The following is a 53980-nucleotide window of genomic DNA, read 5'->3' on the forward strand; positions in this document are numbered from 1 at the left end:
GATGTCCCGCCGCGCGGCCTCGGTCTCGCCTGCCGCCACGAGCGCGCGGGCGTGGTCGAGCTGCGTCTCGCCCAACGCGAGACCGGTCAGCGTGCCGGCGATCAGCGCGGTATCCAGCGCGGCGCGCGCCTTCGCGGCATCGCCCGCCGCGAGCCACGCATTGCCCGCCTGCGCCCAGTAATTGGCGGCGCGTTTGTCGTGCCCGAGCTCGGCCGCCTTGCCCGCCGCCTCGAACGCCCCTGCGGCGGCCGGCCAGTTACGCTCCTGGGCATAGGCGAGGCCGGCACATTGCTGTGCGAACCAATGGCCATCCGCCGCTGCCCAGCGCAGCGCCTCGGCCCGCGCGGCGGCGGGATCGCTTTCCGCCAGATTGACGCAGCGCTGGTAGCGCGCTTCCCGCGAATCCTCCGGCTGCGACGCGGGTCTCGCGGCGCCTGCCTTGATCGACAGGGGCGATTTGGGCGCGGTGGCCTGAGCCATGGCCGCGGCAAGAGAAAGGGCGATCATATTCGGTGCAGCACGTCCTCGACCGCCCGAATGATCAGCGCGACGTCGGTATCGCGCGACAGGCGGTGGTCGCCGTCCTTGACCAGCCACGTCTGCACGTCCGCTGAACGGAGCAGCTCGGCCAGATGGCAGGTGCGCTGCCACGGTACGTCGGGATCGCGCTGTCCCTGCACCAGCCGCACCGGACCGTCGATCGCGATCTGGCCGAACATCAGCCGGTTCGCCTCGCCCGAGGTGAAGAAGCCGCGCGTGTAGACGGTCGGCTCGGGACCATAGGGATTGGCGCGCTCCAGCCGGCCGGTCTGCAGGATCGCCATCTTCTCGTCCATTGAGAAGCCCCAGTCGGTGAAGTCCGGGGCGGGGGCGATGCCCACCAGGGCCTTGACGCGGTCGGGCCGCGCGCGGGCCGCGAGCAGCATCAGCCAGCCGCCCATCGACGAGCCGACCAGCACGACGTCGCCGCCGGCCACTTCGTCGATCATCGCAAGCACGTCGTCGCGCCATCCGGCCAGCGTCTGGTCTTCGAACGCGCCCTCGCTATGGCCGCAGCCGGCATAATCGAAGCGCAGGAACGCCTGGCCCCGTGCCTTCGCCCAGTTTTCCAGCGCGACCGCCTTGGTGCCGCTCATGTCGGAGGCATAGCCGGGCAGGAAGATGACGGTTGGGCCGGCCCCCTGCGTGTGGTGGTAGGCGAGGCGGGGACGGGGCGTTTCGGTCATGCCGCGGCTCTAGGCTCCGGGGGGCGGGGGCGGCAAGGGGGTGACCCTGGCCAACGGTGCCCTGGCCACGCCGGCGCTGGCGCACCCGTCCCGCCGCAGCCGGAGACGCAGCCCGTGCCGGCGGCTATCGTCAGTCGCGAAGCTCGTCGAGCAATCCGCCGCCCAGCACGAGCAGCAGCTTGGCGTCGATGCCCATGCCTGCGCGGCGCTGTTCGGCGACGAACCCGGCGACGGCGTCCAGCGGCACGCGGTGGACCGTGATATTCTCGTCATGATCGCCGCCGCCGTCGCCCGTCCGGGTCAGGCCGGTCGCGACGACCAGCGTGAAGGCCTCCGACGTCATGCCGGGCGAGGAATAGAACTGGCCGCGCTCCTCGACGATGGCGGCGTGATAGCCGGTCTCCTCCTCCAGCTCGCGGCGGGCGGCATCGGCGATGCTCTCGCCCGATTCCGTGTCGCCGACGAGACCGGCCGGCAGTTCCAGGCACGCGCGGCCGATCGGGATCCGATATTGCTCGACGAGGATCAGCTGGCCCTCTCCGTCGAGCGCGACGATCACCGCCGCGTCGATGCCGCCGCGCCGCTCGGCATATTCCCAGCTGCCCTGCTGGCGCACGCTGAGATACTTGCCTTCCCACATGGTGCGGGCGGCGTCGTCTGTCCTGGTTTCGATGGTCATAGCTCGATCAAACGATCCGGCAGTTCGTTGGTGTCGTCGGCGCGCGGCGGGAAATGTTCGGCGAGCACATTGCCCACCCGCGCGACGGCGGCGGCCATGCCCTCGCCGGGGCGGCCATCGCGCATGCCTGCGACGAGCGCCGCCATCGCCGCCCCCCAGACGTCAGGCGCGACCCGCGTGTGGATCGCGCGGTCGGCGATGATCTCCGCACGCCGCTCGTCGAGCGACAGGTAGATGAGCACACCCGTCGCGTCGCGCGTCCGCGCCTCGGCGGCGGCACGGAACAGCGTCAGCGCGCGGGCGTGGACCCGGCGCGTCTTGGTCGGTGCCGGCGTCAGTGCGAGGCGCAGCGGCATCCAGGCGAGGGCGAGGCGCACGACCAGGAACACGATGGCGAGAAGCAGGAGCGCGACGGTGAACAGGCCGCCGGGGGAGGGAGCGCCCGCCCAGGGATCGGCGACGAGGCCGTGCGCCCACACCGCCGCTTCCGGCCGCCAGGCCAGAAGCGCGAGCGCCAGCAGCATCGCGAGCACCGCCCAGTGCAGGCCGACGTCGTGATAGGCATCCGAACGCCGCGTCACGACGGTGACGATCTCGCCCGCGGTATCGCGCTCGGCGGCGGTCACCGCCTCCGAAACACGCATACGGTCCGCCTCGCTCAGCCGCATCGCCGCTCCCCTACCAGCTGCCGGAGGCGCCGCCGCCTCCGAAGTCGCCGCCGCCGCCGCCGGTGAAGCCGCCACCGCCCCAGCTGCCGTCAGAGCCGCCGCCACCGCCGCCGCCACCCCAGCCGCCGCGGTCGTCGTCGTCGCGATCGCTTGCCGAACGGCCGATTTCATTGGCGATCGACCAGAGCACGATCGGCAACATCCCGCTGCCGTGCCCATCTCCGTCGTAGCGGCGACCCCAAGGCCCCGCCTGACGCCGTCGACCCACGATCATCGGGATGACGACGAATAATAGGATGATGCCCCAAAAGATGAGCCCGATCGGCACGCCGCCGCCACCGCGTCCGCCGGACGCGCGGCGGTGGGTCGCGTCGAACTCCTTGATCGCGGCATCCGTGCGCGCCTTCGCCTCGTCCGGATTGGCGCGTAGCTGCTGGATCAGCGCATCGGTCCCGGCCGTCATCGCGCCGGGAATGTCGCCCGCCTTCAGCCTGGGCATCATGTCCTGGTTGATGATGACGCTGGACAGGGCGTCCGTCACGATCGGCTCCAGGCCACGGCCTACCTCGATCCGGGGGCCGCGATGGCCGGGGGACTCGTTGGGCGCGATGAACAGGATGGCGCCGTTGTTGACGTCATTCAGGCCAACGCCCCAGCTGCGACCGAGACGATAGCCGTAATCCTCGATCGGATAGCCCTCCAGGCTCGGGATCGTCGCGACCACCAGCTGGCGCTTGGTGTCGCGCTGCAATGCTTCCAGCTTGGCGGTCAGATCCGCCTTGGTCTGCGGCGGCAATACGTTGGCGGCGTCGACGACGAGTCCGGTGAACTTGGGAAACGTCTGCGCTGCCGCGCCGCCCGGCGCGAGGCCGAGCAGCAGCGTCGCGGCGCAGGCGAGCCACGCCGCCGACAGGCAGGCGATCAGCCGGCGCATCGCCGTCAGCTCGCATTCCCGAAGTTGACCGTCGGCGCGCGATCCGCGCCGGGCGTCGTCGCGCTGAACGGCGTGACCGGCTTGGCGCCGTAGAAGATGCGCGCGCCGATCGCGTCGGGGAAGGTGCGGATGCGCGTGTTATACTGCTGCACCGCCTCGTTATAATCGCGGCGCGCGATGGCGATGCGGTTCTCCGTGCCTTCCAGCTGGCTCATCAGCGTGGTGTAATTGCCCTGGCTCTTCAGCTCGGGATAGGCCTCCTGCAGCCGCTGCAGCGACATGGTCACGTTGTTCTGCGCACGCTCGTACTGCTGGACCTTGGCCGGGTCGGTGAGCTGATCGCCCGACACCTGCACGCGGTTCGCGTCGGCGCGGGCTTGGGTCACCTGGACCAGGATGTCCTTCTCCTGTGCGCCGGCGGCCTTCACCGTCGAGACGAGATTGGGGATCAGATCGGCGCGGCGCTGATAGTCGTTCTGGACGTCGGCCCAGCGCGCCTTCACGTTCTCCTCGGCGGTGGGAACCGAGTTGAGGCCGCAGCCGGACAGGCTGGCGACGAGGACGACGCTGGCGATCGGCGCGGTGACGGAACGAAACGACGGCATGAACACCCTCCAAAAGGATCGAACCCGCTGGTTCTGTCCTAGTGATATAGGACAGTTGTGGCGCTTGGCGAAGGGGGAATCGCTGCCTAAGCTCGCCGCCGTCCATGCAACGAGCAGAGGGGTGGCAGCATGTTCAAGGAATTCAGGGCCTTCATCGCGCGCGGCAACGTTCTCGACCTGGCCGTGGCGGTGATCATCGGCGCCGCGTTCGGCAAGATCGTCACGTCGCTGACCGAGGACGTTCTGATGCCGATCATCGGCAAAATCTTCGGCGGCCTCGATTTTTCGAGCTACTTCATCCAGCTTGGGCCGATCCCCACGACCTACAAGGGATCGCCGACCGATTATGCCGCGCTGAAGAAGGCGGGCGTCCCGCTGCTCGGGTACGGTGAGTTCGTGACGCAGTTCGTCAACTTCGTGATCATCGCCTTCATCATCTTCCTCGTCGTCCGTACGGTGAACCGCGCGACCGGCCTGCTCGAACGGCAGAAGGCGGAAGCGTCGGCGGCTGTGCCCGCGCCGGAGGCGGCGGAGGTCGCGTTGCTGCGCGAGATCCGCGACGAGCTGAAGGCGCGGCCGCGCGTCTGAGCCGCTGCGGCGGGCGGCGGTGCGTTATGCCGCCGCCAGATCCCGCGCGGTCGCGTCCGCAAGGCTGGTGCCGTCGAGGATCCGGGCGGTCTCGTCCCGCACGCGCATCATCGCGTGGCGGATCGCGCAATCCGCCTCGCTCTTGCAGTCCTTGCACGGCCTGTATGCGGTCCGGCTGACGCAAGGCACGAGCGCCAGTGGCCCCTCGATCGTGCGGATGACGTCGCCGAGCGAGATGAGGTGGCGCGGCCTGGCGAGCAGATACCCGCCCATCTTGCCCCGGTGGCTGTGCAGCAGGCCCGCGTCGCGCAGGTCGGCGAGGATCAGCTCGAGGAATTTGCGCGGCACGTTCGCCTCCGCCGCGATGCGGGTCATCGGAATAGGCGGGCTGGCTGGCGGTGCTTCGGCGAGGAACAGCATCGCGCGCAGCGCGTAGCGTGAACGCTGGGTCAACATGGTCGCCCCCTATGCGCTTATTGTGGCAAGCGAAAGGCGTGGATCGGCCCGATCGCAATGATCGGGTAGCCATTGCGGCCGGCCGGCGGCGCGACTATATCGACGGTGTTGGCTTCCAGCCGGCTATGGCGATAAACTGCGGCGTATAATAGACGCAGCGGACCCGGGGGCAGTACCCGGCGGCTCCACCATCGCAGCTGAACGACAGGGTGCCATGCGCGACGCGTGCCACCCGCGGGCTTCATCAAGGGTATCGCTTTGAGGAAGCACGGTAGCTCAGCTTCGCTGATGGGGCCGAACCAGGATCGACGTGTGTTGAAAGGCGCTGTTTTCGCTCGGAATGGGACCACCGCAACGGCCCATTACACAAGTGCCAACGATAACGAAGCACTCGCGATTGCGGCGTAACTGAGGGCCTCGCGGCCTAAGGTTACCCCAAAATAGCGCGGTCGGACCCCACCGGGCAACAGAAGGGGATTCCAGCGGCCGCCGGAGGGGCCGGGCAACAGAACCCTCCGGACCTTTCCCCCACAACGACGGTCTTGCGCCGCCCCGGCCGCTCCGTTTCGCGCGTACGGCGGCGCGTTCTTCCTGCCTGGCTGCGGTCAGCTCTGGCAAAGGTCGTCGATCGCGCAGGATCGACCCGCTCGCCCCGGGGTTTCGCCCGGGCCGATCCTTCAGACCTGGATCGTCAGACGCGTGCGTGGTCCGGCGGCATGATCCTGAGCGAGCGCCGCATAGCGATCCGCCAGCTGAAGATGGACGAGGCGTCCCTCGGGCGAACCGGCGTGCAACGCCAATGCGCGCTCCTGGCGTTCGCGATGTTCGTAATAGGCCCGATGCCGCTGGGCATCGGTCGTCGACGAGTTGGTGATGGACATGGCAGTCTCCGGTCGCGGTTTCGGCACGCTTGGGCCAACACCATGTCTTCATACGATATTTTGGCGGAAATCGCGTTTACCTGTATTAGGTGAGCCCGTTACGGGTGCGATTGCCGGGTACGGCGCGACGCGGTAGTATCGGTAGCAAAGAACAACCGGAGAGATGCCATGGCGACCGCGACCGTAACCGCCCCGATGCCCGATTCACGGTCGGCGACGATGAGCCCAGGCGAATGGCAGGCGCGCGTCGACCTTGCCGCCGCCTATCGGCTGGTCGCCCTTTACGGCTGGGACGATCTGATCTTCACGCATCTGTCGGCACGCGTGCCGGGGCCGGAGCATCATTTCCTGATCAACCCCTACGACATGATGTTCGAGGAGATCACCGCGTCGAGCCTGGTCAAGATCGACGTCAACGGCGCGCCGGTCGGACCGAGCAGCCATCCCGTCAACCCGGCCGGGTTCACGATCCATTCGGCGATCCACATGGCGCGGGAGGACGCCGCGGCCGTGATGCATCTGCATACCCCGCATGGCCAGGCGGTGAGTGCGATGGAGTTCGGACTGCTGCCGCACACGCAGACCGCGATGATCGCCAGTCACGACGTCGCCTATCACGACTATGAGGGCATTGCGACCGATCTGGATGAACGCGAGCGGCTGGTCGCCGATCTGGGCGCGCGCAATGCGATGATCCTGCGCAACCACGGCACGCTGGCGGTCGGTGAGACCGTGGGCGCGTGCTTCGTCCGCCTGTACTTCCTCGAACGCGCCTGCGAGGCGCAGGTGCTGATGTTGTCGGCAGGGCGCGAGAACCTCAACACGCCGCCGCAAGGCGTGGAGGAGAAGGTCGCGCAACAGTCCAGCCCGAAGGGCATGGGGATGCTGGCGCAGGCGCTCGCCTGGCCGGCGCTGTTGCGCAAGCTCGACCGGATCGATCCGAGCTATCGCGACTAGAGGCTGAGCCAATCGCGGGGAAGCGGTGCCGGCCCGGAGGCAGTTTGCGCCTTCAAATGATGACGCAGCGCCGTTCCCTCGAACGTGGCGTCGCGGCGCCATTGCCCGGCTCGATCATATCCGGGCGGCGGATCCCGGGGCTGTCGGTAGTGGAATCTCCATGGCGCAGAGCAGGCCCCCCGGCCGGAAATCTAGCATCACCGTCGCGTCGATTTCGTAGTGCAGGCTGCGTGTCAGCAGTTCCAGGCCGAAGCCTTCGCCGGCCGGCGGGGTGATGCCGCCGCCCGGCACGTCCTCGTCCCAGACAAGGCGAAGCCGTAGGGCGTCGCCTTGCGCGTCGAGCGACCAGTGGATCGCGATCCGGCCGCCTTCGCGGGCGAGCGCACCGAATTGGACCGCATTCGCAACCAGTTCGTGCAGCGCCAGTCCTAGCTGGTCGGTGAGCCGTGGCGGCAGCCGGACTTCCGGCCCGCCATAGCTGACGCGATTGCGATATCCCGCCTGGTTCGCGAGCAGCTCGTCGGCGAGCAGCGCCTCCAGATCGGTGCCCTGTTCCTCGCCGCGCAGGATATGGCCCTGCGCGCGTGCGAAGGCGGCGAGGCGTCCGTCAAAGCGTGCGCGATAATCGTCCACCGTCTCGCTGGTCTCCGCCGTGCGGCGTGCGACCGAGCGTATCACCGACAGCGTGTTGCGGACGCGATGCTGCAGGGCAAGGCGACGCGTCCGCTCGCGATCGAGCCGGCGTCGCAGATCGTCGATGTCCACTGCGCTCGCGATCCACGTCGCCACCCCGTCATGCTCCTCGCGCATCGTCTGGATGCGGAGCCAGCGGTAGCCGCGCGTACCGGCCAGCGTGACGCGCAAGTCGACGACGCCGCTGCCTTCCGCCTGCGCGCCCCGCCACATCGTCGCAAGCGCGGCGCGGTCGTCAGGATGGATGTGCTCGATCCACCCTCTGTCGAGCGACAGGCTGGCATCCTGGCCCGTCAGCGCATGCCACCAGGGCGCTATCCATATGCAGCGTCCGTCCGCCGTGCCGCGCCAGCCCGGCTGCGGGAACGCGAGCGCCGATGGGGCGGCCGGATCGATGGGCTCAACCATCATGGTCCGGGCTGCGGCCCGCCTGATCGAGATGGAGATAGTCCGGGCTGAACATCGCGACGTCGCACAGGCCTTCGAGATCGAGCGCCTCGAATTCGCCGCCCTTCCAGCGGATGAGGCCGCGCCCTCGCAGCTCCTGGACCATGCGATTGACGTGGACCGGCGTCATCCCCGTGGTTTCCGCCAGGTCGGTCTGTGTCAGCGGGATGTCGCAGCTGTGTCCGGCGACGAGACCCACCGCCCGCAAGCGGAAGAAGAGCTCACAGAAGAGGTGGGCGAGCCGCTCCAGCGCGTCCCGCTGCCCCAGGTTGACGATCCATTCACGCGAGGTCGCCGCCTTCGTCAACGCGTCCCACCACAGGGCGCGCGTCAGGGAGATACTGTAGCCCGTCATCATGTCGATGCGATCGGGCGATAATTCGACATAGCGGACCGGGGTGAGCGCGCCGATCGAATGATCCATCTCGTCGAGAATATATCCATGAATATCGCAAAGGTCCCCGGGCAGGTGGATCGACATGATCTGGCGTCGGCCGTCCTCCAGCGTCTTGTAGCGAAATGCCCAGCCTTCCACGATCAGGGGGACGCCGCGTGGCCGGTCGCCTTCACGGATCAGGTCCCGACGCTGACGGACGGCAATCTCAGGACCGGCCACGGCCTTGTCGACGACCGTCTGCTCGGCTTCGGATAGCCGGACGTAGCGGCACAATCGAGCGACGAGCGGATTGGGCGCGGTGTTGAGCATGGCCAAGGGTGACATCAGTATAGATCAGGATCGTTCACCCATGTTAGCGCTGTTGCGGTCGAAATGATTATTCCTTGAAATACAGGGAGTAAGATAATCATGTCTTTACCATCGCCGCTTGCGGGCAAGCATATTCTGGTCGTCGAGGACGAATATCTGATCGCGGACGACTTCGCTCGCGTGCTGACCGGAGCGGGCGCGCAGGTGGTGGGACCGGCGGCGTCGCTGCCGCAGGGCATGAGGCTGGTCGGTGACGCGCAGGCGCTCGACGCCGCCGTGCTCGACATCAATCTGCGCGAGACGATGGTCTATCCGTTGATCGATCGCCTGATCGGCGACGGCGTGCGCGTGCTGCTGACCAGCGGATATGACGAGACGGTGATCCCGGCGGCCTATCACCATCTGCCGCGCTACGAGAAGCCGGTGTCCGCGCCGCGCCTCTTGCGTGCCACGGAGGAGCTGCTGGCCGACGATCGGTCCTGAGGGGCGACCCTGCGCGGCTGCCGCGCCTTTCTGCTCGTCCGTTGCCAGGGGACAGGGCGGGCGCAAAAAATAGGGCCGGGTGGCGACACCCGGCCCTTTCTCTTGTGTCTTCGGTCGGACCGACAGGATCAGTCGCGATCGCCGGTCAGGAAGGCGGGCGCGAAGTCGGGCGCGGGGCCGTCGTCGTTGCCGCCGCCGTTACCGCCTTCGCCGCGCTCGCGACGCGGACCGCGGTCGCCGCCGCGGTCGCCGCGGTCCCGGCGCGGGCCGCGATCGCCACGGTCGCCGCCGTCGCGACGCGGGCCGCGATCGCCGCGGTCACCACGCGGGCCACGGTCGCCACCCTCGCGCGGCGCACGCGCCGGGCGGGTGTCCTCCAGCTCGGCGCCGGTCTCCTGGTCGACGACGCGCATCGACAGGCGGACCTTGCCGCGCGGATCGATCTCGAGAACCTTGACCTTGACTTCCTGGCCTTCGGACAGGACGTCGGAGACCTTCTCGACGCGCTCGTTCTTGATCTCCGAGACGTGGACGAGACCGTCCTTGCCGCCCATGAAGTTCACGAACGCGCCGAAGTCGACGAGATTGACGACCTTGCCGTTGTAGATCTTGCCGACCTCGGCCTCTTCGACGATGCCCTTGATCCAGTTCATCGCCGCCTCGATCTGCGACGCGTCGGACGAGCTGATCTTGATCACGCCTTCGTCGTCGATGTCGACCTTCGCGCCCGTCGTCGCGACGATCTCGCGGATCACCTTGCCGCCGGTGCCGATGACGTCGCGGATCTTCGACTTGTCGATCGTCATCGTCTCGATGCGCGGCGCATGCGCGCTGAGTTCGGTGCGGGTCTCGCCCAGCGCCTTGCTCATCTCGGCGAGGATGTGCGCGCGGCCCTCATGCGCCTGCGCCAGGGCGACCTTCATGATCTCCTCGGTGATGCCGGCGATCTTGATGTCCATCTGCAGGCTGGTGATGCCCTCGCTGGTGCCGGCGACCTTGAAGTCCATGTCGCCCAGGTGATCCTCGTCACCCAGGATGTCGGACAGGACGGCGAAGTCCTTGCCCTCCAGGATCAGGCCCATCGCGATGCCCGAGACGGGGCGCTTCAGCGGCACGCCCGCGTCCATCATCGACAGCGAGCCGCCGCAGACGCTGGCCATCGACGACGAGCCGTTCGACTCGGTGATGTCGCTGGTGACGCGGATCGTGTAGGGGAACTCTTCCTTGGTCGGCAGCACCGGGTGCAGCGCGCGCCACGCCAGCTTGCCATGGCCGATCTCGCGACGGCCCGGCGCGCCGAAGCGGCCGACTTCGCCGACCGAATAGGGCGGGAAGTTATAGTGCAGCATGAAATGCTGGTAGGTCAGGCCGCCGAGGCCGTCGACCATCTGCTCCGCGTCGCGGGTGCCCAGCGTCGTCGTCGCGATCGTCTGCGTCTCGCCGCGGGTGAACAGCGCCGAACCGTGCGCGCGCGGCAGGAAGTGGACTTCCGCGGCGATCGGGCGGACCGTCTTGGTGTCGCGGCCGTCGATGCGGCGGCCTTCCTTCAGGATGGCGGTGCGAACGACTTCGGCCTCGAGCTTCTTGAACGCCTTGCTCGCCTTCAGCGCCTCGACCGGCGCCTCGTCGGCGGTCATGGTCTTCAGCTCGGCCTTGAGCGCGGTCAGCGCGGCCTGACGCTCGGCCTTCTTGACGTTCTTGTAGGCGGCGTCGATCTTCTTGGCGAAGGTCGGGCGCAGCTTCTCGACCCATGCCTTCGTCGGGTCGGTGATGTCGACGTCCCACGGATCCTTCGCCGACTTTTCGGCGAGGTCGATGATCGCGTCGATGACCTGCTGCGACGCCTTGTGCGCGAACATGACCGCGCCGAGCATCACGTCCTCGGACAGCTCCTTGGCTTCCGACTCGACCATCATCACCGCGTCGTGCGTCGCGGCGACGACCAGGTCGAGGTCACCGGCGGCGACCTCGCCGTCGGTCGGGTTCAGCTGATATTCGCCGTCCTTGTAGCCGACGCGCGCGCAGCCGATCGGTCCCATGAAGGGAACGCCGGAGATGGTGAGGGCGGCGGAGGCGGCGATCATCGCGAGGATGTCGGGCTCGTTCTCGCCGTCGTACGAGAGGACCTGCGCGATGCAGTTGATCTCGTTGTAGAAGCCTTCGGGGAACAGCGGGCGGACCGGACGGTCGATCAGCCGGCTGATCAGCGTCTCACGCTCGGTGGCGCCGCGCTCGCGCTTGAAGAAGCCGCCGGGGATGCGTCCCGCGGCCGAATACTTCTCCTGGTAATGAACGGTGAGCGGGAAGAAGTCCTGGCCTTCCTTGACGCTCTTGGCGGCGGTGACGGCGCACAGCACGACGGTCTCGCCGAGGGTCGCGAGCACCGCGCCGTCGGCCTGGCGGGCAACGCGGCCCGTTTCGAGAGTTAGCGTCTTGCCGCCCCACTCGATTTCCACCTTCTTGGTATCGAACATTTTCATTCCTTCACTCCCGCGCGCCCTATGCGGCGGGGGCCTATGAGTGAGCCGTTATTGGCTCGAGGAAGACGGCCGGATTGCCGCCCCCTTGTGCTCCTGCGACCGCAGGAGCCCAGAGTTGCAGGGCGTCGGGCCCTTGACTCTGGATGCCCGCCTGCGCGGGCATGACGCAATACGTAAACGGCCCGCCGAGGCGGGCCGTAACGATTGCGTCACTTGCGAAGGCCGAGCTTCGCGATCAGCGCCAGATACCGATCGCCATCCTTGTGGCGGAGGTAGTCCAGCAGGCTGCGGCGCTTGTTGACCAGCATCAGCAGGCCGCGACGCGAATGGTTGTCCTTGGCGTGGCCCTTGAAGTGTTCGGTCAGGTTCTTGATGCGCTCCGACAGGATCGCGACCTGCACCTCGGGCGAACCCGTGTCGCCCTCTTGGCGGGCGTGTTCCTTGATGAGCTCCTGGCGGCGCTCTGCAGTGATCGACATCGTCGTCCTTTCTCTAACTACAGGTTGAAGCCACGGACGACGCGGACGCTTCCGTCCTCCACCTCCACCAGCGCGACCGGGACATCCCCCAGCATCGCGAACGCGGAGCCATCGTCTGCGGCGATCCCGGCCAGCACACGCCCCTGTCGGAGCGCCCCTGCCTGGTCGGGAGAGAGAGCAAGAGCCGGGATGTCGTCCAGCCCCGCCCTCAGCGGCAGGAGTAGGTGTTCAAGCTCGCGCGCCATAGCGGCTTCGTGCAATTTGTCCAGCGATATCGCCTGGGACAGGTCGAACGGCCCGGCCTTCAGCCGGCGCAGCATCGTGACGTGACCGACGGTGCCGAGCGCGAGCGCGATGTCGCGGGCGAGGCTGCGGATGTACGTGCCCTTGGAGACATGAGCGACGAGCGTCGCCTCCTCGCCGTCGGCCGCAGACAGGCTGAGTTCGTGGACGATCACGTCCCGGCTCTTCAGCACGACCTCCTCGCCGGCGCGCGCCAGGTCGTAGGCGCGTTCGCCGTCGACCTTCAGCGCCGAATAGGCGGGCGGTACCTGCGCGATCGGTCCCGTGAAGCGCGGCAGAACGGCCTCCACGTCCGCCGGCAAGGGGCGCCCGGCCGCCGTCGCGATCACCTTGCCCTCGGCATCCAGCGTATCGGTCTGCTCGCCGAAACGGATCGTGAAGGCATAGGCCTTGTCGCTGTCGAGCATCCGGCCGGCGAGCTTGGTCGCTTCGCCGACGGCGATCGGCAGGACGCCGGTCGCCAGCGGGTCGAGCGTGCCGCCATGGCCGACCTTCGCCTTGCCATGGCCGGCCTGTCGAAGCGCGCGCTTGACCGCGGAGACGCCCTGGGTCGAGCCAAGGCCGAGCGGCTTGTCGATGATGATCCAACCGTGCATCGGACGGGCGGGTAACGACCGTGCCGCACGATGCAAGTGTCGTGTCAGCCGGCGGGGTGGGGGCGGGGGCGGGGGCCGCCGGGCCACCCAGCCGGCGGCGCGCTGGTACGGATGCTCGTCACGCCGCAGATCTGATTGGGGAAGCGCGCGACGCTGACCCGCGAGAAGCGATCGAACGTCCCGTTCGGATCGGTCGTGTAGGTCAGCGTGTCCAACGCGCGGTCGCGCGCGCAAGGACCGGTCAGCTTCACGCGATACCAGTTCAGGGTGCGGTCGCGGACGTAGACGATATTGCTGCCGGTCGGTCCGGGCTGCCAGTCGCGAAGGCCGCCTCCCGCCGCGAAGGAGATCACGGTCTCCTTGTCCAGGTCGCGTGGCGGACGAGCGGTCGCGGTTGACGCCAGCAAGGCGGTGACGAGCATCGGAAGAAGCAGGTTTCGCATGGACGGAGTCCCTGACAGTGATGCGATCAACGGGGGATGCGCGCTCGTGGTTCCTCTATCCTCAGCCCGCGAACGCACCGGCGATGGTCAGGAACCAGCCGATCAGCGCCTGTGCCGGCGGTGCGATCAGTCGACCGACGATGTCCAGTCGCGGCGAGAGCATCGGCAGCAGCACTAGCACGCCGATGAGCAGCAGCAGGCCGAACTGGCCGAGCCGCGCATAGCGCGCCGCGAGCGGGCGCGGCAGCACGCCCTCCACGACATGGCCGCCATCAAAAGGCGGGATCGGCAACAGGTTGAACAGCGCAAGGAAGACGTTGACGGCCAGGAAGTTGAGCAGATTGGCCAGGATGAACGCGGCGAGGCCGGTCGGCTCGGCGCCGTGCATGGTAACGCCGAAGATGCCGAGGCCGATCGCCGCCAGCGCGGCCAGCGCGAGGTTCATGCCGGGTCCCGCCAGGGCGACCGCCACCATACCCCATCGCGGGTTACGCAGCCGCTCCGCGACGACGGGCACCGGCTTCGCCCAGCCGAAGACGGGCGCTCCGGCGACGGCGAGTCCGAGGGGCAGGATGAGCGTCCCGACGGGATCGACATGGCGGAGCGGGTTGAAGCTCAGCCGCCGCCGTTCCGCCGCGGTCGGGTCGCCCAGCCATTTGGCCATCCAGCCGTGCGCGACCTCGTGGAACACGATCGCGATGACGAGCGGGATGATCCAGACCGCTGTGCGGTAGACGATATGATCGGGGTTCATGCGTCCGATATGGCTGGGCGCCCGGCAAAGCGCCAGTGGGCCGGGATGCAGCGACAATAGCCGCCGTCAAACGTCCCGCGGCATGCCGGCTGGGGTCAGGCCGGAACCGGTCCGAAATGGTTGATCGCCGGGGCGGTCGCGGCGGTGGCTCAACCGCCGAGGGCTTCGCTGAAATGACGGCGGCACAAAGCGATGTAGCGATCGTTACCGCCGATCTCGGTCTGCTGACCTTCCGCGATCGCCCGCCCATCGGCATCGACACGCAGGTTCATCGTTGCCTTGCGCCCGCAGGTGCAGACGGACTTGATCTCGATGAGCGCGTCCGCGAGCGCGAGCAGTCGGGCCGATCCCTCGAACAGCGCGCCGCGGAAGTCGGTCCGCAATCCATAGGCCAGCACCGGAATGTTCATCACGTCGCAGATGCGCGCGAGCTGGTCGACCTGCATCGCCGACAGAAATTGGGCTTCGTCGACGAGCACGCAGGCGAGGGGCTCTTGCGCGTGCCGGTCTGCGACGCAGGCCGCAAGGTCGGTCGCGGTGTCGAACGGGGTCGCCGGCGCTTCCAGTCCGATGCGGCTGGTGATCGTCCCGCGCGCGAACCGGTCGTCGATCGCGGCGGTGAACAGCATCGTATGCATGCCGCGCTCGCGGTAGTTGAAATCCGCCTGGAGCAGCGTCGTAGACTTCCCCGCATTCATCGAGGCGTAGTAGAAATAGAGCTTGGCCATTAGGCGATCAGTTCAACCTGCGCGGGTGAGTCGGGGCCGGCGAGGCGGTGCAGCTTCTTCTCGAACGAGCCGAACCTTCCGGCCGGTCGCGCCGCTGCAATGTGTAGGTAGTCGGCCAACTCTCCACCCAAGGCGTAGCGGTCCAGCGCCCACTCCACGTCATCAGAGGCTTCGACCCGCACGCGCAACAGATGAGGCAGGTTGCTCAGCGCGGCATGGACACCGCGCCGGTCGTAACCGTAGCGGGAGCGTAGGACCCACTCCGTTTCCAGAAGCACCGTAAGCGGCACATACACGTCCTCGCGCTCGACAAGCGCCAATGCGGCGGCCAGCTGCCTCTCGTCGTCCGCCACGATCAGGCGGACGATGATATTGGTGTCGACCGCGATCAAGTGATCAGTCTTTCCAGTCTTGGAACAGCTCGCCAATACGGCTGGTCATGTCTTCCGCGACGACGACGGGCCCTTCGTATCGCGGCACACGCCGGCGAAATTCCTCATAACTGATGCGTTCGTGCTGGCCTACGGTCGGTTCCAGAACGATCCTGCGTCCCTCACGGTGGATGCTGAGCGTCTCGCCGGAGTGCAGGTCGAGGGCATCCCGCACATCCTTGGGAATGATGATCTGTCCGTCGGACGACATGGTGACCTCGAAGCCCATGCCGCTAAAATGCGGCGTGCCCGCGGGCTCGTCAATCCTCGCTCAAATCCCTCGCCACTTCCGGCTTGCGCAGGATGGCGTCGATGTGGCTGCCTTCGTCGAAGCTCTCGTCCGGGAGGAACTTGAGCTTGGCGGCATATTTGTTCTGCACGCGGTGCGCGACCTCGCGCTGGAGATAGGCGGTGTTGGTCCGCAGCGCCTTGAGCACCGCCTCCTCGTCCTTGCCGAGCAGCGGCTTCACGAACACGGTCGCATGGCGCAGGTCGGGCGACATGCGCACCTCGGTGACGCTGACCATGTGCTTGGCCAGCGTCTCGTCATGCACGTCGCCGCGCTGGAGGATTTCCGACAGCACGTGGCGGACCTGCTCGCCGACGCGAAGGGTGCGGACGGATTTTTCCTGTGGGTCTTTGTTCATCGTCGGTCCAAGCCCCCAATCAGGCGCGAGAGGGAGGGCCCCATTCGGCGCAGCCGACCGGGGGATGACGGTGCACGAGCCATCGGCCCTCACCCTTCGGCCGGTCGTGCCGGCTCCCTCCCTCTCCCGCTGGAAGAGGGATAAAGATTACAGCGTGCGCTCGCGCAGCTCGACCTCGAACGTCTCCAGGAAATCGCCGGAGCGGATATCGATGAAGTTGTTCGAGAAGGTCACGCCGCACTCCAGGCCTGCGCGGACTTCCGCCACGTCGTCCTTGAAGCGCCGCAGCGACGCGATCTCGCCGACGTAGACGATGACGTCGTTGCGCGTGATGCGCGCCTTGAGCGCCTTGCGGATCGCACCTTCGACGACGAGCAGACCCGCCGCCTTGCCGTGCTTGCCCGCCGAGAAGACCTCGCGGATTTCCGCACGGCCCACCACGGTCTCGAACGCCTCCGGCCCGAGCTCGCCCGCCATGCCGGCGCGGATCTCGTCGATCAGATCGTAGATCACGTCGTAATATTTCAACGCGACCTTATGGCGATCGGCGATCTGACGCGCATTCGCATTGGCACGGACGTTGAAGCCGATGATCGGTGCGCCCGAGGCCGCGCCGACGTTGACGTCGCTTTCCGTGATGCCGCCGACACCCGAGTGTAGGATGCGCACGCGGATGTCGTCGGTCGACAGCTTGTTGAGCGACGCGACGATCGCCTCGACCGTGCCCTGCGTGTCGGCCTTGACGACGACCGGATATTCGATCGCCTGATTGGCCTTCAGCGCGGAGAACATGCTTTCCAGGCTGGCCGGCGCCGCCGTGGTCCGCTTCTGCGTCAGCACGCTCTGGCGATATTCGGCGACCTCGCGGGCACGCGCTTCCGTCTCGACGACCTGCAGCGGATCGCCCGCCGAAGGAACGCCCGAGATGCCGAGGATCTCGACCGGCATCGCCGGATCGGCGGTCTTCACCTGCCGGCCCTTGTCGTCGATCAGCGCACGCACCTTGCCGCTCTCCGCGCCGACGACGAAGACGTCGCCGACCTTGAGCGTGCCGCGGGTGACGAGCACCGTCGCGACCGGACCGCGGCCCTTGTCCAGCTTAGCCTCGATCACCGTACCCTCGGCGGCACGGTCGGGATTGGCCTTCAGCTCGAGGATTTCGGCCTGCAGCTGGATCTTCTCGATCAGCTCGTCGAGACCGGTCTTCTTGAGCGCGGAGACCTCGACCTCCTGGACGTCGCCGCCCATGCTCTCGACCACCACCTCATGCTCGAGCAGACGCTCGCGCACGCGCTGCGGGTTCGCCTCGTACTTGTCGATCTTGTTGATCGCCACGATCATCGGCTTGCCGGCCGCCTTGGTGTGGTTGATCGCCTCGATCGTCTGCGGCATCAGCCCGTCGTCGGCGGCAACCACCAGCACGACGATGTCGGTCACGTCCGCGCCGCGCGCCCGCATGGCGGTGAACGCCTCGTGGCCCGGCGTGTCGAGGAACGTGATCTTCGACTTGTCCTTCAACGTCACCTGATAGGCGCCGATGTGCTGCGTGATGCCGCCCGCCTCGCCGCGGACCACGTCGGTCCCGCGCAGCGCGTCGAGCAGGCTGGTCTTGCCGTGGTCGACATGGCCCATGATCGTCACGACCGGCGGACGCGGCTTCAGCGACTCCTGCGCGTCCTCCGTCGTGTCGACGGCAAGGTCGATGTCGGAATCGGACACGCGTACGATGTTGTGGCCGAATTCGGTGACCAGCAGCTCGGCCGTGTCCTGGTCGATGGTCGCGTTGAGCGTGACGGGCATGCCCATCTTGAACAGCGCCTTCACCAGGTCGGCGCCCTTTTCGGCCATGCGATTGGCGAGCTCGGAGACGGTGATCGCCTCCGGCACCTGCACGTCGCGGACCTGCTTGGCCTGCTGCTCGCGCGGGCCGCCGAACGCACGCTTTTCCTTCTCGCGGGCGCGCTTCAGCGCGGCGAGGCTGCGCGCGCGCGCGCCGCCGTCCTCGTTGAGCGCACGGTTGACGGTCAGCTTACCGCCACGACGCTCGTCGCCCTTGCGGTCGCGCTGCTGCGGACGGCTCGGCGGCGCGTTGCGCGGCGTCGCCTGGCCCGACGGCATCGGCCGGTTGGGCGCGGACGAGGAAGCGGACGGCTGCGCAGCCTGCGTCGGTGCAGGGGCGGGGGCCGGCGCGGGCTTCGGCTGCGGCTTCGGAATCTCCGGACGCGCGACCGGCGAGAAGCGGCGCGGCGCGGGCAGCGAGGGATCGCGGCCCAGCTCCAGCGACAGCGGCGCCGACGCTGCGGGCGCGGGCTCCGGCGCTTCGGCGACGGGAGCGGGCGCTGCCTCTACCGGGGCCGGAGCAGCCGGGGCGGACGCCGGCTCGGCCGCGGCCGCGGGTTGCGCTTCGACCACAGGCTCCGCGGCGGGTGGCGGCACGGGCCGCTCGACCGGACGGAAGCCGCGGCCGGCCGGCGTCGGCACGGACACGGTCGGGGTCGGCGCGGCGACGGGCGCCTCCGCCACGGGCACAGGGGCTTCCGGTTCAGAAGCCGGCTCAGGCTGCGGGGCAGGCGCCGCAGCAGCCGCGGCACGCTCCGCCGCGCGGGCGCGCTCCTCCTCGGCGGCCCGTGCGCGCTCGATCTCCTCGCGGCGACGCGCGTCCTCCAGCGCGTGCATGCGCTGTTCCTCGGCCTCGCGCAGCAGGCGTGCCTGCCGCTCCTGCGCCGTCTCGCCGGCGGGGGCGGGGCGCGGTGCCGGACGCGGGGCGGGTGCCTCCGCCGCGGGGGCCGGGGCCGCGACCGGCGTCGGTTCCGCCGCAGGCGCGGCTTCTCCAGGACGGCCAAGCACGCGGCGACGCTTCGTCTCCACGATCACGGTGTTCGAGCGGCCGTGGCTGAAGCTCTGCTTCACCTGGCCGGTCTCGACCGTACGCTTCAGCCCCAGGGGCGCGCGCATGCCAAGCTTCGGCTTCTCGTTGTCGGTCTCGCTCACTCAGATTCCTCATTTACGTCTACGGCCGGCAGCGCCCCGGTAACACCGGAGGGCGATGAACCTCGCGAGGCCGTTTCGCAAGGCGCAGGGGCAGATTCAGGTCCGATAAAATGCAGCCAGCGGTCGAGCGCGTCGCTCACCCGCGCGGCGGCAGCGCGGTCGGTCAGGCCGATGTGTACCACATTCTCGCGGCCCAGCGCCAACGACAATATGGGGCGTGCGACGGGCAGTGCCAACCCCTTCAGATCGCTACCTTCGCGATCCGATCCGACGCGCCACGCCTGGGCCAGCTTGCGCCGCCCGTCCTCGCTGGCGTCGGCGGCATGGTAGAGCGCGTGCAGCTGGCCCGATCGCGCCGCGGTCTCGATCCGCTCCGATCCGGTCAGCAGCGTGCCGCTGCGCGATTCGAGGCCGAGCCGATCGAGCGCGTTCCGCTCGAGCGCGTCGGCGATTCGCCGCGGCAGGTCGTCGGCGATGGTGAGTTCGGCGCCCTTGAACGCGCGCAGCAATGCGCCGCGCAACCGCTTCTTCGCAATCGCCTCTTCCAGCTCGGCGCGGGTGACGCCGATCCACGCTCCGCGACCGGGCGCCTTGGCGCGCACGTCGGGCAGTACCTGGCCGTCAGGAGCGAGCGCCAGCCGGACCAGATGGTCCCGCGCCTCGCGCTCCTGGGTGAGGATGCACTTGCGGATGGGATCGCTCATGCCGACGCCTCCCGGCCACGCACGTCGTCGTCCCCGCGCAAGCGGGAAGCCTGACGCGCAACGCTCTGCGAAGGAGCCGTCACGCCAGCCAGTCTGGATCCCCGCCTGCGTGGGGACGACGGACAAGCAAGGGCGAGCGTAACGCTCTGCTGAAGCCTCAGCGCCTCATTGCGAGGGAACCGCATGCGCGTCCTCCCTCGAATCGGTTTTCGGCGCATCGCGGTCGACGAGCAACTGCCCGCCGGCCGCGTAATTCTCCAGCGCGACCTCCTCGATCACGATCTGGACCGCGGCCGGGTTCTTGCCCAGCCGCGCCACAAGCGAGGCCGTCACGTCCGCGACGACCCCCGCCTTTTGCTCCTTGGTCGCGGAGCCCGCCAGTCGGATCGAGACGAAGGGCATCAGGCCTCCTCGCCCTCCGACGCGTCGGCATCCGCCGCAGGCGCCTCGTCCGCGAACCAATGCTGGCGCGCGGCCATGATGATCTCGTTGCCCTGCTCGTCGGTCAGGCCATATTCGGCCAGGATGCCGCCCTTCGGCTCGGGCCGCTTGGGCGCGTCATCGTTGCGACGGCGCGGCTCGGCCCGCTTCTTCTCGACCAGTTCGTCGGTCGCGAGATCGGCGAGGTCGTCGAGCGTCTTGATCCCCGCCTTGCCGAGCGTGACCAGCATCGCCTCGGTCAGATACGGCATGTCGGCCAGATCATCCTCGACGCCCAGCGCGCGACGTTCCTCGCGCGCGGCCGCCTCGCGGCGCTCCAGCGCTTCCTGCGCACGGCTCTGCAGCTCCTGCGCCAGATCCTCGTCGAAGCCCTCGATGCTGGCGAGCTCGTCGATCTCGACATAGGCGACCTCTTCCAGCGCGCCGAAGCCCTCGGCAACGAGGAGCTGCGCCAGCGTCTCGTCGACGTCCAGCTCGTTCTGGAACATCTCGGAATTCTGGACGAATTCCTTCTGACGCTTCTCGGAGGCGTCGGCCTCGGTGAGGATGTCGATCGCCTTGCCCGTCAGCTGGCTGGCGAGGCGGACGTTCTGACCGCGGCGGCCGATGGCGAGCGACAGCTGATCGTCGGGCACGACCACCTCGATGCGGTCCTCTTCCTCGTCGATGACGACGCGGCTGACGCTGGCGGGCTGCAGGGCGTTGACGACGAAGGTGGCGGTGTCCGGCGACCAGGGGATGATGTCGATCTTCTCGCCCTGCATCTCCTGCACGACCGCCTGCACGCGGCTGCCCTTCATGCCGACGCAGGCGCCGACCGGGTCGATCGACGAATCGCGGCTGATCACGCCGATCTTGGCGCGGCTGCCCGGGTCGCGTGCCGCGGCCTGGATAGTGATGATGCCGTCGTAGATCTCCGGCACTTCCTGCGCGAACAGCTTCTTCATGAAGTCGGGATGCGCGCGGCTGAGGAAGATTTGCGGCCCGCGGTTCTCGCGACGGACATTGAGGATCAGCGACCGGATGCGGTCGTTGACGCGCACCACTTCGCGCGGGATCTGCTGATCGCGGCGGACCACGCCCTCGGCGCGACCGAGGTCGACGACGATATGACCGAATTCCACGCGCTTCACGACGCCGGTGATGATCTCGCCCTGGCGGTCCTTGAACTCTTCATACTGGCGATCGCGCTCCGCGTCGCGGACCTTCTGGAAGATGATCTGCTTCGACGCCTGCGCCTGGATGCGGCCGAACTCGATCGGCGGCAGCGGATCGACGATATAATCGCCGACCTGCGCGCCCTTTTGCAGCTTCTGCGCCTGGTTGACGTCGACCTGCTTGAAATAGTCGTCGACCGCCTCGACCACCTCGACGACGCGCCACAGGCGCAGGTCGCCGGTCTGCGGATCGAGCTTCGCGCGAATGTCGTTCTCGATGCCGTAACGGGTCTTGGCGGCGCGCTGGATGGCCTCTTCGAGCGCTTCGATGACGATCGCCTTGTCGATCATCTTCTCCGACGCGACCGAATTGGCGATCGCGATCAGCTCCGCGCGGTTGGCGGTGGCAACACTGGCCATCTTAAGCGTGTCCTTCCTTGAGGGCATCATTGTCGTCGGTGTCGGCGGCGTCGCCACGATCGGCGTCCGCCTCCTCGAATTCGTCCGCGCCTTCCGTCGAAAGAGGCGCGGTGGCGGCGATCAGCCGGTCGGTGATCGTCAGCTTGGCATCCTGGATCTGCGCGAGGTCGACCGTCATCGGCCGATGCCCGCGCACGTCGATCGTCACCCGCAGATCGTCCGGGTCGCCGTCAATGCCGACGAGGTCGCCGGTCAGGATCTTGCGGTTGTCGATCTTCTCGATCAGCGTGATCTTCGCCTCATGCCCCGCCCAATTCGCATAATCCTGCGGCCGGGTGAGGGGGCGGTCTATACCGGGCGACGACACTTCGAGCCGATAGGCGTCCTCGATGGGGTCGCGTCCTTCGGCTTCGAGCGCGTCGAGCCGATCGGAGATCCGGCGCGACAGGTCGGCGCAGTCGTCGATTGTCAGCTGACCCGTTTCCGGCCGCTCCGCCATCACCTGCAGCGTCGGGTCGGACTTGCCGCCGAACATCTTGACCCGCACGAGGTCGAAGCCGAGCGCTTTCGCTTCGGGCTCGATCAGTCGGGTAAGAAGGGCGATATCGACCATGTGGACCTTTACGGGATGTGCGTTGTCGGCGCCGCGGAGGAACCCCGCAGCCTCTTTCACCTGACGATGTAAGAGAAGACATGCGCCATATACGCCGCCAAGTCGCGCTGCGCAAGCGGGCAACCACTACCCCGGCAAGGGGTTATGTCCATGATTTCCGGGAGAGTGATCAATGACCCGTGCCTGCCTCCTGTCGCTGCTGATGATCGGCACGGCCTGTTCCGCCCAGCCGCAACGGGGTACGCCCGCCGCCGCGGTGTCGGGGGAACAGGGGCCGCAGGGTCCACAGCCTGCGGGCGCCAACGATCCGGTTCCGGCGAATGCGCCGCTCGATCCGTCGATCCGCAACGTTCCCGCCACCACCGGCCGTGCCAATCTTCCCAAGACGCCGCCGCCTTTCGCCGTGGCGGAGATCGGACGTTTCGAGGCGCCGTTCGCAATGGCCTTTCTTCCCGACGGCACGCTGCTCGTCACCGAAAAGGCGGGGCGGCTGATGCTGCGGCGGAAGGACGGCACGACCGTTCCGGTGAGCGGCATGCCCGCCGTCGCCACGGGCGGGCAGGGCGGACTGCTCGATGTCGCGATCGCCCCCGATTTCGCGCGCAGCCACGTGCTTTATCTGTCCTATGCGGAGCCGCGCCCGAATGGGGGCAGCAGTCTCACGCTAGCCCGCGGCGTTCTGGAGCAGGCGAACGGATCCACCGCGCCCGCGATGCAGGACCTCGCCGTGATCTGGCGGGCGGGATCGGATGGACCCGGCGGGCAGTTCGGTGCCATCATCACGTTCGCGCCAGACGGCAAGTCGCTATTCCTCACCTCCGGCGAGCGGCAGCGTTTCACGCCCGCGCAGGATCCGGACCAGGCCTTGGGCAAGATTCTCCGGCTGACGCTCGACGGCAAGGCATGGCCAGGCAATCCGGCCTATCGCAAGGGCGGGGTCCAGGCGATGACCTGGACGAGCGGGCATCGCAATCCCTACGGCCTCGTCTTCACGAACGACGGCCGGCTGTGGGAAGAGGAGATGGGGCCGAAAGGCGGCGACGAGCTCAATCTGATCGAACCAGGGCGCAATTACGGATGGCCCGTCGTGTCGAACGGCGACAATTATTCGGGGCAGCCAATTCCGGATCATCCCAGCCGCCCGGATTTCGCCGCTCCGGTCCTGTGGTGGAACCCGGCCATCTCGCCGGGCGGGATGATCGCCTATTCCGGGACGATGTTCCCGCAATATCGAGGCTCGCTTCTCATCGCCGCGCTGTCCGCCAAGTCGCTGATCCGCGTCGCCGTAGACGGGGTCCGCGCGACGGCGAAGGACCAATGGGACATGGGCACGCGCATCCGGGACGTGGCGCAGGCGCCGGACGGCGCGATCTGGCTGCTGGAAGACGGCGGCAAGGGTTCCGGTGGACGGTTGCTCCGCCTGACCGCGAAATAGCGCCGGTTCAATCGCGGACGACGAGGTAGTTCATCTGCGCCCGCGCGATCGGCCGGGCGGGATCGTCCTGCCACGCCACCGCGTCGACGTTCGCAATGCGCGTCCCGAGCCGGGTGACGTTGCCCTGCGCCTGCGTCGGCTTGTCGCGCCCGCCGCGCATGAAGTCGGCGGTGACGCTGATCGGCTTGATCCGTCCGCCGCCGTCTCCTGCCAGCGCGTGGCGCAGCGCAGCGATCGCAGCGATCTCCAGCAGACCCGCGATCGCACCGCCGTGCAGGAATCCCGGCCGACCGAGCACGTCGTTCCCGAACGGCATCACGATCAGCGGCGGCGCGTCGTCCCGTTCCTCCACCGTGACGCCGAGCAGCTGCGCATAGGGCGGCAGGCTCATGACCAGTTGTCCATCAGCATGAAGGTGCCAGCCACCTGGGCGAGAGGGTCGTCGGCATCCCCGTCATGGGCGATGCCGCGCACGAAGGCAACGGAACGGGTCAGCTTCACGCATTCGCCGCGCCCGATGACGGTGCGGCCCGGCACCGCGGGACGCAGATAGTCGACGCGCAGGTCCAGCGTCGCCTGGGGCACCAACCGCCCTAGCTTCACCCACACGGCCAGACTGGTCGCCGTGTCCATCATCGTCACGATCGGTCCGGAAGCGATCACGCCCGTCGCCGGGTCGCCGATCTGGTCCTCGGCATAGGGCAGCGCCAGCGCGACCCAATCCGTGCCGCTGTCATGGAGGGCAAGGCCGAGGCGTCCGATGTGGCCGCCGAAGCCCCATTGGGTAAAGCGCCTGATGTCGAAACCGGTCATGCGGCCCTGTTCTACACGGCGGGCCCGGTGGCGCAACGTGATCGCTGGGATTACAGAGCGCGACAGATCAAACGATCAGGAGAGAGCCATGACCGAGCGCGTCACCGTCCGCATCGAAGAAGGCGTCGCCGACGTACGCCTGTCGCGTCCCGACAAGATGAACGCGCTCGACCCCGCCATGTTCGAAGCTCTGGCGGCGACGATCGACGATCTGAAGGCGCGCACGGACGTACGTTGCGTCGTCCTGTCCGGAGAGGGGCGGGCCTTCTGCGCCGGTCTCGACATGGCCGCGATGGCGAGCGGCGGATCGGGCATCGACCTGGACACGCGCACGCATGGCATCGCCAACCTCGCCCAATATGTCGCCTGGGGATGGCGCGAGCTGCCGATGCCGGTGATCGCGGCGCTGCACGGCGTGGTGCTGGGCGGTGGCCTCCAGATCGCGAGCGGCGCGGACGTGCGCATCGCCCATCCGGCGACGCGTCTGGCGATTCGCGAGCTGCACTGGGGGATCGTGCCCGACATGGCCGGCATCGCCTTGTGGCGCACGCTGGCGCGGGACGACGTGTTGCGCGAATTGACGTATACAGCCCGCGAGTTCGATGCGGTGGCGGCGGCGCAATATGGCTTGGTCACACGCGTCAGCGAGGACCCGCTGGGCGAGGCGATGGCGCTCGCCCGCGATATCGCCGGGCGCAATCCGCATGCGATCCGCGGGGCCAAGCGGCTCTACAATCTGGCGGCGGACAGAGATGCGGCGGGCGTCCTGCGCGCGGAAAGCGACGAGCAGCTGACGCTGCTCCGTTCGCCCAACCAGAGGGAGCAGGTGATGGCCAACATGGAAAAGCGCGCCGCGCGTTTCCTCGACTGACCACGCGTTCTCCCTGACCGGGATGACGCGCTTCTACAGAACCACCGTCTCCGGCTTGGATTCCGCTATCGCGGCGAGCACCATCCGCTCCCAGATCACGGGATCGCCCGCCGCCGCCATTGCCTGGTCCGGCTCGCGCAACGTTCGCAGCACAGCGCGCGCGTCGCTCAGATAGTCGCGCCAGGCGGCGTCGACGGCATCACCCGCGGATTCGGCATCGCCATTGGCATTGGCGCTGATCCGCTGGCCGGCAAGCACCCGCGCGATGCGTTCGGCGACGGGGGTGGTCGATACGTCCATGGCCTCTCTCCCAATGCATTTTCCGCTTGCGTGCTCAATGCACGAGGAGGGAGGCCGGGTCCGCCGTCGATCAGCGTGCCGCGCCGGCTCCAGCGCCCGCACCGCCACGGCCCTGGCCGCCGCGCCCACGGCCGCCGCGTCCGCGCCGGCTGCGGCTGGCGTTGGCATAGTCCCGGGTCGACGTCGGCGCATGCGTCGCGCGCGGCTTGGGCAAGGGACGCTGGCGCGGCAGGTCGGCGCGCGGCGCGGGATCCGCGCCGATGGCCTTGACGCGCGCCGCCTTGATCTCGTTCGACAGGCCGGTGAAATTGTCGGGCAGCGGGCGTACCGCCACCTTCTGGCGCGTTACCTTCTCGATGTCCTTGAGGTAGGGCCGCTCGTCATCGGCGCAGAAGGCGATGGCGATGCCGCTGTTGCCCGCGCGCGCCGTCCGTCCGATCCGGTGGACATATTGCTCGGGCACGTTCGGCAGCTCGAAGTTGACGACATGGCTCACGCCCGAGACGTCGATACCGCGCGCCGCGATGTCGGTCGCGACCAGCACCTTGGTCTTGCCGTCCTTGAACTCGCCGAGCGCCCGCTCGCGCTGGCCCTGGCTCTTGTTGCCGTGAATCGCGTTCGCCGCGATGCCGTTGCCGGCGAGCAGCTTCACGACGCGGTCCGCGCCATGCTTGGTGCGGGTGAAGACGAGCGCTCGATCGATCGTCGGATCGCGCAGCACCAGCGTCAGCAGCGCCTGCTTCTCCGTCTGGTTGACGAAGGTGACGTACTGGTCGACGCGCTCGGCGGTGGTCGATTCCGGCACCACCGAGACGGTCTTGGGATCGGTGAGGAACTGGCTGGCCAGATCGCGGATCGCGGTCGGCATCGTGGCGGAGAAGAACAGCGTCTGGCGCTTGCGCGGGATCATCCGCACGATCTTCTTGAGCGCGTGGATGAAGCCGAGGTCCATCATCTGGTCCGCCTCGTCGAGGACGAGGATCTCGATCATCGACAGGTTGCACATGCCCTGCTCGACGAGGTCGATCAGGCGGCCGGGCGTCGCGACGAGGATGTCGACGCCGCGCGACAGGTCCTGGCGGTTCTTGTTGATGCTGGTGCCGCCGAACACGGTCGCGACCGACAGCTTGCTGAACTGGCCGTAGCCGCGCGCATTGTCGGCGATCTGGCTGGCGAGTTCGCGCGTCGGCGCGAGGACGAGCATGCGGACATGCGTCGGCAGCACGCGCTTGTTTGCCGCGACGAGGCGCTGGATGGACGGCAGCACGAAGGCGGCCGTCTTGCCCGTGCCGGTCTGCGCGATGCCGAGCAGGTCGCCGCCATCGAGGCAGATCGGGATCGACTGCGCCTGGATCGGCGTCGGGGTGGAATAGCCCTTGGCTTCGAGCGCGCGGACGAGCGGCTCGGCAAGGCCGAGAGTGGCGAAAGACATGAGAAAAAACCTCAAACAACGGGCCGTGGCCGCGACGCCGATGGGGCGCACGGATGGCGGGGGAAAACTGACACCCCGCGTGAATAGGGAAGCCCTGAACGGATAGACCGAGGCGGAGCCGGGGGCATTCGCCCCGTTCACGCTGCCTGACGCCTCGATGCGGCGGCATGTGCGCGTTACCGGACCAAAAGTCAATGGTGTCGCCGCCGCGAGGGGCGCGAACCATCCCGGCGGCAATGCGATCCCGAACGCAACATTGATCTAAATGGGTTTATTTTCGCCCCGTTAACCGCATCATAATTCGCCCTGGTCCAATCCCTGGGCATGACTCGAGGATCGATCCTGCAAGGCCACCGCGGCGCGGCCGTCGCGCAGGTGGCGGCGGTGGCCGTGATACTGGCGATGTTGGCAGCAATGCCGCGGCCCGGCGGCGCGTTGCTATTGGTTCCGACGTGGTCGGCCGACGGCATGGCACGCGAGGCGGTGGCGCAAGGCGCCGCGTTGCTGGCGCCCGGGCCGGGATCGACGCTGCTCGTGCGTGGGCGCTGGGGTCCCCTGCAGCGGGCGTTGCTGTCGCACGGGGTCATCGTCGTCGGCGCCCCCGCGATCGTGTGTGGAGGACGGATATGACGATCGAGAGCCTGGATGCACTGCGCGAACGTGGCGTGCGCGGTATCGTCGCGGCCTCGTGGGGCGCCGTGCCGTTGCTCGGCCTGATCGGCTACGGCATGGGCAGCGACCATACGGTGCCGACCGTCGTGCTCGCGCTCGCGGCCCTGGCGATACCCACGTGGCTGGCGGCGAAGCGGCGGTTCGACGTCGGCGCGCGCCTCGCCGTCGGCAGTCTCGCGGCGGTGCTTCCCGCGCTGTTCGTCTTCCTGCTGGCAGGAGCGGGCTGGCAGATGGACGCCCATATGTACTTCTTCTCGGCGCTCGCCGCACTGACCGTGATGTGCGACTGGCGCCCCCTGGTGCTCGCCTCGGCCATCATCGCGGTGCACCACCTCCTTCTCGATTGGCTGATGCCGAGCTGGGTTTTCGAAAACGGACTCGGCGGGATCGCCCGCGTCCTGTTCCACGGCGCCGCCGTCGGTCTGCAATGCATCGCGTTGAGCTACGTCACGCTCCATCTGCGCAGCCTGATCGCGCGGCAGGACGTCGCGCGGCGGGACAGCGAGGCCATGGCGGCGGTCGCGGAGACCGAGCGCGAGGTCGCGCGCGTCGAACGCGAGCGTGCCGTCGTCGCGCTCGAGGCGGCACGGGTCGCCGAGGCGCAGGCCGCGGCCGACCGCGACGCGCGCCGACGGGCGGAGGTCCGCAGCGAAAAGGCGCGGCGCGCGGAGCTCGTCGACCTGGCGGCGCAGTTCGAGCAACGGGTCGTCGAGGTCGCCGTCGCGATCGAGGCCGCCTCGTCACGGCTTGAGGGGTCGGCCGCCGCGCTCAACGGTCTTGCCGCCGATACCGGACGCCAGGCGAGCGAGGCGGCGACCGGCGCGACGCAAGCGTCGGACGCGGTCCGCTTTGTCGCGCAGGCCGTCGACCAGCTGACGGGGGCGATCAACATCGTCGCGGAAAGTGCGGCGCAGCAGAGCCGTCTGACGGCGGCGGCGCGTTCCAGCACGCGCAACGGCGACGCCACCGTTCAGGCCCTCGCGGGCCGTGCCGTCGACATCGGCGGCTTCGTCGGCGAGATCAACAGCATCGCGGCGCAGACCAATCTGCTCGCCCTCAACGCGACGATCGAGGCGGCGCGCGCGGGCGACGCGGGACGCGGCTTCGCCATCGTCGCGAGCGAGGTCAAGCAGCTCGCCGGTGCGACGGGACGCGCGACCGACAAGATCGCGGGCCTCGTCGCCAGCGTCCAGGACGGCGTCGACGCAGCGGCCACCGATCTCGACCGCGCCTCGTCCGCGGTAGGCGAGGTGGCCGAGGCGGCGGACGACATCCGGGCGGCCGTCGCGGCGCAAGGTGGCGCGGCGCAGCGCATCGCGGACAGTGTGCACGAGGCGCGCGCGGGCGCGCACGTCATCGCGGAAAGGATCGCCGACGTCGCGGCGGCGGCCAATGCGGCGGGCGATCTGTCCGGCGAGGTGCGCGACGCGGCGACCGCGCTCGCGGACCATGCCCGCCGGCTGCGCGCCTCGACGGTCGGGTTCGTCGAGCATCTGCGCAGCGCCCAGGGCGCCGCGGCGGCCTGATCTCGGGACCAACCGGTATCGCGTGATACTTTTTCGCTGTTTTCGGCCCTCGTGCGTCTTATGAGGGTCGGCAAACATCGAAAGAGGATCGCGCATGAAACTGGCCAGTCTGAAGCACGGTCGCGACGGCAAGCTCGTCGTCGTCTCCAACGATCTCGCCTGGTGTGCGGATGCCGGCCACATCGTGCCGACGCTGCAGGCGGCGCTCGACGATTGGGACCGGCTGCTCCCCGATCTGCAGAACCTCGCCACCGACCTCGAGCATGAGACGATTCCACGCCTGCGGTTCCACGAACACGATGCGGCGGCACCGCTGCCGCGCGCCTATCAATGGGCGGACGGTTCGGCCTATGTGAACCACGTCGCACTGGTCCGGCAGGCGCGGGGCGCGGAGATGCCAGACAGCTTCTGGCACGATCCGCTGATGTACCAGGGCGGCAGCGACGGCTTCTTGGGCCCGCGCGATGCCATTCCGCTCGCCGACGAAAGCTGGGGCTGCGATCTGGAGGCGGAGGTCGTCGTCGTCACCGGCGACGTGCCGCTCGGCGCCAGCCGGGAGGAAGCGCTCGCCGCCATTCGGCTGGTCGGCCTGACCAACGACGTGTCGCTGCGCAACCTCATTCCCGGCGAGCTCGCCAAGGGATTCGGCTTCTTTCAGTCCAAGCCCGCGAGCGCCTTTTCGCCCGTCTTCGTCACGCCCGACGCACTCGGCGACTGGTGGCGGGACGGCAAGCTGCACCGCAAGCTGATGGTCGATCTAAACGGTGAGCCGTTCGGCCGCGCCGAGGCCGGCGAGGACATGACCTTCGACTTCGGCACGCTGGTCGCGCATGCGGCGAAGACGCGCCGGCTGGGCGCGGGTACGATCGTCGGCTCCGGCACGGTCAGCAACCGTGGCCCCGACGGCGGCCCCGGCAAGTCGATCGGCGAAGGGGGCGTCGGCTATTCCTGCCTTGCCGAACTCCGCACCGTCGAAACGATCGGCGGCGGCAAGCCGGTGACGCCGTTCCTCAAGGCGGGGGACACGATCCGCATCTGGGCGGAGGACGATCGCCACCACCCGATCTTCGGGGTGATCGAGCAGACGGTGGAGGGCGGAGCCGGCGCATGACGCGCCGCAACAGTCGGAAAGTCTCTTGAAATTAAGTTACGCTTGCGCAAGAGGCGGACGGGTTAGCGCCGGGGCGGTGATTCTCCGGCAAGACGAGGAGAGAGACGTGGCGGCCGAGCATATCCGCGCCAACCTGCAGCCGCTGTCCCTGCACGTGCCGGAGCCGAAGTTCCGACCGGGCGATACGGTCGATTTCGCCGCCGTCGACGTACCGCCGGCAGGCGCGCAGCGTCGCCCCGATACGGCCGAAGAAGCCCGCGCCTTCACCGATCTCGCCTATACGCTCGTTCGGGTTCTCGACGAGGAGGGCCGTGCCGTCGGTCCCTGGGATCCGAAGCTGTCGCCCGACGCGTTGCGCCGCATGCTGCGCAACATGGTCCGGCTGCGGGCGTTCGACGAGCGGATGTTCCGTGCCCAGCGCCAGGGCAAGACGAGCTTCTACATGAAGGCGACGGGCGAGGAGGCGGTGGCGGTCGCCGCCGCGCAGGCGCTCGATCGCGACGACATGTGCTTCCCCTCGTACCGCCAGCAGGGGCTGCTCATCGCACGCGACTATCCGCTGGTCGAGATGATGAACCAGATCTACTCGAACCGCGGCGACAAGCTTGGCGGCAAGCAGCTGCCGATCATGTATTCGGCGAAGGAATACGGCTTCTTCTCGATCTCCGGCAACCTGACGACCCAATATCCGCAGGCGGTCGGCTGGGCGATGGCGTCGGCGGCGAAGGGCGACACGCGTATCGCCGCGGCCTGGTGCGGCGAAGGCTCTACCGCGGAGGGCGATTTCCACTCCGCCTGCACCTTCGCCGCCGTGTACCGCGCGCCGGTGATCTTCAACGTCGTCAACAATCAATGGGCCATCTCGAGCTTCTCCGGCTTTGCGGGGGCGGAGGCGACGACCTTTGCCGCTCGGGCGATCGGCTATGGCATCGCGGGACTGCGCGTCGACGGCAACGACGCGCTGGCGGTCTATGCGGCCACGCAATGGGCGGCGGAGCGGGCGCGCACCAATCAGGGTGCGACGCTGATCGAGCATTTCACCTATCGCGCCGAAGGCCATTCGACGTCCGATGATCCGTCGCAATATCGCAGCGCGGGGGAGGCGACCGCCTGGCCGCTCGGCGACCCGATCCAGCGGCTGAAGCAGCATCTGATCGTGATCGGCGAATGGGACGAGGAGCGTCATGCCGCCCAGGATCGCGAGATCGCGGAGGACGTGCGCGCGACCCAGAAGGAAGCCGAGAAGAACGGCATCCTGGGGCATGGGCTGCACCAGCCGCTCGACAGCCTGTTCGACGGCGTGTTCGAGGAGATGCCCTGGCACCTGCGCGAGCAGCGCCAGATGATGATGGACGAGGAAGAGGCGAGCGGACGGCCATGGGCGCGCAAGTGAGCTGCTCGATGCCCGTCATTCGCCCCTCCATCGTCATCCCGGCGAATGCCGGGACCCATGGTTGCGGCGCGGCCCATGGGGAAAGCCAACCGGTGCAGCCGGGTCCATGGGTCCCGGCGTGCGTCGGGACGACGGGAGTGACATGGTGAGCGATACGATCGAGCAACCGACCTTGGAGGGCGAAGCCCCCGCCGTCGCCCGCATGAACATGATCCAGGCGATCAACTCCGCGCTCGACGTCGTGATGGCGCGCGATGCGGACGTGTTGGTGATGGGCGAGGACGTCGGCTATTTCGGCGGCGTGTTCCGCGCGACCGCCGGTCTGCAGGCGAAGTACGGCAAGACCCGCGTCTTCGACACGCCGATCACCGAGATCGGCATCATCGGCGTTGCGATCGGCATGGGCGCCTATGGCCTGCGTCCCGTCCCGGAGATCCAGTTCGCCGACTATATCTACCCCGCGCTCGACCAGCTGGTCAGCGAGGCGGCGCGGCTGCGCTATCGGTCGGCGGGTGATTTCACCGCGCCGATCACGGTGCGCTCGCCCTATGGCGGCGGCATCTTCGGCGGCCAGACGCATTCGCAGTCGCCGGAAGGCATCTTCACGCACGTGTCCGGCATCAAGACGGTGATCCCCGCGACCCCCTATGACGCCAAGGGGCTGCTGATCGCCGCCATCGAGGACAATGATCCCGTCCTCTTCCTCGAGCCGAAGCGCATCTACAACGGGCCGTTCAACGGCCATTGGGACAAGCCGGCCGAGAACTGGTCGAAGCATCCCGGCGGTTCGGTGCCGACCGGCTATTACAAGGTGCCGCTGGGCAAGGCGGCGATCGTGCGGCCCGGCGAGGCGTTGACCATCCTGTGCTACGGCACGATGGTCCATGTCTGCGAGCGCGTCGTCGCGGACATGGGTGTCGATGCGGAGATCGTCGACCTGCGCACCCTGGTGCCGCTGGACATCGAGACGATCGAGGCCTCCGTCAAGAAGACCGGCCGTTGCATGATCGTGCACGAGGCGACCCGGACGTCCGGTTTCGGCGCCGAACTGTCGGCGCTCGTCCAGGAACGCTGCTTCTACCATCTGGAGGCGCCGATCGAGCGCGTCACCGGATTCGATACGCCTTATCCCCACAGCCTCGAATGGGCCTATTTCCCGGGCCCGGTCCGCATCGGCGAGGCGCTCAAGAAGATCATGAAGGACGCCTGAGCTATGGCCCGCTTCACCTTCCGCCTTCCCGACATCGGCGAGGGCATCGCCGAGGCCGAGATCGTCGCCTGGCACGTCCGCGTCGGCGACCGTGTCGAGGAGGATCAGAACCTCGCCGACATGATGACCGACAAGGCCACCGTCGAGATGGAGAGCCCCGTTGCGGGCACCGTGATCGAACTGGCGGGCGAGGTCGGCGATCAGGTTGCGATCGGATCGGCGCTGGTCGTCATCGAGACCGAGGGCGAAGGGGAGGGCGAGGCAGAGGCCATCGCCGCGCCGCCGACGCCCGCGCAGGCCGAGACCGCGGAGCAATATGAGGCGGAGAACCCGGGCGTCGAGGACGCGCAAGCCTCGTCTTCCGCCGTGGGAGGGGAAGACGCCGCGCCCGCGCGCACGATCGGGACTGACGAAGCGTCGGCTTCGCCGCGGACACCCCCACATCCTTCCGCCGACCCCATTCCTCTCCCGCAAGGGGAGAGGGAAAGTGCACCCGTCCTCGCCTCGCCGGCGGTGCGGGCGCGGGCGCGCGATCTGGGCGTCGACCTGTCCCAGGTGCGCGTCGCCGACGGTGAGCGCATCCGCCACGCCGATCTCGACGCCTTTCTCCGCTACGGCGCGGCGCAGGGCTATCAGCCGCCGCATGCCAGCCGCGCGCGCGCGGACGAGGCGGTGCGCGTCATCGGCATGCGTCGGCGCATCGCGGAGAACATGGCGGCCTCGAAGCGGAACATCCCGCATTTCACCTATGTCGACGAGATCGACGTCACCGCGCTGGAAGCGATGCGTGCCGATCTCAACGACAACCGGGGGCAGCGTCCCAAGCTGACGCTCTTGCCGATGCTGATCGTCGCCATCTGTCGCACGCTGCCGGACTTCCCGATGCTCAACGCGCGCTACGATGACGAGGCGGGTGTCGTGACCCGCTCGGGTCGCGTGCACCTGGGCATGGCCGCGCAGACGGACGCCGGCCTGACGGTGCCCGTGATCCGCGACGCGCAGGACAAGAATGTGTGGCAGTTGGCCAGCGAGATCGCCCGGCTGGCGGAGGCAGCGCGCGCCAGCAAGCTGAAGCCGGAGGAACTGGGCAACGGTACGATCACCGTCACCAGCCTGGGGCCGCTGGGCGGGATCGCCACCACGCCGGTGATCAACCGGCCCGAGGTCGCGATCATCGGCCCGAACAAGATCGTCGAACGTCCGGTCTTCACCGGGCGGGGCGACGAGATCCGCCGCGCCAAGCTGATGAACCTGTCGATCAGCTGCGACCATCGCGTCGTCGACGGTTGGGACGCGGCCAGCTATGTGCAGGCGCTGAAGAAGGTGCTCGAGACGCCGGTGTTGCTGTTCGCGGACTGATGGCGGCTCAGTGGCGCGGCGCGGCGCCCGACGTGCCGCGGCGCTCCGCAGCGGCGCGGGCGATCTTGCGTTCGATCTGGTCCAGCATGCCGGTGTAGCCGCGTTCCTCCACCGGTTTCAGCCACCCCTGCAGTCGGAAAGCGGACGCGATCATGTCCGCGACCCGCGCGATGTCCTGGCGCAGGAATGCGATGCGCCCGGCGGCGAGGCCGGCCGCCTCGAGCCGATCGACGGTCGTGCTCATCCGGTCCAGCCTCGCGGAAAAGACGGCATTCTGCCGCTGGGCGATCGACCGCTGTGCCGCGGATGGCACCAGCGATAGGCCGCGATCGGCGGATGCCGGTGTCATGGCGGCGAGGGCGAGCAACAGGGTAGCGGCGCGGAATGGCGACATGGGCGACCGACGAATGGACCGTGAAGCGGACCGTATACGGACCGCGCGTTAACAGGACCGAAACGGCCGCACCATTTCGGCTGTTTTGTCGCGCGCAACGGGATTGGGCGGCGGGCTATTCGTCGCTATGCCGGTTGCATGACCCAGACCGTTCACGTCACGCATGACGGCCATGTCGCCGTCGTCACCTTTGCCCGACCGCCGCACAACCATGCCGACCTGTCGCTGATCGAGGCGGTCGGCGCGGCGTTCGAGGCGGCGGACGCGGATGCCGATGTCCGCGCGATCCTGTTGCGGTCCGAGGGCCGTGTCTTCTGCGCGGGCGCCGATCTGGCGAACGCCAATCCCGTCGCCGATCCGCAGCCCGAGGGCGCGCGCAATCCGTTTTACGTCGCCGCCGCGCGGCTGTTCGCGGTGCGCAAGCCGGTCGTGGCGGCGATCCAGGGCTCGGCGGTCGGCGCCGGTCTCGGCCTGGCGCTCGCCGCCGACTTCCGCATCGCTGCGCCGGAAGCCCGCTTCGTCGCCAATTTCGTCCAGCTCGGTCTGCATCCCGGTTTCGGCATTTCGGCCGTGCTGGAACACGTGATCGGGCGGCAGCGGGCGGCGCTGATGCTGCTCACCGGGCGGCGCATCAGGGCGGACCAGGCGGCGGAATGGGGCCTGGTCGACGAGGTTGTGGCGCAGGAGCAATTGCACGAGGCGGCGCTGACGCTGGCGCGGGAGATCGCGGCGGGTGCGCCGCTCGCGGTGCAGTCGACGCGCGCGACGATCCGTGGCGACCTGTTCGCGCTCGTCCAGCGGCAGACCGACCACGAACTCGCCGAGCAGGCATGGCTGCAACGCACCGCGGACTTCGCGGAAGGGGTCAGGGCGGTGAACGAACGCCGCCCCGGCCGCTATATCGGTGCGTGACCCGCGGCTGATGCCTCAGCGCATCAGCACCAGTTCCTCCGCCATCGTCGGGTGCAGCGCGACCGTCTCGTCGAACTGCGCCTTGGTGAGGCCGGCCTTCACCGCGATGGCGGCGGCCTGGAGGATTTCGGGAACGTCGGGGCCGATCATGTGCAGCCCGACGATCCGGCCGGTCTCGCCGTCGCACACCATCTTGTAGAGCGCTCGCTCGTTGCGGCCGGCAAGGACGTTCTTCATCGGCCGGAAATCCGAGGAATAGACCGCGACCGAGCCGAGCTTCTGCTTCGCCTCGCTTTCCGTCATGCCGACGCCGGCGAGCGGCGGGTGGCTGAAAACCGCGCTGGGAATGCAGCCATAGTCAACGGTGGTCGGCTTGTCGCCGTAGAAGGTGTCGGCGAACGCCTGGCCCTCGCGGATCGCGACCGGGGTCAGTTGCACGCGATTGGTGACGTCGCCGATCGCGAAGATGCTCTCGCAGGTCGAGCGGTTGCGGTCGTCGACCTTGATCGCGCCCTTTTCGTCGACGTCGACGCCGGCGGTTTCCAACCCCAGTCCCTTGGTGTTGGGCAGGCGACCGGTCGCGAACATGACCATGTCGACCGTGACGGGCTCGTGGTTCGACATCTTGACGGTCAGGCAGCCGTCCTCGCCCTTGTCGATCCCTTCGAAGGCGGCGTCGAAGCGGAACTCCAGGCCCTTCATCATGCTGATCTGCAACAGGCGGTCGCGGATCGAGAGGTCGTAGCCGCGCAGGATGTCCTGCGTCCGGTTCATGATGATGACGTGCGCGCCGAACTGGTGGAAGATGCCAGCGAACTCATTGGCGATATAGCCTGCGCCGGCGATCAGCACGCGCTTCGGGATGGCATCGAGGTGGAAGGCCTCGTTGCTCGTGATGCCATGCTCGTGGCCGGGGCAGGACGGGACGGCCGGATGCGCCCCGACGGCGACGAGGATGCGCGCGGCGGTCTTCTCCGAGCCATCGGCGAGGCGCACGCTGTGCGGGCCCGTCACGACCGCGCGCTGCGGGATGATCTCGACACCGTTGTTCTCGAGCGTCTGCGTATAGGCGCCGTTGATGCGATCGACCTCGGCCAGCACGTTGTCGCGCAGCCGCTTCCAGTCGAAGGCACAGGGTTGCGGCACGTCCCAGCCGAACTGCGCGGCATCGCGCAGGTCCTCGGCGAAATGCGCGCCGTAGACGAGCAGCTTCTTGGGCACGCAGCCGCGGATCACGCAGGTGCCACCGACGCGATATTCCTCCGCCACCGCGACCTTCGCGCCGTGCGCCGCAGCGACGCGGCTGGCACGCGTGCCGCCGGAGCCGGCCCCGATGACGAAGAGGTCGTAGTCATAGTCGGGCATCAGTTCACTCCGGTGGTTTCTGCCATCGCCGACCGCAGGCCGAGATACTGCACGAAAGGATCGAAATCTCGATCGCGATACAACAAAGGCATGTCATCAAGGATGCACCGCGTCGCGATCAGCGTGTCGATCGTCTTTCGGACTGTGATGCCAAGCGCGCGCAGTCGGCGATAGTTGCGGGCCGCCTCGACCGCGACGGTATGCGATGTCACCGCCAGGTGATCGAACGATGCCATCAGGTGGTGCGCCCGGTCGAAATGGCGATCATCGGTCGTACCTTGCAGAACTTCTGCGAGCATCAAATCGCCGACCATAACCCTGTGCCGCGCCAGGATAAGATTTCTCAGCGTTCGGACTTCGGCAGTGTCGCGATCCGCCAGCCTGTCGATCCAGATGCTGGAGTCAACAACGACAGCGGTCATTGCTCAGGCAAATATCTGCTCGTCCGCATCTCGTCGAGATCGCCCTCCCAGCCGAGCCCGCGCAAGCCATCCAATGCGGCGAGCTGACGCTTGACGCGCAGCGTATCTCGCAGAGCTTGTTCCACCGCCTCGCGCTGATTGTTCATGCCCAGCACGGCGGTGATGTCCGCTACGAGCTTCTCGTCGATATCGATGTTCGTCCGCATGTGTATGGCTCCGCAGAGCCATACACATAGCGTTTACGCCTGTATCAATCCAGACCGGCGCGGCGGATCAGGTCCTCGGTCGAGGGGTCGAAGCTCTGTCCGCCCTTGTCGGCGGCCTTGGCCATCTCCTTGCCCAGTTCGACGCCGAATTGGTCGAAGCTGTTGATGCCCAGCAGCACGCCGTTCACGAACACGCGATGCTCGTAGAAGGCGATCAGCGCGCCGAGGGTGCGCGGGTCGAGCACGTCGAGCAGGAGGGTCGAGGACGGCCGGTCGCCGCTGTAGGAGCGCGCCGGATCCTCGACATGCTTGCCCTTCATCAGCGCCGCACCCTGCGCAAATGCGTTGAGGAGCAGCTGGCGATGATGATCCTCCGCCAGCGTATCGCCCGGCTCGATCACCGCGATGAACTCGACGGGGACGAGGTGCGTACCCTGATGGAGAAGCTGGAACACCGCGTGCTGGGCGTCGGTGCCGACGCCGCCCCAGGTGATCGCCGCCGTCGGACGGCCGACCGGCTGACCGTCGATCGTCACGCCCTTGCCGTTCGATTCCATTTCCAGCTGCTGGAGATAGCTGGGCAACAGCCGCAGCCGCTCGTCATAGGCGAAGGGCGCGCGCGTTTCCGCATGACGGACCTGCGTATAGTAGAGGTCGGCGAAGGCCGCGATCGCCGGCGCGTTCTGGTGCAGCGCGGTCAAACGGAAATGGCGGTCCATCTCCGCCGCGCCTTCGAGCAGTTCCTCGAACGCCGCCCAGCCGAGCGCGACCGCGGCGGGGAAACCGATCGATGACCAGAGCGAATAGCGCCCGCCCACCCCTTCGCTGAACGGCAGGATGCGGGTTTCGTCGACACCCCATTCGATCGCCTTCTCCGGGCTGGCGGTCAGCGCGATGACCTTGCCATAGGGGTCCTCGACCCCATGCTCCTGCATCCATTGCAGCGCCGAGGTCGCGTTGAGCATCGTCTCGGTCGTCGTGAAGGTCTTGGAGGCGACGACGAGCAGCGTCGCGGCGGGATCGAAATCCTTCACCGCCTCCTCCAGCGCGACGCCGTCGACGTTGGAGACGATCGCGACGTCGTAGCGCTTGTCCTCGCGACCGAGCGCATCGACGAGCAGGTCCGGACCCAGTGCGGACCCGCCGATGCCGACGTGCAGCACGTGGCGGATGTCGCCCAGCGCACCCGCTTCGATCGCGTCGATCAGCGCGCGCATCCGATCGTGCAGCTGGCGCGCGCGCGCGACGCTGTCCGCCTTGCCTTCTCCGCGTTCTGCCGTGTGTTCGACCGGACGGTCCTCGGTCACGTTGACGTGCTCGCCGCCGAACATCGCGTCGCGCTTTGCGGCGAGGCCCTTGGCATCGGCAAGGGCGATGAAGGCATCCACCGCCTCGCGCGTCAGATGCGTCTTCGACCAGTCGAAGTGGATACCGGCGACATCCAGACTGAACGTCGCCAGACGCTCCGGATCGGCGTCGAACAGCTCGAGCAGCTTGGGCGAGGGGAGGGACTCGATGGCAGACCAGTCGCTCATGGGCATCATCCTGAAGGGGAAGGAAGGTGGCGATCGTTTCCGTAGCGAACCAAAATGAGACCGCAAGGGGATCGTCCCGTGGCAGGGCACAGGATACGACTACTCAGGACGCACGAGCGCGGCTAAGGCTCCCGTCATGGCCACCAAACCGAAACCGCAACGGTCGGAGACCGTCGAGACGCTCCGCTTCCTGCTCAAGCTCGCGCTCGCCGTGCTGATCCTGCGTAGCTTCGTGTTCGCGCCCTTCTCCATTCCCTCGGAATCGATGCTGCCCCGGTTGCTGATCGGCGACTATCTGTTCGTGACCAAGTGGAACTACGGCTATTCGCGCTGGTCGCTGCCCGGCGGTGTGCCGCTGATCCCGGGGCGCCTCTTTCCGCATACGCCCGCGCGGGGCGACGTCGTCGTCTTCCGCTCGCCCGATCCCGTCGCCGGTGACACCAATCCCGAGCATGCGGACCATGACGTCATCAAGCGGGTCATCGGCCTGCCGGGCGACACGATCCAGGTGACGCACGGTCAGGTCATCCTCAACGGCAAGCCGATCCCCAAGCAGCGTGTCGCCGATTTCGTTCTGCCGCTGTCGACCAATTTCGATGCGCAGAAATGCGGCGCCCCCTTCGTCGACGTCGACGCCAAGGGTCAACCGATCTGCCGCTACCCCCAGTTCCGCGAAACCTTGCCGAACGGGCGCAGCTACATGGTGCTCGATCAGGCGGAATTGCCCGACCGCGACGACACCGGCCTCTACACCGTGCCTGCCGGTGACGTCTTCCTGATGGGCGACAATCGTGACGACAGCGCCGACAGCCGTTTCCCGTATCCGGCGGGCATGGGCTACATCCCGATGGAGCGGATCGAGGGCAAGGCGGTGGTGACCTTCGCCTCGAACGACGGCGGGGCCTCGTTGCTGCGTCCGTGGACCTGGTTGTCCGGCTGGCGCTGGAGCCGGACGGGAGAGGGCTTCTGACCACCGACCTCAAGGCCTGGGTCGCGGCGACGTTCGGACGCGAGCCGCACGATCTCGCCGCCTTTTCCCGCGCGCTGACCCATGGCAGCCAGGCGGCGGACAATTACGAGCGGCTGGAGTTCCTGGGCGACCGCGTGCTCGGCCTCGTCATGGCGGAATGGCTGTGGGACCTGTTCCCCGACGAGCCGGAAGGCCAATTGTCGAAGCGGCTCAACGCGCTCGTCACCGGCCACGTCTGCGCGGAGGTCGCGCGCAGCCTGGGCGTGCGACCGCACCTGCGCCTGGGCAAGCAGGCACGCGACGACGGCGCATCCGACAGCGACAACATCCTCGGCGACGTGATGGAGGCGCTGATCGGCGCATATTACCGCGAGGCGGGACTGGAGAGTGCGCGCGCCTTCATTCGCCGCGCCTGGGCCGATCGCGTCCACCGGACCGACAAGGCGCCGCAGCATCCCAAATCCGCCCTTCAGGAATGGGCGGCGGCGAACAATCGCAAGCCGCCGGAATATGCGATCCTGGAACGCTCGGGCCCGCATCACGCGCCCCGCTTCACCGTGCAGGTAAAGGTAGGCCGACAGCTGGAGGCTACCGCGATCGGCGCCAGCAAGCAGGATGCGGAAACCGCCGCCGCGAGGGCGATGCTGGAAAAGGTGCGGCGGTAGTCGCCACGCGCCGGCGCGCGGCGCCAGGCTTGCCATCGCAATTGCCGCCATCGGACGATAAAGCCCGTTTATGACCCAGACCCAATATTGCGGCCTCGTCGCCGTCGTCGGAGCGCCGAATGCCGGCAAGTCGACGCTCGTCAACGCCCTCGTCGGCCAGAAGGTGGCGATCGTCAGCCCCAAGGCGCAGACGACGCGCACCAAGCTGCTCGGCGTCGCGATTCAGGATGCGGCGCAGATCCTGCTCGTCGACACGCCCGGCATCTTCGAGCCGCAACGCCGGCTCGACCGCGCGATGGTCGCCGCCGCCTGGGGCGGGACCGAGGGGGCGGACCTGATCGCGCTCGTCGTCGACGGCAAGGGCGGCATCGGCCCCAAGGTCGAGGGCATCGTCGATGCGCTGAAGGACAGGCCCGAGCCCAAGATCCTGGTCCTCAACAAGGTGGACGTCGCCGACAAGCCCAGGCTGCTGTTGCACGCCGAGAAGCTGAACGCGATGATGGCATTCGCGGATACGTGGTTCGTGTCGGCGCAGACCGGTGACGGCCTGCCCGAGCTGAAGACCGCGCTGGCCGCGGCGATGCCGGAAGGACCGTGGCATTATCCGGAAGATCAGGTCTCCGACGCCACCGAACGCGCGCTGGCCAGCGAGGTGACGCGCGAACAACTCTATCTGCAGCTCCATGCCGAGCTTCCCTATGCCAGCGCCGTGGAGACCGAAGCCTATAAGGAACGGCCCGACGGGTCGGTCGAAATCCACCAGCAGATCCTCGTCGAGCGTCCGACCCAGCGCGCCATCGTGCTCGGCAAGGGGGGCGCGCGCATCCGCGAGATCGGCGCGCGGGCGCGGACCGAGCTCGCCGCGATCATGGGCTGCCCCGTCCACCTCTACCTCCACGTCAAGGTGAAGCAGGGGTGGGACGAGGACCGCGAGGTCTATCGCGACATGGGGCTCGACTGGGTCGACTGAGCGGCGAGCAACCGCTCCACCCATTCGGGCACGAGGACGCTGGCCGCACCAAGCCGGCTGTCCGCGAAAAGGCCGCTTCCCGCGGATCGTTCGAGGTTGAGTTCCAGCGTGTCGGCGCCGCAGGCATCGGCCATCTGCACGAACCCTGCGGCGGGATAGACCGCACCGGACGTACCGATCGACACGAACAGGTCGGCGGCGGCGATCGCCGCCTCGATCCGCTCCATATGATAGGGCATCTCGCCGAAGAAGACGATGTCCGGCCGCAGCGCGCATGTCCCGCAATTGGGGCATTCGCTTTCCGGCGGCAGCGCCCCGGTCCAGGTCTCGCGCACGCCGCATGCGCCGCATAGCGCCGACCGCAATTCCCCGTGCATGTGCACCAGCCGGTGCGCGCCGGCGCGCTCGTGCAGGTCGTCGACGTTCTGCGTGACGATCAGCAGCTCCCCGTGCCATTCCCGATCGAGCCGCGCCAGCGCGTCATGCGCCGGATTGGCCGCGACACCCGCCAAGGCCGCGCGCCGCTCGTCATAGAAGCGATGGACCAGCGCCGGATTTCGCGCCAGCGCCTCCGGGGTGCAGACGTCCTCGACCCGATGCCCCTCCCACAACCCGCCGGGGCCGCGGAAGGTGGCGATCCCCGACTCGGCGGAGATGCCCGCACCGGTGAGGATGACGATGTTGCGGATGTCCAGTATCCGGGAAGGATAGGGCGTAGGCACCGCCTGCGGAAGGGCGGGGGTGGGATCATGCCGCGGTCGAGGCAAGCGAAAGCGCGGCGGTGCGCAAAGATGGCGACGGGGGGGGCGGCCGCGACTGACGGTCTCTGTACCCTGCGGCGGCGGCGATCCATGTCACCGATCGACGCGGAAATATATCCCGTATCGGCCTGAAATGCCTTGTCTGCCGCTTGTACCTCATCCAGGTGTATACCTTGAATTGCCTTTTGGGGGGCCGATGGGCGACCAGCTTCGTGTCGTCGTGATGAACTCATTCAATCACGATTACGCCAGTGCGTTCAGGGCGTCGCTTGCCCGCCTCGGCCTTCAGGCTGACGTCATCGACCTTCCCAACATCGAGCTGGCGGATCTGACCCCCGGCAAGGTGCGGCATATCCGGCACCTGCTCACCCCCAGCGCGCCGGAGCAGATCGTCATCTTCTGCCCAGGCATCATGGAAATGTTCATCGACGGGCCGCATCACAGCGTTCATTTTTCCGGGTACCGCGCGTGGCATGACGATAGGTCCGGCTCGGTGTTGCCGCATCCGTGGTCGGTTCACGCCGCACCGCCGCGTGCCGCGATAGCCTGGACGGAGAAGCCGGCGTTGCGGGCAGGCTTCATGGGATCGATCTACGACGATGCCGCTCTGGTAAGGCTTGGGCGCCGGCTGCCTCGCCTGGTCAAGAGGTGGCTGCTTACCGGGCGCTACCTTCGTCATGCCCGGATGACGGCATGCGCCTATGCGAGTGGCCTCCCGGTGAGGTTCGCGCTCGCATTCCCCAGGGTCGAGGCGCTCGAAGCGCTCGAAAGACAGGCGGCAGACCAGGAGGATTTCGACGTGCGCATCATCGGCACCGGTGGCTTCACCGGCTTGCCCGATGCCAAGGCGCGCTATGTGGATGAGATGATCGCGTCGACCTATGTCCTGTGTCCTCGCGGGTCGGAGAATTTCAGCTTCCGCGTCTACGAAGCATTCCTGTACGGGCGGGTTCCGGTCATCATAGATACGGACATGGTGCTGCCGCCCCAGATCCCTTGGCGGGATCTCGCGCTGATCATTCCCTATGACGGTCTGGACGGCATCGCGCAGTCGATACGCGACGACTATGAACGAACGGACGCCGCACGCTTCATCGCGCGGCAGCGTGCCGCGTTGGATTTGATGCAAGAGCTCGGCACGGGATATTGGCTCGACGATGCGCTGGGCGGGATCGTGCGCATGCGTCGCGCAGCCCGGGAGACGACGTCCGCCGGCCGCCTCCGGCCGCTATCGACGGTGGGTTCAATCGGTGGTTGCGATCACGATTGAACCCACCGCAGCGAGTGAACATTCGGCCGTTCGACGCCGAACTTGAGAAAAGTACGCTTATCTTTCGTTCCCTTCACTCGCTCCGATCGTCCTCCAGCGAACCGGATCGAACCATCGTAGGGGCGGGGAAGCATGTCCGCTATTGGGGAGGGGGCGGTCGTCCAACGTTGATGATACGGGTCATCAGGGACGGGTCCTTCCTCTCTTGCAGACAGTTGGGCCTGAAAAGACGCGGTGACGCTGACCGAACAGGTGCCCACCGGAATAGCGCCGGTCTGACGAAGGATGACACGCTTAGTTCCGCAGATAATTAGCCAACTTCACCATCGCGTCGAATATTTCGTCGAAGCGCAACCGTGCGGTCGTCTTTCAGTGTGGCCGTTACGTTCTGCCTGATTGCCGAGTTCTCGGCAGTTTTTCACTCCCGCTTGGCGTCGTCTGGAATAAGGGATTTCACGTCGCGAAATGCCGCTGCAAAGAAATAAGTTACATCTGCAACGTAGACGCGAAATTGTCTGGTGTCGGTCGATATTTTCTTTGCGCCACCTAAACACTGAGGCGATTGGCCAAGCAGGATCGCACTTAATCGCCGCTCACCACTAGTCCCTGGTTTAGAGCGTATCAGACTCATGGCATCAGTCGTGTGACTCGCAACCATACAGGCAACAACCGCGTAGCCGATACGCTCCTGGGGATAGCGAGTGGTATTCCGCGCGGAGGTAAGAGAATTAAAACGATCTATTACCGCTCTGTCAGCCAGATCACCATCGCGCAATGACAAACTCGGCGTGACTTTGCTGATCGCCCGCTCGATCAGAGCGCCGCGATCGAAAAATGCCCGGCACACGACATCTCCGTAACCGACCATCGGATTACATTGACCGTAAAAGGGTGACGGAGACAGTAGAGCGGGTAGACCAGCATAACACGCCTGCTCCTCTCGTATAATCCGGTCGAGGGCGTATTCGCTATCGTACCGATGGGGGAGCCCTTCGATAGCCTGCCTTACCAGCTTGGGGTCTGCCCGTTTCGCGCATTGCGCGAAACGATACGCCTCGGTCGAAGCCAACCGGTCAGTTATCAGCCTTTCCGGCCGAGGTTTCACCGGCACGGTTGAAGGCAGCTCAGGCTCGACGTTTCCAATTACGGTTATATCGCTTTTCTCTGATGGCGCATCGGCCGTCGACGTAACGTCATGCGCTTGGCTTGGCGACGACTGTTGCTGCCCGTTCGCCGGTATTGAACCTACGACGCTAATCAGGCCAGTGACTAACCTGATGGCATAGATTCGTTTGAGTCGACTTGCCGATCCGCGACTGATCATACACACGATCCCATCAGGAGCTACGCTTATGCCGCTCATAAGGTTTGTTGACGCAGTCAGATCAGATCGCGCGTCTCGAATCAATGGGTATCGCGCTTCGTCACTGCGTCCGCAACTGGGCGTAACCGTCATGATCCTAATGCGATGCTCCTGGACCCCTTGCTCAGCGTGCCGTGATCTCGTGACCACTAGTTTCCCGCCTCCGAAGCGCAGGTGATCGCTGGGATTTCCGTCCCTTGCGCGTCAGAAGCAACGCCCGTCGTGACAGCGCTTCCGGTTCTCCGCCCCTCCTTGCCGGGCATTCCTCAACCACATGAAGCGAACCTAAAAAATACGTCATGGTCGGACCTTGTGCTTGCCAGTGTGCCGCAACGCAGCGCAAGACGCCGATCAACCTTGTGACATTGTATCATGCGAGTTGCGCCCATGCGTCTGTCGGTCCTGTTGCGTTGCGTCTCCCTTGCCCCGCTGATCCTGCTGTCCGGCACCGCGCTTGCGCAGACGCGAGGCGTGCCGACCCCGACTCAGGACGGCACCGATCAGGCGGCGGCCGCAGACACGAAGGCGAATGCGTCGGCCGCAGGCAAGCAGGGCGGCGACATCGTCGTCACCGCGGCGCGCCTCGACGCGGCGCGGGAGCATATCCAACCCAGCCTGGGCGCGTCGAACTACGAGATCACCAGCGACACGATTAAGGCGCTGCCCGGCGGCGAGAACCAGCAGTTCAACCAGATCCTGCTTCAGGCGCCAGGCGTCGTCCAGGACGGTTTCGGCCAGTTCCACGTCCGCGACGACCACAACGGCCTGCAATATCGGATCAACGGCACCGTGCTGCCCGAAGGGCTCGCGGTGTTCGGCCAGACCCTGTCGCCGCGGCTGATCGACAAGGTCAACATCCTGACGGGCGCTTTGCCCGCGCAATACGGCCTGCGCACCGCGGGCATCATCGACATCACCACGAAGAGCGGCCTGTTCCAGAACGGCGGCACCGCGTCGCTCTACGGAGGCAGCCATGACACCATCGAGCCGAGCCTGACCTATGGCGGCTCGACCGGCAGCACCAATTACTTCGTGTCGGGCGATTATCGCCACAGCGGCCTCGGCATCGAGAGCGTCGATGGCCGATCCAATCCGGTGCATGACGATACCGACCAGTATCAGGGCTTCGCGTATATCGATCACATCCTCGATGCGAATAACCGGGTGTCGTTCGTCGGCGGCTATTCGAACCAGTGGTTCCAGATCCCCGATCCCGTCGGCCAGCAGCCATCGGCCGGCTGGAACGTCGGCGGGCAGACGAGCTTCCCGAGCGAGGCGCTCAACGAGACGCAGCTGGAAAAGACCGGGTTCGGCCAGCTGACCTTCCTCCACGACGACGAGCCGCTGACGGTGCAGGCGTCGCTGTTCGCCCGCTATTCGTCGCTGCGCTATCGTCCCGACCTCGTCGGCGAGCTGCTCTACAACGGCCAGGCACAGCAGGCGTACAAGCAGGATTTCGCGATCGGCGCCCAGGTCGATGCGGTCTATCACCTTGGCGCGGCGCATACGCTGCGTGGCGGCCTGCTCGTCAGCCGCGATCGGTCGACGAGCGACACGACGACCAGCGTGTTCCCGGTCGATGGCGACGGCAACCAGGCAGGCCAGCCGGTCGTCGTCGTCGACAATGGCGGGAAGACCGCGACCAGCGTCAGCGCCTATCTGCAGGACGAATGGAAGCTCGCCCCGACGCTGACCTTCAATTATGGCGCGCGCTACGACCTCTACAACGGCTATCGGCGCGAGGGGCAATTGTCGCCGCGCGCCAACCTGGTGTGGCAACCGGACGCGACCTACACCGTCCATGCCGGCTATTCGCGCTATTTCGTGCCGCCGCCGTTCGAGCTCGTCGCCTCGGCGAGCATAGGAAAGTTCGTCGGCACCAGCGCCTATCCGGCCGTGACGGACGATATCGTGCCGTTCGCCGAACGGCAGGATTATTTCGACACCGGGTTCCAGGCCAAGGTAGGCCGCTATTTCACCTATGGCGTCGATGCCTATTACCGCATCTCGCGCAACCTGATCGACGAGGGGCAGTTCGGCGCGCCGATCATCCTGACGCCGTTCAACTACCGCCAGGGCCGGATCGGCGGCATCGAGGCGAACGCCAGCTATGCGCGCGGCGGCCTGCTCGCCTATGCCAATTTCGCCGCCGCCAAGGCGAAGGGCAGGGGGATCGTCTCCAGCCAGTTCAGCTTCTCGCCCGACGAACTCGCCTATATCGCCGGCCGTTACATCTATCTCGACCACGACCAGACGTTCACCGGTTCGGCGGGCGTGTCCTACGCCTTCCATGGCGGCACCAAGCTGGGTGGCAGCATGATCTACGGATCCGGCCTGCGCCGCGACGACGACGTCAACAACGTGCCCAACGGCGCGAAGCTCGCCCCCTATGCGCAGGTCAACCTTACCGCGAGCCAGCATCTGGCGGGGCCGAACCTGGACCTGCGCTTCGACGTCATCAACCTGCTCGACCATGTCTACGAAATCCGGGACGGGACCGGCGTCGGGGTCGGCGCACCGCAGTTCGGGCCGCGGCGCGGGGTCTTCGTCGGGGTGTCGAAGGCGTTCTGATCCGGCGCGGCCCCTGTCGCGTCGCGGCAAAGCGTGGCACAGTTGGCGGATGAGCTGTCCTGACCGATCCTCCCGCCGTGTGGCCGCGCCTTCGTCGCTTCACCCCGCTCCGTCGGGCGATCACGCATGACCGCGATCGGTATCTACGGCCGCGACGGGCGGATGGGCCGCGCCATCGCCGATCTGATCGAGGGGGAGGGGGCCACCTTCGCCGGCGGCATCGACGCGCAGGGCGATCCCCTCGCCCTGGCGCGCCGGGCGGACGTTCTGGTCGATTTCTCGATCGCCGGGGCAATGGAGGCGCATGTCGCGGCGGCGCGGGAGGCGGGGACGCCGATCGTCATCGGCACGACGGGGCTCAGCACGACGCAGCACGCGCTGATCGACGCGGCGGCGCGGGATGTCGCGGTGCTCCAGACGGGCAATACCTCGCTGGGCGTCACCTTGCTCGCGCAGCTGGTCCGCGAGGCGGCGGAGAGGCTCGGCACCGACTGGGATATCGAGATCGTCGAAAGCCACCACCGGCACAAGGTCGACGCCCCGTCCGGTACCGCGTTGCTGCTGGGAGAGTCGGCGGCAGCGGGGCGGGGGACCACGCTGGGCGAGGTTCGCGTCGACGGGCGCGCCGGGCTGACGGGCGCGCGGACCGAAGGGACGATCGGCCTCGCGTCGCTGCGCGGCGGCTCGGTTATCGGCGACCATCACGTGATCTTCGCGAGCGAGGGGGAGCGGATCGAGCTCGCGCACCTTGCGCAGGATCGATCGATCTTCGCCAGGGGCGCTGTACGGGCGGCGCTCTGGCTCGCCGGCCGGCGGCCGGGCCGTTACCGGATGGCGGACGTGCTCGGCCTGTGACGAAGACGTCATGAAGAAAGCCGTCGTCTTCGAATTCTACCGCCGGCTCGCCGAAGCCAACCCGCATCCCGAGACCGAGCTCGAATCGGGCAATCCCTTTCAGTTGCTCGTCGCCGTCGTGCTGTCGGCGCAGGCGACCGACGCCGGCGTCAACAGGGCGACGCGCCGCCTGTTCGAATCGGTGAAGACGCCGGAACAGATGGTCGCGCTGGGCGAGGACCGGCTGAAGCAGCACATCAAGACGATCGGCCTGTTCAACACCAAGGCGAAGAACGTCATCGCGCTGTCGGAGGCGCTGGTCGCCTTGCATGGCTCCGAGGTGCCGGCGGATCGCGACGCGCTTGAGGCGTTGCCGGGCGTCGGCCGCAAGACCGCCAATGTCGTGATGAACGTCGCGTTCGGCGCGGAGACGTTCGCGGTCGATACGCATATCTTCCGCGTCGGCAATCGGACGGGGCTGGCCAAGGGCAAGACGCCGCTCGCCGTAGAGACGCGTCTCGACAAGGCGACGCCGCAGCCTTTCCGCCTGCACGCGCACCATTGGCTGATCCTGCACGGGCGCTATGTCTGCAAGGCACGGACGCCCGAGTGCTGGCGCTGCATCGTCGCCGACCTCTGCGCGTTCAAGCCCAAGACGCCGCCGCCTGGCACGAAAGCGCGAAAGGCTGCTGCGGAACCGGAGTGATGCCGATGCGGATCCTGCTCGTCCTGTCGCTTGCCGCCACCGCCGCTGCGCCCATGGCGCGCGACACCGTCCCGGTGGCGACGCCTGCGGGTCCGCCGCTCGCCTGCATCCCGCTGGCCCAGATCCGCGAAACCCGCGTCCGTGACGACCGCACGATCGATTTCGTCGCCAATCGCACCCGCATCTACCGCAACACCCTGCCTGCCGCTTGCCCGGGCCTGGGGTTCGAACGGCGCTTCGCCTATGCAACCAGCCTCAGCCAGTTGTGCGCCGCGGACCTGATCACCGTGCTGCAGTCGCCGGACGTTATGCCGGGCGCGCGTTGCGGGCTCGGCGCATTCCAGCCGGTGACGCTGGTCGACCCGCGACGTTAATCAGGGCTGGCGCCCGCGTTCGCGCTTTGCTAGGCGAGCCTTCCCACGCACCCGTAGCTCAGCTGGATAGAGCGCTGCCCTCCGAAGGCAGAGGCCACAGGTTCGAATCCTGTCGGGTGCGCCAGACCTTTCGATGACGAGCCGTGTCGCCGCGAGGATCGCGTCGTGCGTGCGGCAGATGCGGCCGCCCCCCGCGAGGCGGCGTCCCGGTCGTTCCGCATTCCGCCCGCTGCCGTGATCCGTCGTGGGACCACGCGGGCGGCCGTCGGGCGCTCAGGCCGTTGCCGGGGCCCTCGCGGCATGCGTGCCCATCACCTGCGCGGCGAAGCGCTCCATTTCCTCCGCCTGCGGGCTCATCTGCAGCAGCAGGAGGTCGAGGCCGGCCGCCTCATATTCCGCGATACGTTCCTTCAGCTGTTCGGGCGTGCCGACCAGATTGGGGCGAAGGCCTCGGTTCGACACCGAATATTCCTGGATCTTCAGCTCACGCTCGAGCTGGGTGCCCGACAGCCACTGGTCGAAATTGGCATAGCCGGCGGGCAGGGTGGCAACATTGGTGATGCGCTCGAGCTCGCGCTTCGCCTCCGCCTCGCTGTCCCGCACGATCGCATAGGCCGCCATGCCGTATCGCATCGGGGCGCCGCCCGCCGCCCGGCGGCGCGCCGCCATGTCGGCGATCTTGGGGGCGATCGCCGCCACGGGATCGCCATGCATGACATAGGCGTCGCATTGCGCGGCGATCATCGTCTTGGCCGCCTCACTCTCGCCGCCGGCATAGACGATCGGGCGGCGCACCGGCTTGGGCGCGCAGATCGCCGCATCCGCCGCATAGAATTTGCCGGAATAGCTGAACCGCTCCTGCGACCACAGCCCGTCGACCACCTCCAGCCATTCGGCGGTGCGCGCGTAGCGGTCGTCGTGCTGGTCGAACTGCAGCCCGTATTGGCGGGCCTCGTCCGCCCACCAGCTCGACACGACGTTGAGCGACAGGCGGCCGCCGGCGATACGATCTATGTTGGCCGCCGCCTTGGCGAACAGGGCGGGGTGATGGAAGTTGGGACGTACCGCGACCATCAGCTCGAGCCGCTCGGTCACCGCGGCAAGCGCGGCGGCGGTCGACCAGGCATCGAGTGCGGGTTGGTCGATCCCCTTGATGTCGTTGAGGTTGAGTTCCGCGATCAGCGTCAGGTCGTATCCCCATCGCTCCGCGTCCTGCGTCAACGCCTTGGCATAGGCCCAGCTCGCTTCCATCCCCTCGTCGGGGACGTTGCGCAGCCAGCCGCCGAACACCGGCATCCAGAAACCGTAGCGCATCAGCGAGCCTCCTCGATCCAGGTAACGATCCGGTCGACCAGCCGGTCGTGCGGGTCCCAGCCGAGCACGTCCAGCGGCTTCGCGACGAAGTTCGACAGCGCGTTGACGTCGTAGAAGCGCGGCGTGCCGTCGCGGTCGTCGATCATCACCTCGACACCGCCAAGATCGAGCGACGCGGCGCGGGCGATCGCCTCGGCCGCCGCACGCAGCGGCGCGGCAGGCTCCGCCGCGGTCATGGTGATCGCGCTGCCCGGCACCTGGCAGGCATCGGCGGGACACAGGTCGAACGCGCCCGCTCCCGCCACGTCGATCGCATAGAGGTAGGTGCGATCCAGCGTCTCGATGCGCGTGATCGTGCCACCGCGCGCCGGAACGTAATCCTGCACCAGCAGCACGCCGTCGATACTCGTCGGCAGCGTATTGTCAGCGACGGCGGCGCGCAGCGCCTCCGCGTCGTCGAAACGCACGATGCCCGCGCCGGCGCCGCCGATATTGGCCTTCACGACGAGCGGAAAGCCGATCTCGGTTGCGGCGGCGGGTACGTCGGCGGCCCTGTGCACAACGCGCGTAGCGGGGATCGCCAGGCCCAGCGACGCGATCAGCGCGAGCTGGCGCGCCTTCGACGTGTCGACCGCCAATGCCGGCGTGCCGTTGAGCACGCGCGCGCCCGACAGTTCCCAGCGCGACAGCAGGGATTGCGCCCAGAAGATCGGATGCTCGGTGTCACGCAGGAACGCCGACATGGCGAGCCGGCTGAGGATCAGCGGCGCGGGCGGCTGGGAGTCGGCCGGGTCGAAAGCGCCGCGGGTCGTCAGCGCCCGGTAGCGGACGCCGCGCCGGTCCAGCGCCGCGAACAGCGGCACAAACCATTGCGGATGCTCGTAAAGAATCGCGAAATCGATCGTCATGGCAGCCTCCATGCCGAACTGCCCGGCGAATGGGAACCGGCCACCGCTATGGCTCGGACAAGATGAGCTTGTCGGGCGCCGCCCGGAACCGGGCGGCAGGGCCTTCGCTCGCCCCGCGAGGCATCATGGATCGACCAGGATGTCGCGATCGATCTCCGCGATCCGCCGCACGCCGGTCAGGGCCATGGCGACGCGCATCTCCTTTTCCATCAGATCGAGCAACTGCACGACGCCGGCTTCGCCACCCGCCGCCAGTGCGTAGAGCCAGGCCCGCCCGAGCAGCACGCCCTTCGCCCCGAGCGCGAGCATGCGCACCACGTCGAGGCCGGAGCGCACGCCCGAATCGGCGAGCACGGTCAGCCGGTCCCCCACTGCCGCGGCGATCGCGGGAAGCGCCCGCGCGGTGGACGGCACGCCGTCGAGTTGCCGTCCGCCGTGGTTGGACACGACGATGCCGTCCGCGCCGAGGTCGGCGGCGGCGCGGGCATCATCGGGATCGAGCACGCCCTTGATGACGAGCGGGCCATCCCAGGCGGCGCGGATCCATTCGAGATCGGCCCAGCGGATCGACGGATCGAAGTTGGCGCCGAGCCAGCCCATATAGTCGTTCATGCCGCTGGCATTGCCGAGCACCGGTTCCAGGTTGCCGAGCCGGTGAGGTCGCCCGCGCAGGCCGACATCCCATGCCCAGGCCGGCTTCCCCATGGCTTGCATCGCGCGGCGCAAAGGTGCGTGCCGGCCCGACATGCCGGAATGTGCATCGCGATAGCGCGCGCCGGGGACGGGCATGTCGACCGTGAAGACCAAAGTTTCGGCGCCCTGCGCCTTCGCACGCGCGAGCAATTCGCGCATGAACCCGCGATCGCGCAGCACGTAGAGCTGGAACCACAACGGTCCGTCGCTGGCGCCTCGCACCTCGCTCATCGAGCACAAGGCCACCGTGGATAGGGTGAATGGCAGCCCGCGTGCATGCGCGCCGCGCGCCGCCTGGGTTTCGCCGCGACGCCGGTACATGCCACCGATTCCCACCGGGCCAAGCGCGATCGGCAAGGGCTGGCGGCGGCCGAAGAGGTCGGTCGATACGTCGATCTGCGATACGTCGCGCAACACGCGCTGGCGCAAGGAGATCGCCTGCAGGTCGGAGACGTTGGCCGTGAGTGTCGCCTCGGCATAGGCGCCGCCGTCCGCATAATCGAACAGGAAGCGCGGCAGGCGTCGCTTTGCCGCGGTGCGGAAGTCCAGCGTGGAGGCGATGATCGTCATGGCGTCTTGTTATCCGGTGACGCGTGGATGGTCATGCACTGCGGCGCGCGGTCAGCGCGAACGTCAGGACGACGCCGAAGCAGGCGGCGGGTACCAGCATCGCGTCGAGGATCGTGCCGCTCGCATCCGAGACAAGCCCCATCAGGGCGGGAAAGACCGCGCCGCCGATGATCGCCATCACGAGCAGCGCCGATGCCGACTTCGTCAACCCGCCCAGACCGCGAACGCTCCCGGCGAAAATCGTCGGGTACATGATCGACATGAAGATGCTGCTGGCCACCAGCGCGACGACACCGGCGAAACCGCCGACCGCCGTGGCGACAAGGCAGCATGCCGCGGCTGCGGCGGCGAAGATCGCCAGCAGCGGCAGCGGCCTGATCCTTCCCATCAGCGCGGTGCCGCCGAAGCGGCCGACCATGAAGGCGACGAGCGACGCGGTCAGATAGTCCGACGCCGCGCGCTGCGACGTGCCGGGCATCGCGACTTCGGCGTAGCGGATCAGGAAGCTCCAGATGCCGACCTGCGCGCCGACATAGAAGAATTGC

The 53980-nt window shown here is 67.5% G+C and carries 59 protein-coding genes, 1 tRNA gene and 1 other RNA gene (2 of these 61 only partly in view); 22 read left to right on the plus strand and 39 right to left on the minus strand.

Annotated elements, in window-relative coordinates; translation table 11 throughout:
- The 6 genes from RF701_RS15470 to RF701_RS15495 form a co-directional block, all read right to left on the minus strand.
- Positions 1-480 carry the 5' portion of a hypothetical protein gene (locus tag RF701_RS15470; RefSeq protein WP_308815488.1) on the minus strand. The gene continues 336 nt to the left of window position 1, outside the view, so the window shows 480 of its 816 coding nt (coding positions 1-480); it begins with the start codon at positions 478-480; the stop codon falls past the left edge of the window.
- A gap of 23 nt (positions 481-503) precedes the next feature.
- The gene (locus RF701_RS15475) at positions 504-1226 is read right to left on the minus strand and encodes an alpha/beta hydrolase (RefSeq protein WP_210356790.1); all 723 of its coding nucleotides are present in this window, start codon (positions 1224-1226) and stop codon (positions 504-506) included.
- Positions 1227-1356: 130 nt separating this feature from the next.
- On the minus strand, positions 1357-1905 hold the full coding sequence (locus tag RF701_RS15480; protein WP_308815489.1) for an NUDIX hydrolase: 549 nt from the start codon (positions 1903-1905) through the stop codon (positions 1357-1359).
- A complete protein-coding gene (locus RF701_RS15485) occupies positions 1902-2573 on the minus strand; it encodes a hypothetical protein (RefSeq protein ID WP_308815490.1) in 672 nt (223 codons plus the stop codon). The genes RF701_RS15480 and RF701_RS15485 overlap by 4 nt, the downstream gene beginning before the upstream one ends.
- 10 nt (positions 2574-2583) lie before the next feature.
- Positions 2584-3507 carry a YgcG family protein gene (locus RF701_RS15490; protein WP_210356787.1) on the minus strand — a complete coding sequence of 308 codons (924 nt, stop codon included), beginning with the start codon at positions 3505-3507 and terminating at the stop codon, positions 2584-2586.
- 5 nt (positions 3508-3512) lie between these two features.
- Complete coding sequence (locus tag RF701_RS15495) at positions 3513-4112, minus strand: LemA family protein (RefSeq protein WP_203308307.1); 600 nt, start codon at positions 4110-4112, stop codon at positions 3513-3515.
- A gap of 129 nt (positions 4113-4241) precedes the next feature.
- Here RF701_RS15495 and mscL point away from each other — a divergent pair, with 129 nt between their 5' ends.
- Positions 4242-4700 (plus strand): large conductance mechanosensitive channel protein MscL, encoded by a 459-nt coding sequence (mscL, locus tag RF701_RS15500; protein ID WP_210356786.1) that lies wholly within the window; start codon positions 4242-4244, stop codon positions 4698-4700.
- Between the two features lie 24 nt (positions 4701-4724).
- On the opposite strand, the gene RF701_RS15505 is transcribed toward mscL, so the two are convergent.
- Entirely contained in the window at positions 4725-5156 is a 432-nt protein-coding gene (locus tag RF701_RS15505; RefSeq protein ID WP_203308305.1) for an Rrf2 family transcriptional regulator, read from the minus strand.
- Between the two features lie 68 nt (positions 5157-5224).
- Here RF701_RS15505 and ssrA point away from each other — a divergent pair.
- Positions 5225-5638: a transfer-messenger RNA gene (gene ssrA, locus RF701_RS15510) on the plus strand.
- A gap of 195 nt (positions 5639-5833) precedes the next feature.
- Here ssrA and RF701_RS15515 read toward each other — a convergent pair.
- Positions 5834-6037 carry a hypothetical protein gene (locus RF701_RS15515; protein ID WP_308815491.1) on the minus strand — a complete coding sequence of 68 codons (204 nt, stop codon included), beginning with the start codon at positions 6035-6037 and terminating at the stop codon, positions 5834-5836.
- Between the two features lie 168 nt (positions 6038-6205).
- Between RF701_RS15515 and RF701_RS15520 the strand changes: the two genes are divergently transcribed.
- Positions 6206-6994 (plus strand): class II aldolase/adducin family protein, encoded by a 789-nt coding sequence (locus RF701_RS15520; RefSeq protein ID WP_308815492.1) that lies wholly within the window; start codon positions 6206-6208, stop codon positions 6992-6994.
- Between the two features lie 114 nt (positions 6995-7108).
- On the opposite strand, the gene RF701_RS15525 is transcribed toward RF701_RS15520, so the two are convergent.
- Positions 7109-8098 (minus strand): sensor histidine kinase, encoded by a 990-nt coding sequence (locus RF701_RS15525; protein WP_210356783.1) that lies wholly within the window; start codon positions 8096-8098, stop codon positions 7109-7111.
- Positions 8088-8855 carry a Crp/Fnr family transcriptional regulator gene (locus RF701_RS15530; protein ID WP_308815493.1) on the minus strand — a complete coding sequence of 256 codons (768 nt, stop codon included), beginning with the start codon at positions 8853-8855 and terminating at the stop codon, positions 8088-8090. Before RF701_RS15530 ends, RF701_RS15525 begins: the two co-directional genes overlap by 11 nt.
- A gap of 84 nt (positions 8856-8939) precedes the next feature.
- Between RF701_RS15530 and RF701_RS15535 the strand changes: the two genes are divergently transcribed.
- Positions 8940-9323, plus strand: a complete 384-nt coding sequence (locus tag RF701_RS15535; protein WP_203308300.1) for a response regulator — start codon at positions 8940-8942, stop codon at positions 9321-9323.
- Between the two features lie 128 nt (positions 9324-9451).
- Here the strand turns inward: RF701_RS15535 and pnp are convergent, their stop codons facing one another.
- The 14 genes from pnp to rimP all read right to left on the minus strand — a co-directional run bounded on the left by pnp (position 9452) and on the right by rimP (position 22510).
- A complete protein-coding gene (gene pnp, locus RF701_RS15540) occupies positions 9452-11797 on the minus strand; it encodes a polyribonucleotide nucleotidyltransferase (RefSeq protein WP_210356781.1) in 2346 nt (781 codons plus the stop codon).
- Between the two features lie 215 nt (positions 11798-12012).
- Positions 12013-12282, minus strand: a complete 270-nt coding sequence (gene rpsO / locus RF701_RS15545; protein ID WP_198352289.1) for a 30S ribosomal protein S15 — start codon at positions 12280-12282, stop codon at positions 12013-12015.
- Between the two features lie 17 nt (positions 12283-12299).
- Positions 12300-13181 carry a tRNA pseudouridine(55) synthase TruB gene (truB, locus tag RF701_RS15550; RefSeq protein ID WP_210356780.1) on the minus strand — a complete coding sequence of 294 codons (882 nt, stop codon included), beginning with the start codon at positions 13179-13181 and terminating at the stop codon, positions 12300-12302.
- A gap of 44 nt (positions 13182-13225) precedes the next feature.
- Positions 13226-13624, minus strand: a complete 399-nt coding sequence (locus tag RF701_RS15555) for a hypothetical protein (protein ID WP_308815494.1) — start codon at positions 13622-13624, stop codon at positions 13226-13228.
- Between the two features lie 61 nt (positions 13625-13685).
- A complete protein-coding gene (locus RF701_RS15560; RefSeq protein WP_308815495.1) occupies positions 13686-14378 on the minus strand; it encodes a site-2 protease family protein in 693 nt (230 codons plus the stop codon).
- Positions 14379-14527: 149 nt separating this feature from the next.
- Entirely contained in the window at positions 14528-15106 is a 579-nt protein-coding gene (locus RF701_RS15565) for a thymidine kinase (protein WP_308815496.1), read from the minus strand.
- Positions 15106-15498: a type II toxin-antitoxin system VapC family toxin gene (locus RF701_RS15570; protein WP_308815497.1), complete on the minus strand. Its 393-nt coding sequence runs from the start codon at positions 15496-15498 to the stop codon at positions 15106-15108. Before RF701_RS15570 ends, RF701_RS15565 begins: the two co-directional genes overlap by 1 nt.
- Positions 15499-15502: 4 nt before the next feature.
- Positions 15503-15766 carry an AbrB/MazE/SpoVT family DNA-binding domain-containing protein gene (locus RF701_RS15575; RefSeq protein WP_308815498.1) on the minus strand — a complete coding sequence of 88 codons (264 nt, stop codon included), beginning with the start codon at positions 15764-15766 and terminating at the stop codon, positions 15503-15505.
- 31 nt (positions 15767-15797) lie between these two features.
- Complete coding sequence (gene rbfA / locus RF701_RS15580) at positions 15798-16184, minus strand: 30S ribosome-binding factor RbfA (RefSeq protein ID WP_210356774.1); 387 nt, start codon at positions 16182-16184, stop codon at positions 15798-15800.
- A gap of 147 nt (positions 16185-16331) precedes the next feature.
- A complete protein-coding gene (gene infB, locus RF701_RS15585; RefSeq protein WP_308815499.1) occupies positions 16332-19175 on the minus strand; it encodes a translation initiation factor IF-2 in 2844 nt (947 codons plus the stop codon).
- Positions 19172-19879: a DUF448 domain-containing protein gene (locus tag RF701_RS15590; protein ID WP_308815500.1), complete on the minus strand. Its 708-nt coding sequence runs from the start codon at positions 19877-19879 to the stop codon at positions 19172-19174. The genes infB and RF701_RS15590 overlap by 4 nt, the downstream gene beginning before the upstream one ends.
- A 165-nt stretch (positions 19880-20044) precedes the next feature.
- A complete protein-coding gene (locus RF701_RS15595) occupies positions 20045-20281 on the minus strand; it encodes a 4-oxalocrotonate tautomerase family protein (protein ID WP_203308291.1) in 237 nt (78 codons plus the stop codon).
- Entirely contained in the window at positions 20281-21897 is a 1617-nt protein-coding gene (gene nusA, locus RF701_RS15600) for a transcription termination factor NusA (protein ID WP_308815501.1), read from the minus strand. The genes RF701_RS15595 and nusA overlap by 1 nt, the downstream gene beginning before the upstream one ends.
- A 1-nt stretch (position 21898) precedes the next feature.
- On the minus strand, positions 21899-22510 hold the full coding sequence (gene rimP / locus RF701_RS15605) for a ribosome maturation protein RimP (RefSeq protein ID WP_210356771.1): 612 nt from the start codon (positions 22508-22510) through the stop codon (positions 21899-21901).
- Between the two features lie 172 nt (positions 22511-22682).
- Between rimP and RF701_RS15610 the strand changes: the two genes are divergently transcribed.
- Complete coding sequence (locus RF701_RS15610; protein WP_308815502.1) at positions 22683-23945, plus strand: PQQ-dependent sugar dehydrogenase; 1263 nt, start codon at positions 22683-22685, stop codon at positions 23943-23945.
- Between the two features lie 7 nt (positions 23946-23952).
- On the opposite strand, the gene RF701_RS15615 is transcribed toward RF701_RS15610, so the two are convergent.
- Positions 23953-24336, minus strand: a complete 384-nt coding sequence (locus RF701_RS15615; protein ID WP_210356769.1) for a PaaI family thioesterase — start codon at positions 24334-24336, stop codon at positions 23953-23955.
- Entirely contained in the window at positions 24333-24758 is a 426-nt protein-coding gene (locus tag RF701_RS15620; protein WP_210356768.1) for a PaaI family thioesterase, read from the minus strand. The genes RF701_RS15615 and RF701_RS15620 overlap by 4 nt, the downstream gene beginning before the upstream one ends.
- Before the next feature lie 88 nt (positions 24759-24846).
- On the opposite strand from RF701_RS15620, the gene RF701_RS15625 reads away from it, so the two are divergent.
- Positions 24847-25629, plus strand: coding sequence for a crotonase/enoyl-CoA hydratase family protein (locus RF701_RS15625; protein WP_308815503.1), 783 nt, complete (start codon positions 24847-24849; stop codon positions 25627-25629).
- A 33-nt stretch (positions 25630-25662) separates the two neighbouring features.
- On the opposite strand, the gene RF701_RS15630 is transcribed toward RF701_RS15625, so the two are convergent.
- Positions 25663-25929: a hypothetical protein gene (locus tag RF701_RS15630; protein WP_210356766.1), complete on the minus strand. Its 267-nt coding sequence runs from the start codon at positions 25927-25929 to the stop codon at positions 25663-25665.
- Positions 25930-25999: 70 nt separating this feature from the next.
- Positions 26000-27361, minus strand: coding sequence for a DEAD/DEAH box helicase (locus tag RF701_RS15635; RefSeq protein WP_203308283.1), 1362 nt, complete (start codon positions 27359-27361; stop codon positions 26000-26002).
- 324 nt (positions 27362-27685) lie between these two features.
- Between RF701_RS15635 and RF701_RS15640 the strand changes: the two genes are divergently transcribed.
- The 6 genes from RF701_RS15640 to RF701_RS15665 all read left to right on the plus strand — a co-directional run bounded on the left by RF701_RS15640 (position 27686) and on the right by RF701_RS15665 (position 34632).
- Positions 27686-27991 (plus strand): hypothetical protein, encoded by a 306-nt coding sequence (locus tag RF701_RS15640; RefSeq protein ID WP_308815504.1) that lies wholly within the window; start codon positions 27686-27688, stop codon positions 27989-27991.
- The gene (locus RF701_RS15645) at positions 27988-29559 is read left to right on the plus strand and encodes a methyl-accepting chemotaxis protein (RefSeq protein WP_210356764.1); all 1572 of its coding nucleotides are present in this window, start codon (positions 27988-27990) and stop codon (positions 29557-29559) included. The genes RF701_RS15640 and RF701_RS15645 overlap by 4 nt, the downstream gene beginning before the upstream one ends.
- A gap of 94 nt (positions 29560-29653) precedes the next feature.
- Positions 29654-30670, plus strand: a complete 1017-nt coding sequence (locus RF701_RS15650; protein WP_203308280.1) for a fumarylacetoacetate hydrolase family protein — start codon at positions 29654-29656, stop codon at positions 30668-30670.
- A gap of 106 nt (positions 30671-30776) precedes the next feature.
- Positions 30777-32063 (plus strand): 3-methyl-2-oxobutanoate dehydrogenase (2-methylpropanoyl-transferring) subunit alpha, encoded by a 1287-nt coding sequence (locus RF701_RS15655; RefSeq protein ID WP_210356763.1) that lies wholly within the window; start codon positions 30777-30779, stop codon positions 32061-32063.
- Between the two features lie 202 nt (positions 32064-32265).
- Positions 32266-33273, plus strand: coding sequence for an alpha-ketoacid dehydrogenase subunit beta (locus RF701_RS15660; protein WP_287977601.1), 1008 nt, complete (start codon positions 32266-32268; stop codon positions 33271-33273).
- 3 nt (positions 33274-33276) lie between these two features.
- Positions 33277-34632, plus strand: coding sequence for a dihydrolipoamide acetyltransferase family protein (locus RF701_RS15665; RefSeq protein ID WP_287977520.1), 1356 nt, complete (start codon positions 33277-33279; stop codon positions 34630-34632).
- A gap of 7 nt (positions 34633-34639) precedes the next feature.
- Here the strand turns inward: RF701_RS15665 and RF701_RS15670 are convergent, their stop codons facing one another.
- Positions 34640-35026, minus strand: coding sequence for a hypothetical protein (locus RF701_RS15670; protein WP_287977523.1), 387 nt, complete (start codon positions 35024-35026; stop codon positions 34640-34642).
- A 138-nt stretch (positions 35027-35164) separates the two neighbouring features.
- Between RF701_RS15670 and RF701_RS15675 the strand changes: the two genes are divergently transcribed.
- A complete protein-coding gene (locus tag RF701_RS15675) occupies positions 35165-35938 on the plus strand; it encodes an enoyl-CoA hydratase/isomerase family protein (RefSeq protein WP_308815505.1) in 774 nt (257 codons plus the stop codon).
- A 15-nt stretch (positions 35939-35953) separates the two neighbouring features.
- Here the strand turns inward: RF701_RS15675 and gorA are convergent, their stop codons facing one another.
- Genes gorA through pgi form a run of 4 tightly spaced genes read right to left on the minus strand, consistent with a single transcriptional unit; the run spans position 35954 to position 39466 of the window.
- Complete coding sequence (gene gorA, locus RF701_RS15680; protein ID WP_203308275.1) at positions 35954-37303, minus strand: glutathione-disulfide reductase; 1350 nt, start codon at positions 37301-37303, stop codon at positions 35954-35956.
- Positions 37303-37725, minus strand: a complete 423-nt coding sequence (locus RF701_RS15685) for a PIN domain nuclease (protein ID WP_203308274.1) — start codon at positions 37723-37725, stop codon at positions 37303-37305. Before RF701_RS15685 ends, gorA begins: the two co-directional genes overlap by 1 nt.
- Positions 37722-37931 carry a type II toxin-antitoxin system VapB family antitoxin gene (locus RF701_RS15690; RefSeq protein WP_203308273.1) on the minus strand — a complete coding sequence of 70 codons (210 nt, stop codon included), beginning with the start codon at positions 37929-37931 and terminating at the stop codon, positions 37722-37724. The genes RF701_RS15685 and RF701_RS15690 overlap by 4 nt, the downstream gene beginning before the upstream one ends.
- 44 nt (positions 37932-37975) lie before the next feature.
- Positions 37976-39466: a glucose-6-phosphate isomerase gene (gene pgi / locus RF701_RS15695; protein ID WP_203308272.1), complete on the minus strand. Its 1491-nt coding sequence runs from the start codon at positions 39464-39466 to the stop codon at positions 37976-37978.
- Positions 39467-39602: 136 nt separating this feature from the next.
- On the opposite strand from pgi, the gene lepB reads away from it, so the two are divergent.
- The 3 genes from lepB (at position 39603) to era (ending at position 42071) form a co-directional block, all read left to right on the plus strand.
- Positions 39603-40436 carry a signal peptidase I gene (gene lepB, locus RF701_RS15700; protein WP_203308271.1) on the plus strand — a complete coding sequence of 278 codons (834 nt, stop codon included), beginning with the start codon at positions 39603-39605 and terminating at the stop codon, positions 40434-40436.
- Positions 40391-41101 carry a ribonuclease III gene (rnc, locus tag RF701_RS15705; protein WP_308815688.1) on the plus strand — a complete coding sequence of 237 codons (711 nt, stop codon included), beginning with the start codon at positions 40391-40393 and terminating at the stop codon, positions 41099-41101. The genes lepB and rnc overlap by 46 nt, the downstream gene beginning before the upstream one ends.
- A gap of 70 nt (positions 41102-41171) precedes the next feature.
- Positions 41172-42071 carry a GTPase Era gene (gene era / locus RF701_RS15710; protein ID WP_210356754.1) on the plus strand — a complete coding sequence of 300 codons (900 nt, stop codon included), beginning with the start codon at positions 41172-41174 and terminating at the stop codon, positions 42069-42071.
- Here the strand turns inward: era and RF701_RS15715 are convergent.
- Positions 42038-42769, minus strand: coding sequence for an NAD-dependent deacylase (locus RF701_RS15715; protein ID WP_308815689.1), 732 nt, complete (start codon positions 42767-42769; stop codon positions 42038-42040). The two genes, era and RF701_RS15715, sit on opposite strands and share 34 nt — an antisense overlap.
- Before the next feature lie 259 nt (positions 42770-43028).
- Here RF701_RS15715 and RF701_RS15720 point away from each other — a divergent pair, with 259 nt between their 5' ends.
- Positions 43029-44102, plus strand: a complete 1074-nt coding sequence (locus RF701_RS15720; RefSeq protein ID WP_308815506.1) for an exostosin family protein — start codon at positions 43029-43031, stop codon at positions 44100-44102.
- A gap of 418 nt (positions 44103-44520) precedes the next feature.
- On the opposite strand, the gene RF701_RS15725 is transcribed toward RF701_RS15720, so the two are convergent.
- Positions 44521-44970 carry a hypothetical protein gene (locus RF701_RS15725; RefSeq protein WP_308815507.1) on the minus strand — a complete coding sequence of 150 codons (450 nt, stop codon included), beginning with the start codon at positions 44968-44970 and terminating at the stop codon, positions 44521-44523.
- 882 nt (positions 44971-45852) lie between these two features.
- Between RF701_RS15725 and RF701_RS15730 the strand changes: the two genes are divergently transcribed.
- The 5 genes from RF701_RS15730 (at position 45853) to RF701_RS15750 (ending at position 50074) form a co-directional block, all read left to right on the plus strand.
- On the plus strand, positions 45853-48036 hold the full coding sequence (locus RF701_RS15730) for a TonB-dependent receptor domain-containing protein (RefSeq protein WP_308815508.1): 2184 nt from the start codon (positions 45853-45855) through the stop codon (positions 48034-48036).
- A gap of 126 nt (positions 48037-48162) precedes the next feature.
- Positions 48163-48891, plus strand: coding sequence for a 4-hydroxy-tetrahydrodipicolinate reductase (gene dapB, locus RF701_RS15735; protein ID WP_210356749.1), 729 nt, complete (start codon positions 48163-48165; stop codon positions 48889-48891).
- Positions 48892-48901: 10 nt separating this feature from the next.
- Positions 48902-49576 carry an endonuclease III gene (gene nth, locus RF701_RS15740; protein WP_210356748.1) on the plus strand — a complete coding sequence of 225 codons (675 nt, stop codon included), beginning with the start codon at positions 48902-48904 and terminating at the stop codon, positions 49574-49576.
- A complete protein-coding gene (locus RF701_RS15745) occupies positions 49576-49950 on the plus strand; it encodes a hypothetical protein (RefSeq protein WP_374758638.1) in 375 nt (124 codons plus the stop codon). Before nth ends, RF701_RS15745 begins: the two co-directional genes overlap by 1 nt.
- A gap of 47 nt (positions 49951-49997) precedes the next feature.
- Positions 49998-50074: transfer RNA gene (locus tag RF701_RS15750), tRNA-Arg, on the plus strand.
- A gap of 149 nt (positions 50075-50223) precedes the next feature.
- Here RF701_RS15750 and RF701_RS15755 read toward each other — a convergent pair.
- The 4 genes from RF701_RS15755 to RF701_RS15770 all read right to left on the minus strand — a co-directional run.
- Positions 50224-51264: an LLM class flavin-dependent oxidoreductase gene (locus tag RF701_RS15755; protein ID WP_308815509.1), complete on the minus strand. Its 1041-nt coding sequence runs from the start codon at positions 51262-51264 to the stop codon at positions 50224-50226.
- Positions 51264-52172, minus strand: a complete 909-nt coding sequence (locus RF701_RS15760) for an alpha-L-glutamate ligase (protein ID WP_308815510.1) — start codon at positions 52170-52172, stop codon at positions 51264-51266. The genes RF701_RS15755 and RF701_RS15760 overlap by 1 nt, the downstream gene beginning before the upstream one ends.
- A 123-nt stretch (positions 52173-52295) precedes the next feature.
- Complete coding sequence (lldD, locus tag RF701_RS15765) at positions 52296-53435, minus strand: FMN-dependent L-lactate dehydrogenase LldD (protein ID WP_308815511.1); 1140 nt, start codon at positions 53433-53435, stop codon at positions 52296-52298.
- A 31-nt stretch (positions 53436-53466) separates the two neighbouring features.
- Positions 53467-53980, minus strand: partial view of a sugar MFS transporter gene (locus tag RF701_RS15770; protein WP_308815512.1) — the final stretch only. The gene runs 692 nt beyond the window's last position; the window shows 514 of its 1206 coding nt (coding positions 693-1206); the start codon falls outside the window, past its right edge; it ends in the stop codon at positions 53467-53469.

Origin of the sequence: Sphingomonas sp. GV3 (assembly GCF_031082075.1) — a bacterium.
GTDB lineage: Bacteria > Pseudomonadota > Alphaproteobacteria > Sphingomonadales > Sphingomonadaceae > Sphingomonas > Sphingomonas beigongshangi.

What these genes read in the sequence shown, in the direction of transcription:
- RF701_RS15475 (WP_210356790.1), bottom strand. Translation starts at nt 1,226, where the DNA reads ATGACCGAAACGCCCCGTCCCCGCCTCGCCTACCACCACACGCAGGGG.
- RF701_RS15480 (WP_308815489.1), bottom strand. Translation starts at nt 1,905, where the DNA reads ATGACCATCGAAACCAGGACAGACGACGCCGCCCGCACCATGTGGGAA.
- RF701_RS15485 (WP_308815490.1), bottom strand. Translation starts at nt 2,573, where the DNA reads ATGCGGCTGAGCGAGGCGGACCGTATGCGTGTTTCGGAGGCGGTGACC.
- RF701_RS15490 (WP_210356787.1), bottom strand. Translation starts at nt 3,507, where the DNA reads ATGCGCCGGCTGATCGCCTGCCTGTCGGCGGCGTGGCTCGCCTGCGCC.
- RF701_RS15495 (WP_203308307.1), bottom strand. Translation starts at nt 4,112, where the DNA reads ATGCCGTCGTTTCGTTCCGTCACCGCGCCGATCGCCAGCGTCGTCCTC.
- mscL (WP_210356786.1), top strand. Translation starts at nt 4,242, where the DNA reads ATGTTCAAGGAATTCAGGGCCTTCATCGCGCGCGGCAACGTTCTCGAC.
- RF701_RS15505 (WP_203308305.1), bottom strand. Translation starts at nt 5,156, where the DNA reads ATGTTGACCCAGCGTTCACGCTACGCGCTGCGCGCGATGCTGTTCCTC.
- RF701_RS15515 (WP_308815491.1), bottom strand. Translation starts at nt 6,037, where the DNA reads ATGTCCATCACCAACTCGTCGACGACCGATGCCCAGCGGCATCGGGCC.
- RF701_RS15520 (WP_308815492.1), top strand. Translation starts at nt 6,206, where the DNA reads ATGGCGACCGCGACCGTAACCGCCCCGATGCCCGATTCACGGTCGGCG.
- RF701_RS15525 (WP_210356783.1), bottom strand. Translation starts at nt 8,098, where the DNA reads ATGATGGTTGAGCCCATCGATCCGGCCGCCCCATCGGCGCTCGCGTTC.
- RF701_RS15530 (WP_308815493.1), bottom strand. Translation starts at nt 8,855, where the DNA reads ATGTCACCCTTGGCCATGCTCAACACCGCGCCCAATCCGCTCGTCGCT.
- RF701_RS15535 (WP_203308300.1), top strand. Translation starts at nt 8,940, where the DNA reads ATGTCTTTACCATCGCCGCTTGCGGGCAAGCATATTCTGGTCGTCGAG.
- pnp (WP_210356781.1), bottom strand. Translation starts at nt 11,797, where the DNA reads ATGTTCGATACCAAGAAGGTGGAAATCGAGTGGGGCGGCAAGACGCTA.
- rpsO (WP_198352289.1), bottom strand. Translation starts at nt 12,282, where the DNA reads ATGTCGATCACTGCAGAGCGCCGCCAGGAGCTCATCAAGGAACACGCC.
- truB (WP_210356780.1), bottom strand. Translation starts at nt 13,181, where the DNA reads ATGCACGGTTGGATCATCATCGACAAGCCGCTCGGCCTTGGCTCGACC.
- RF701_RS15555 (WP_308815494.1), bottom strand. Translation starts at nt 13,624, where the DNA reads ATGCGAAACCTGCTTCTTCCGATGCTCGTCACCGCCTTGCTGGCGTCA.
- RF701_RS15560 (WP_308815495.1), bottom strand. Translation starts at nt 14,378, where the DNA reads ATGAACCCCGATCATATCGTCTACCGCACAGCGGTCTGGATCATCCCG.
- RF701_RS15565 (WP_308815496.1), bottom strand. Translation starts at nt 15,106, where the DNA reads ATGGCCAAGCTCTATTTCTACTACGCCTCGATGAATGCGGGGAAGTCT.
- RF701_RS15575 (WP_308815498.1), bottom strand. Translation starts at nt 15,766, where the DNA reads ATGGGCTTCGAGGTCACCATGTCGTCCGACGGACAGATCATCATTCCC.
- rbfA (WP_210356774.1), bottom strand. Translation starts at nt 16,184, where the DNA reads ATGAACAAAGACCCACAGGAAAAATCCGTCCGCACCCTTCGCGTCGGC.
- RF701_RS15590 (WP_308815500.1), bottom strand. Translation starts at nt 19,879, where the DNA reads ATGAGCGATCCCATCCGCAAGTGCATCCTCACCCAGGAGCGCGAGGCG.
- RF701_RS15595 (WP_203308291.1), bottom strand. Translation starts at nt 20,281, where the DNA reads ATGCCCTTCGTCTCGATCCGACTGGCGGGCTCCGCGACCAAGGAGCAA.
- nusA (WP_308815501.1), bottom strand. Translation starts at nt 21,897, where the DNA reads ATGGCCAGTGTTGCCACCGCCAACCGCGCGGAGCTGATCGCGATCGCC.
- rimP (WP_210356771.1), bottom strand. Translation starts at nt 22,510, where the DNA reads ATGGTCGATATCGCCCTTCTTACCCGACTGATCGAGCCCGAAGCGAAA.
- RF701_RS15610 (WP_308815502.1), top strand. Translation starts at nt 22,683, where the DNA reads ATGACCCGTGCCTGCCTCCTGTCGCTGCTGATGATCGGCACGGCCTGT.
- RF701_RS15615 (WP_210356769.1), bottom strand. Translation starts at nt 24,336, where the DNA reads ATGAGCCTGCCGCCCTATGCGCAGCTGCTCGGCGTCACGGTGGAGGAA.
- RF701_RS15620 (WP_210356768.1), bottom strand. Translation starts at nt 24,758, where the DNA reads ATGACCGGTTTCGACATCAGGCGCTTTACCCAATGGGGCTTCGGCGGC.
- RF701_RS15625 (WP_308815503.1), top strand. Translation starts at nt 24,847, where the DNA reads ATGACCGAGCGCGTCACCGTCCGCATCGAAGAAGGCGTCGCCGACGTA.
- RF701_RS15630 (WP_210356766.1), bottom strand. Translation starts at nt 25,929, where the DNA reads ATGGACGTATCGACCACCCCCGTCGCCGAACGCATCGCGCGGGTGCTT.
- RF701_RS15635 (WP_203308283.1), bottom strand. Translation starts at nt 27,361, where the DNA reads ATGTCTTTCGCCACTCTCGGCCTTGCCGAGCCGCTCGTCCGCGCGCTC.
- RF701_RS15640 (WP_308815504.1), top strand. Translation starts at nt 27,686, where the DNA reads ATGACTCGAGGATCGATCCTGCAAGGCCACCGCGGCGCGGCCGTCGCG.
- RF701_RS15645 (WP_210356764.1), top strand. Translation starts at nt 27,988, where the DNA reads ATGACGATCGAGAGCCTGGATGCACTGCGCGAACGTGGCGTGCGCGGT.
- RF701_RS15650 (WP_203308280.1), top strand. Translation starts at nt 29,654, where the DNA reads ATGAAACTGGCCAGTCTGAAGCACGGTCGCGACGGCAAGCTCGTCGTC.
- RF701_RS15660 (WP_287977601.1), top strand. Translation starts at nt 32,266, where the DNA reads ATGAACATGATCCAGGCGATCAACTCCGCGCTCGACGTCGTGATGGCG.
- RF701_RS15665 (WP_287977520.1), top strand. Translation starts at nt 33,277, where the DNA reads ATGGCCCGCTTCACCTTCCGCCTTCCCGACATCGGCGAGGGCATCGCC.
- RF701_RS15670 (WP_287977523.1), bottom strand. Translation starts at nt 35,026, where the DNA reads ATGTCGCCATTCCGCGCCGCTACCCTGTTGCTCGCCCTCGCCGCCATG.
- RF701_RS15675 (WP_308815505.1), top strand. Translation starts at nt 35,165, where the DNA reads ATGACCCAGACCGTTCACGTCACGCATGACGGCCATGTCGCCGTCGTC.
- gorA (WP_203308275.1), bottom strand. Translation starts at nt 37,303, where the DNA reads ATGCCCGACTATGACTACGACCTCTTCGTCATCGGGGCCGGCTCCGGC.
- RF701_RS15685 (WP_203308274.1), bottom strand. Translation starts at nt 37,725, where the DNA reads ATGACCGCTGTCGTTGTTGACTCCAGCATCTGGATCGACAGGCTGGCG.
- RF701_RS15690 (WP_203308273.1), bottom strand. Translation starts at nt 37,931, where the DNA reads ATGCGGACGAACATCGATATCGACGAGAAGCTCGTAGCGGACATCACC.
- pgi (WP_203308272.1), bottom strand. Translation starts at nt 39,466, where the DNA reads ATGAGCGACTGGTCTGCCATCGAGTCCCTCCCCTCGCCCAAGCTGCTC.
- lepB (WP_203308271.1), top strand. Translation starts at nt 39,603, where the DNA reads ATGGCCACCAAACCGAAACCGCAACGGTCGGAGACCGTCGAGACGCTC.
- era (WP_210356754.1), top strand. Translation starts at nt 41,172, where the DNA reads ATGACCCAGACCCAATATTGCGGCCTCGTCGCCGTCGTCGGAGCGCCG.
- RF701_RS15720 (WP_308815506.1), top strand. Translation starts at nt 43,029, where the DNA reads ATGGGCGACCAGCTTCGTGTCGTCGTGATGAACTCATTCAATCACGAT.
- RF701_RS15725 (WP_308815507.1), bottom strand. Translation starts at nt 44,970, where the DNA reads ATGGTCGGTTACGGAGATGTCGTGTGCCGGGCATTTTTCGATCGCGGC.
- RF701_RS15730 (WP_308815508.1), top strand. Translation starts at nt 45,853, where the DNA reads ATGCGTCTGTCGGTCCTGTTGCGTTGCGTCTCCCTTGCCCCGCTGATC.
- dapB (WP_210356749.1), top strand. Translation starts at nt 48,163, where the DNA reads ATGACCGCGATCGGTATCTACGGCCGCGACGGGCGGATGGGCCGCGCC.
- nth (WP_210356748.1), top strand. Translation starts at nt 48,902, where the DNA reads ATGAAGAAAGCCGTCGTCTTCGAATTCTACCGCCGGCTCGCCGAAGCC.
- RF701_RS15745 (WP_374758638.1), top strand. Translation starts at nt 49,576, where the DNA reads ATGCCGATGCGGATCCTGCTCGTCCTGTCGCTTGCCGCCACCGCCGCT.
- RF701_RS15755 (WP_308815509.1), bottom strand. Translation starts at nt 51,264, where the DNA reads ATGCGCTACGGTTTCTGGATGCCGGTGTTCGGCGGCTGGCTGCGCAAC.
- RF701_RS15760 (WP_308815510.1), bottom strand. Translation starts at nt 52,172, where the DNA reads ATGACGATCGATTTCGCGATTCTTTACGAGCATCCGCAATGGTTTGTG.
- lldD (WP_308815511.1), bottom strand. Translation starts at nt 53,435, where the DNA reads ATGACGATCATCGCCTCCACGCTGGACTTCCGCACCGCGGCAAAGCGA.